Annotated in this window: 36 protein-coding genes and 4 pseudogenes; 21 read left to right on the forward strand and 19 right to left on the reverse strand. The window is 71.5% G+C overall.

Annotation, left to right across the window (positions count from 1 at the left end; all coding sequences use genetic code 11):
* Both P3T27_RS34225 and P3T27_RS34230 read left to right on the forward strand, forming a co-directional pair.
* A partial coding sequence (locus P3T27_RS34225; RefSeq protein WP_280685181.1) for an amino acid adenylation domain-containing protein occupies positions 1–4,341 on the forward strand: 4,341 nt, incomplete at its 5' end.
* Between the two features lie 313 nt (positions 4,342–4,654).
* Positions 4,655–5,785 (forward strand): serine hydrolase domain-containing protein, encoded by a 1,131-nt coding sequence (locus P3T27_RS34230; protein WP_280685182.1) that lies wholly within the window; start codon positions 4,655–4,657, stop codon positions 5,783–5,785.
* A gap of 12 nt (positions 5,786–5,797) precedes the next feature.
* Here the strand turns inward: P3T27_RS34230 and P3T27_RS34235 are convergent, their stop codons facing one another.
* From P3T27_RS34235 to P3T27_RS34250, 4 genes are all read right to left on the reverse strand, one after another.
* Positions 5,798–7,060, reverse strand: a complete 1,263-nt coding sequence (locus P3T27_RS34235; protein WP_280685184.1) for a hypothetical protein — start codon at positions 7,058–7,060, stop codon at positions 5,798–5,800.
* A complete protein-coding gene (locus P3T27_RS34240; RefSeq protein WP_280685185.1) occupies positions 7,060–7,506 on the reverse strand; it encodes a hypothetical protein in 447 nt (148 codons plus the stop codon). The genes P3T27_RS34235 and P3T27_RS34240 overlap by 1 nt, the downstream gene beginning before the upstream one ends.
* A 145-nt stretch (positions 7,507–7,651) precedes the next feature.
* On the reverse strand, positions 7,652–8,839 hold the full coding sequence (locus P3T27_RS34245) for a flotillin family protein (RefSeq protein WP_280685186.1): 1,188 nt from the start codon (positions 8,837–8,839) through the stop codon (positions 7,652–7,654).
* Positions 8,840–8,878: 39 nt separating this feature from the next.
* Positions 8,879–9,112, reverse strand: a complete 234-nt coding sequence (locus P3T27_RS34250; protein WP_280685187.1) for a hypothetical protein — start codon at positions 9,110–9,112, stop codon at positions 8,879–8,881.
* A 965-nt stretch (positions 9,113–10,077) separates the two neighbouring features.
* On the opposite strand from P3T27_RS34250, the gene P3T27_RS34255 reads away from it, so the two are divergent.
* On the forward strand, positions 10,078–11,628 hold the full coding sequence (locus tag P3T27_RS34255; RefSeq protein WP_280685188.1) for a multicopper oxidase family protein: 1,551 nt from the start codon (positions 10,078–10,080) through the stop codon (positions 11,626–11,628).
* A gap of 120 nt (positions 11,629–11,748) precedes the next feature.
* Here P3T27_RS34255 and P3T27_RS34260 read toward each other — a convergent pair whose 3' ends face one another.
* Positions 11,749–12,600, reverse strand: a complete 852-nt coding sequence (locus tag P3T27_RS34260; RefSeq protein WP_280685189.1) for a LysR family transcriptional regulator — start codon at positions 12,598–12,600, stop codon at positions 11,749–11,751.
* A 95-nt stretch (positions 12,601–12,695) separates the two neighbouring features.
* On the opposite strand from P3T27_RS34260, the gene P3T27_RS34265 reads away from it, so the two are divergent.
* From P3T27_RS34265 to P3T27_RS34275, 3 genes are all read left to right on the forward strand, one after another.
* Positions 12,696–13,427: an SDR family NAD(P)-dependent oxidoreductase gene (locus P3T27_RS34265; protein ID WP_280685190.1), complete on the forward strand. Its 732-nt coding sequence runs from the start codon at positions 12,696–12,698 to the stop codon at positions 13,425–13,427.
* Positions 13,428–14,084: 657 nt separating this feature from the next.
* Entirely contained in the window at positions 14,085–14,948 is an 864-nt protein-coding gene (locus P3T27_RS34270; RefSeq protein WP_280685191.1) for a hypothetical protein, read from the forward strand.
* A 461-nt stretch (positions 14,949–15,409) separates the two neighbouring features.
* On the forward strand, positions 15,410–18,148 hold the full coding sequence (locus P3T27_RS34275) for a penicillin acylase family protein (protein ID WP_280685230.1): 2,739 nt from the start codon (positions 15,410–15,412) through the stop codon (positions 18,146–18,148).
* A gap of 71 nt (positions 18,149–18,219) precedes the next feature.
* On the opposite strand, the gene P3T27_RS34280 is transcribed toward P3T27_RS34275, so the two are convergent.
* Complete coding sequence (locus P3T27_RS34280; RefSeq protein ID WP_280685192.1) at positions 18,220–18,603, reverse strand: hypothetical protein; 384 nt, start codon at positions 18,601–18,603, stop codon at positions 18,220–18,222.
* Positions 18,604–18,856: 253 nt separating this feature from the next.
* Between P3T27_RS34280 and P3T27_RS34285 the strand changes: the two genes are divergently transcribed.
* The 3 genes from P3T27_RS34285 (at position 18,857) to P3T27_RS34295 (ending at position 22,235) form a co-directional block, all read left to right on the forward strand.
* Positions 18,857–19,411 (forward strand): YceI family protein, encoded by a 555-nt coding sequence (locus tag P3T27_RS34285; protein WP_280685193.1) that lies wholly within the window; start codon positions 18,857–18,859, stop codon positions 19,409–19,411.
* Between the two features lie 72 nt (positions 19,412–19,483).
* On the forward strand, positions 19,484–20,713 hold the full coding sequence (locus P3T27_RS34290; RefSeq protein WP_280685194.1) for a pyridoxal-phosphate dependent enzyme: 1,230 nt from the start codon (positions 19,484–19,486) through the stop codon (positions 20,711–20,713).
* A 166-nt stretch (positions 20,714–20,879) separates the two neighbouring features.
* A complete protein-coding gene (locus tag P3T27_RS34295; RefSeq protein ID WP_280685231.1) occupies positions 20,880–22,235 on the forward strand; it encodes a hypothetical protein in 1,356 nt (451 codons plus the stop codon).
* Between the two features lie 61 nt (positions 22,236–22,296).
* Here P3T27_RS34295 and P3T27_RS34300 read toward each other — a convergent pair whose 3' ends face one another.
* From P3T27_RS34300 to P3T27_RS34325, 6 genes are all read right to left on the reverse strand, one after another.
* A complete protein-coding gene (locus P3T27_RS34300; RefSeq protein WP_280685195.1) occupies positions 22,297–23,352 on the reverse strand; it encodes an NADP-dependent oxidoreductase in 1,056 nt (351 codons plus the stop codon).
* Positions 23,349–25,013: an NAD(P)/FAD-dependent oxidoreductase gene (locus tag P3T27_RS34305; protein ID WP_280685233.1), complete on the reverse strand. Its 1,665-nt coding sequence runs from the start codon at positions 25,011–25,013 to the stop codon at positions 23,349–23,351. Before P3T27_RS34305 ends, P3T27_RS34300 begins: the two co-directional genes overlap by 4 nt.
* Before the next feature lie 17 nt (positions 25,014–25,030).
* Positions 25,031–26,710 (reverse strand): NAD(P)/FAD-dependent oxidoreductase, encoded by a 1,680-nt coding sequence (locus P3T27_RS34310; RefSeq protein ID WP_280685196.1) that lies wholly within the window; start codon positions 26,708–26,710, stop codon positions 25,031–25,033.
* Positions 26,697–35,939 carry a non-ribosomal peptide synthetase/type I polyketide synthase gene (locus tag P3T27_RS34315; RefSeq protein ID WP_280685197.1) on the reverse strand — a complete coding sequence of 3,081 codons (9,243 nt, stop codon included), beginning with the start codon at positions 35,937–35,939 and terminating at the stop codon, positions 26,697–26,699. Before P3T27_RS34315 ends, P3T27_RS34310 begins: the two co-directional genes overlap by 14 nt.
* Before the next feature lie 67 nt (positions 35,940–36,006).
* Positions 36,007–36,825 (reverse strand): sterol desaturase family protein, encoded by an 819-nt coding sequence (locus P3T27_RS34320; protein ID WP_280685235.1) that lies wholly within the window; start codon positions 36,823–36,825, stop codon positions 36,007–36,009.
* A gap of 409 nt (positions 36,826–37,234) precedes the next feature.
* Positions 37,235–38,680, reverse strand: coding sequence for a helix-turn-helix transcriptional regulator (locus P3T27_RS34325; RefSeq protein ID WP_280685198.1), 1,446 nt, complete (start codon positions 38,678–38,680; stop codon positions 37,235–37,237).
* A gap of 332 nt (positions 38,681–39,012) precedes the next feature.
* Between P3T27_RS34325 and P3T27_RS34330 the strand changes: the two are divergent.
* Positions 39,013–41,357, forward strand: a pseudogene (locus P3T27_RS34330) (M28 family peptidase); the annotation flags it as partial.
* A 97-nt stretch (positions 41,358–41,454) separates the two neighbouring features.
* Positions 41,455–42,612 (forward strand): tyrosine-type recombinase/integrase, encoded by a 1,158-nt coding sequence (locus P3T27_RS34335; protein WP_280685199.1) that lies wholly within the window; start codon positions 41,455–41,457, stop codon positions 42,610–42,612.
* Positions 42,613–42,670: 58 nt separating this feature from the next.
* Here P3T27_RS34335 and P3T27_RS34340 read toward each other — a convergent pair whose 3' ends face one another.
* The 4 genes and pseudogenes from P3T27_RS34340 to P3T27_RS34355 all read right to left on the reverse strand — a co-directional run.
* The gene (locus tag P3T27_RS34340; RefSeq protein WP_280685200.1) at positions 42,671–42,862 is read right to left on the reverse strand and encodes a helix-turn-helix domain-containing protein; all 192 of its coding nucleotides are present in this window, start codon (positions 42,860–42,862) and stop codon (positions 42,671–42,673) included.
* A 762-nt stretch (positions 42,863–43,624) separates the two neighbouring features.
* On the reverse strand, positions 43,625–44,776 hold the full coding sequence (locus tag P3T27_RS34345) for an ATP-binding protein (protein ID WP_280685201.1): 1,152 nt from the start codon (positions 44,774–44,776) through the stop codon (positions 43,625–43,627).
* Positions 44,777–45,203: 427 nt separating this feature from the next.
* Complete coding sequence (locus P3T27_RS34350; protein ID WP_280685202.1) at positions 45,204–46,244, reverse strand: hypothetical protein; 1,041 nt, start codon at positions 46,242–46,244, stop codon at positions 45,204–45,206.
* Positions 46,245–46,337: 93 nt separating this feature from the next.
* Positions 46,338–46,436: pseudogene (locus P3T27_RS34355) on the reverse strand (ribonuclease Z); the annotation flags it as partial.
* 52 nt (positions 46,437–46,488) lie between these two features.
* Between P3T27_RS34355 and P3T27_RS34360 the strand changes: the two are divergent.
* From P3T27_RS34360 to P3T27_RS34380, 5 genes are all read left to right on the forward strand, one after another.
* On the forward strand, positions 46,489–46,830 hold the full coding sequence (locus P3T27_RS34360) for a hypothetical protein (protein WP_280685203.1): 342 nt from the start codon (positions 46,489–46,491) through the stop codon (positions 46,828–46,830).
* A 304-nt stretch (positions 46,831–47,134) separates the two neighbouring features.
* Complete coding sequence (locus tag P3T27_RS34365) at positions 47,135–47,392, forward strand: hypothetical protein (RefSeq protein ID WP_280685205.1); 258 nt, start codon at positions 47,135–47,137, stop codon at positions 47,390–47,392.
* Entirely contained in the window at positions 47,367–47,813 is a 447-nt protein-coding gene (locus P3T27_RS34370) for a hypothetical protein (RefSeq protein WP_280685206.1), read from the forward strand. Before P3T27_RS34365 ends, P3T27_RS34370 begins: the two co-directional genes overlap by 26 nt.
* Positions 47,814–48,348: 535 nt before the next feature.
* Positions 48,349–49,857 (forward strand): hypothetical protein, encoded by a 1,509-nt coding sequence (locus P3T27_RS34375; RefSeq protein ID WP_280685207.1) that lies wholly within the window; start codon positions 48,349–48,351, stop codon positions 49,855–49,857.
* A gap of 412 nt (positions 49,858–50,269) precedes the next feature.
* Positions 50,270–50,539, forward strand: a complete 270-nt coding sequence (locus P3T27_RS34380; protein ID WP_348534179.1) for an integrase core domain-containing protein — start codon at positions 50,270–50,272, stop codon at positions 50,537–50,539.
* Positions 50,540–50,567: 28 nt separating this feature from the next.
* On the opposite strand, the pseudogene P3T27_RS34385 reads toward P3T27_RS34380, so the two are convergent.
* Both P3T27_RS34385 and P3T27_RS34390 read right to left on the reverse strand, forming a co-directional pair.
* Positions 50,568–50,699, reverse strand: a pseudogene (locus P3T27_RS34385) (IS5/IS1182 family transposase); the annotation flags it as partial.
* Between the two features lie 306 nt (positions 50,700–51,005).
* A complete protein-coding gene (locus tag P3T27_RS34390; protein WP_280685209.1) occupies positions 51,006–52,463 on the reverse strand; it encodes an AAA family ATPase in 1,458 nt (485 codons plus the stop codon).
* A gap of 455 nt (positions 52,464–52,918) precedes the next feature.
* On the opposite strand from P3T27_RS34390, the pseudogene P3T27_RS34395 reads away from it, so the two are divergent.
* The 3 genes and pseudogenes from P3T27_RS34395 to P3T27_RS34405 form a co-directional block, all read left to right on the forward strand.
* A pseudogene (locus P3T27_RS34395) lies at positions 52,919–53,002 on the forward strand (IS5/IS1182 family transposase); the annotation flags it as partial.
* A gap of 624 nt (positions 53,003–53,626) precedes the next feature.
* Complete coding sequence (locus P3T27_RS34400) at positions 53,627–54,397, forward strand: transposase (protein ID WP_280685210.1); 771 nt, start codon at positions 53,627–53,629, stop codon at positions 54,395–54,397.
* Positions 54,398–54,452: 55 nt separating this feature from the next.
* A complete protein-coding gene (locus tag P3T27_RS34405; protein ID WP_280685236.1) occupies positions 54,453–55,892 on the forward strand; it encodes a Pls/PosA family non-ribosomal peptide synthetase in 1,440 nt (479 codons plus the stop codon).
* Positions 55,893–56,017: 125 nt separating this feature from the next.
* Here the strand turns inward: P3T27_RS34405 and P3T27_RS34410 are convergent, their stop codons facing one another.
* The gene (locus P3T27_RS34410; RefSeq protein WP_280685212.1) at positions 56,018–56,521 is read right to left on the reverse strand and encodes a MarR family transcriptional regulator; all 504 of its coding nucleotides are present in this window, start codon (positions 56,519–56,521) and stop codon (positions 56,018–56,020) included.
* 85 nt (positions 56,522–56,606) lie between these two features.
* Between P3T27_RS34410 and P3T27_RS34415 the strand changes: the two genes are divergently transcribed.
* Together P3T27_RS34415 and P3T27_RS34420 are read left to right on the forward strand one after the other, a co-directional pair.
* A complete protein-coding gene (locus P3T27_RS34415; protein ID WP_063352400.1) occupies positions 56,607–57,113 on the forward strand; it encodes a cupin domain-containing protein in 507 nt (168 codons plus the stop codon).
* Positions 57,114–57,157: 44 nt separating this feature from the next.
* A complete protein-coding gene (locus tag P3T27_RS34420) occupies positions 57,158–57,577 on the forward strand; it encodes a RidA family protein (protein WP_280685213.1) in 420 nt (139 codons plus the stop codon).
* Positions 57,578–57,671 lie beyond the last annotated feature (94 nt).

Raw genomic sequence — 57,671 nt, forward strand, 5'->3', positions numbered from 1 at the left:
GCCCTGCGCGCCCACCTCGCCGCCACCCTCCCCGAATACATGATCCCGGCAGCGATCGTCACCCTCGACGCCCTCCCCCTCACCGTCAACGGCAAGCTCGACCGCCGCGCCCTCCCCGCACCCGACTACACGCCCGAAGCGACCTACCGCGCACCCGTCACCGCACGCGAGGAAATCCTCTGCGAGGTCTTCGCCCAGATCCTCGGCGTCTCCCAAGTCGGCCTGGACGACGACTTCTTCGCCCTCGGCGGGCACTCCCTCCTCGCCATCTCGCTGGTCGAGAGGCTGCGGGCCCGGGGTGTACCGGTGAACATCCGCGCGCTGTTCACGTCACCGACCGTGGCCGGGCTCGCGGCCTCCGCCGGCACGGGTGAGGTGGCGGTGCCGCCGAACCTCATCCCGGCCGACGCGCAGGAGATCACCCCCGCGATGCTGCCGCTGGTCGACCTCACCACCGACGAGATCGCGCGGATCACCGCGACCTTCCCCGGCGGGGCGCCGAACATCGCGGACATCTACCCCCTGGCCCCGCTCCAGGAAGGCATCCTCTTCCACCATCTGATGAACTCCGGTGGCAGCGACCCCTATGTCATCCCGACCACACTGACCTTCGACTCCCGCGAACGGCTGGACACCTTCCTCGGCGCGCTCCAACACGTCATCGACCGCCACGACGTCCTGCGCACCGCCATCCTCTGGGAAGGTCTGCCCGAACCCGTCCAGGTCGTCGCCCGCCACGCCCAACTCCCCGTCCAGCAGCACGAGATCACCGGCGACGACCCGATCGCCGCGCTCACCGCACGCTGCGCGGCCACCATGGACCTCACCCGCGCACCGCTGCTCCGCGCCCACATCGCCGCCGAACCCACCAGTGACCGCTGGCTCATGCTCCTCCAGCAGCACCACGTCACCACGGACCACACCGCCCTGGAGGTGCTGCTCGGCGAGATCAACGCCGTGCTCGCCGGCCGGCTGGACGAACTGCGCCCGCCAGTACCGTTCCGCGAGTTCGTCGCCCAGGCCCGGCTCCAGGTCTCCCGTGAGGAACACGAGCGCTTCTTCACCAAGCTCCTCGGCGACGTCACCGAACCCACCGCCCCCTTCGGCCTGTCGGACGTCCGAGGGAGCGCGACCGGCGTGACCGAGGCCCAGCGCCTCGTGGACGCCGAGCTCGCCACCAGGGTCCGTGAGCAGGCCCGCCTGCTGGGAGTCAGCCCGGCAACCGTCTTCCACACCGTCTGGGCCCGCGTGGTCGCGGCGACCTCGAACCGAGACGACGTGGTGTTCGGCACCGTGCTGTTCGGTCGGATGAGCGGAGGCAGCGGCGCCGACCGGGCACCTGGCCTCTTCATCAACACCCTGCCCGTCCGGGTGCCGACGGCCACCGTCGGCACCGCGCAGGCGCTGCGCGCGATGCGCGGGCAGCTCGCGGACCTGCTGGCGCACGAGCACGCCCCGCTGGCGCTCGCCCAGCAGGCCAGCGGCATCGGCGGCTCCGCACCGCTCTTCACCACGCTCCTCAACTTCCGCCACCAGGCCGGGCAGCCCGTCACGGACGCCGGGTCTCCGGGCATCGAGGTCCTGCACAACGAGGAGCGCACCAACTACCCGCTGACCGTGTCGGTCGACGACCTCGGCACCGCGTTCACCCTCACCGCACAGGCGGTGGCGCCGATCGACGCCGAGCGGGTGTGCGACCTGCTACACACCGCCCTCGAAGGACTGGTCGACGCGCTCGAAACGGCCCCGGACAGCCCCCTCGGACGCATCGAGGTCCTCAACCCGCAGGAACGGCAGCGGATCCTCACCGACTGGAACGGCACCGCCACCGAGCCGGTGACAGGCACGCTGCCCGAGCTGTTCGCAGCCCAGGTGGCACGGACGCCCGACGCCGTCGCAGTCGTGTACGGGGACACCGAACTCACCTACGCCGAGCTGGACGCCCGCGCCAACGGCCTCGCCCACCGCCTCATCGCCGAGGGCATCCGGACCGAGTCCGCCGTCGCCGTCCTGATGGAGCGCTCCGCCGACCTGATCGTCGCGCTGCTGGCCATCGTCAAGGCCGGCGGCTGCTACGTCCCGCTCGACCCCCGCTACCCCCTCGCCCACCGCCGGACCATCACCACCGAGACCGGCGCCACCATCGTCCTCACCGACACCGCACTACGCGACGAGGCCGCCGAACTCGGCCTCACCGTCCTCACCACGGACGATGGCGAGCGCGGCATGGGCCTCGACATTCGTTGCCATAGGCGGCAGTTGGCGTACGTGATGTACACCTCCGGCTCCACCGGCCGCCCCAAGGGCGTGGCCGTCACCCACCACGACGTCATCGCGCTCGCCACCGACCACCGCATCGCGTCCCCCGCCATGCAACGCGTCCTGTTCCACTCCCCGCACTCCTTCGACGCCTCCACCTTCGAACTGTGGGTACCGCTCCTCAACGGCGGCAGCGTCATCGTCGCCCCCACCGGAGACCTCACCACCACCACCCTGCACCACCTCATCACCAGACACGACATCACCGCCCTCTGGCTCACCGCCGGACTCTTCTCCCTCATCGCCGACGACAACCCCGCCTGCCTCAGCGGCATCCACCAGCTCTGGACCGGCGGCGACGTCGTCTCCCCCACCGCCGCCACCCGCGCCCGCGCAGCATGCCCCGGCCTCACCATCATCAACGGCTACGGACCCACCGAAACCACCACCTTCGCCACCACCCACCCGGTGACCGACACCCCCAGCGCACTACCCATCGGCCGCCCACTGACCACCATGCGCGCCTACGTCCTCGACGCCCACCTGCACCCCGTACCGACCGGCGCCACCGGCGAGCTCTACCTCGCCGGCTCCGGCCTCGCCCGCGGCTACCACCACCACCCCACCCTCACCGCCGAACGCTTCACCGCCGACCCCCACGGCCCAGCCGGCAGCCGCATGTACCGCACCGGCGACCTCGCCAAGTGGAACCACCACGGCGAACTCGAATACGCCGGCCGCGCCGACCAGCAGATCAAACTGCGCGGCTTCCGCATCGAACTCGGCGAGGTAGAGGCTGCGCTGGCCTCCCACCCCACCGTCGCCCAGGCCACCGTCCTCCTCCGCGAAGACACCCCCGGCCACAAGCGCCTCATCGCCTACACCGTCCCCACAGGTGACCTCGACACCACCGCTGTCCTGGCGCACGTGGCCGACCGGCTCCCCGAATACACGGTCCCCACCGCCATCGTCACCCTCGACGCCCTGCCCCTCACCGTCAACGGCAAGCTCGACCGCCACGCCCTCCCCGCACCCGACCTCACCCCGGTGTCCAGCCGCCCCCCACGCACCCCGCAGGAGGAGGTGCTGGCCACCCTGTTCGCCGAGGTCCTGGCACGTCCCCGGGTCGGCATCGACGACAGCTTCTTCGAGCTCGGCGGGCACTCCCTGCTCGCCACCCGTCTCCTCGGCCGCATCCGCACCACACTCGGCGAGGAGGTGGCCCTGCGGGACCTCTTCGAGGCCCCCACGGTGGCCGGTCTCGCGGAACGGCTGAAGACAGGCGGCGAGCTCGGCGACAAGTTCGCCGAACTGATGCCGCTGCGCCGCGAGGGCGAGCTGCCGCCGCTGTTCTGCGTCCACGCCGGGTACGGCGTCGCCCTCGGCTACAGCCGCCTGCTCCCCTACCTGCCCGGCCGGCCGCTGTACGCCCTCCAGGCGCGCAGCCTCACCCGGAACGACGAACTGCCGGACAGCGTCGAGCAGATGGCGGCCGACTACGTGGCCCACATCCGCCGGATCCAGCCGTCCGGCCCGTACCACCTGCTCGGCCACTCCTTCGGCGGCCTGGTGGTGCACGCCGTCGCGAGCCGCCTCCAGGAGCTCGGCGAGGAGGTGGCCCTGCTCGTCATCATGGACGCCTACCCGTACGCGACGTACACCGTGAAGGGCGTGGAGCGGGACGAACAGGAGACCCTGGAGCTCTTCCTGGAGATGTTCGAGGCCGAACGCCCGAGCCCCGAGGGCAGGCCGCTCGACCGGGACGAGGTGCTGCAGACCCTGGTGGACAGTTCGGCCTCGGCCTTCACGGCCGACGACCTCGCCGCGATGGGAGACGCCTGGGAGCGCCACACCCGGATGATGCGGGCCTTCGATCCCGGCCACGTCCGAAGCGACGTGCTGTTCTTCACCGCCACCCGCGAGCGGCCCGAGGGCACCCCGTCCGCGACCGCGTGGGGCCCCCACATCGACGGCCGCATCATCGACCGCGACCTCGACGCCACCCACCACGGGCTGATGGACCCCCGCCACCTGGCCGAGATCGCCCGTGCCATCAACGAGTTCACCGCCGAGGAGCGCTGACACCACACCCACCGTCGCCCCCGCCGACCCGAACGCCGTGGGCCCCGCTCCTCCGAGCGGGGCCCACGGCGTTCGCCGACGGCCGAGGCGGTCCCGGCGGGTCCGCCGGACACGGTGCACTCGGCGCTCGACCTGGTGGGGTTATCCACACCCGGAGTCGGGGGGATGACCGGCTCACCCCGGGCGGGCGTCCCCGGAGATGCTGGGTACGGCACACATGTCCCGGCGATCCCACAGGAGTTGTCCCGTGTACGAGCACGCACCGACCCGCTTCCGTTCCCTCCGCCCTCGGCAGGGCGGTCGACGCAGGACCGTGTCGACCGCACTCGCCGTGGTCGCCGGCATCCTGACGGTCGGAGTGCTCGCGCCGCCTTCCGCAACGGCCGCGTCCGCCACCGCCGTGTCCAGGCCGGACGGCGTTCAACGGAGCCTGAACGCGCTGGTGCGGGACGACGGCCTGCCCGCCGCGCTGGCCGCCGTCAAGGGCCGCGACGGCCGGACCCGCACCTACACCGCCGGGGTCGCCGACCTCGCCACCAAGGCGAAGGTGCCCGAGGACGGGCAGGTACGGATCGGCAGCAGCACCAAGACGTTCACCGCCGTGGTCGTGCTGCAGCTCGTCGGCGAGCAGCGGATCGACCTGGACGCCGCCGTCGACACCTACCTGCCCGGCCTGCTGCGCGGGGACGGGATCGACGGGCGTCACATCACGGTGCGCCAGCTTCTCCAGCACACCAGTGGGCTTCCCGACTACATGGCCTCCCCGCAGATGGCGGACTTCACCGCTGTTCAGTACCGGTACTCCGAGCCCCGCGAACTCGTCGACATGGCCCTGGCGAGCAAGGCCGACTTCACCCCGGGCGCGAAGTGGGAGTACAGCAACACGAATTACCTGGTCGCCGGCCTGATCATTCAGAAGGTCACCGGCCGGCCCGTCGGCGAGGAGATCACCCGCCGCGTGATCGACGAGATCGGGCTGCGCCACACCTACTTCCCCACCCCCGGGGACCTCACCGTCCACGAGGCCCACCCCGAGGGCTATTTCCGGAACCCGGCCGACGGATCCCTGCACGACTTCACGGAGATGGACTCGTCCATGGCCTGGGCCACCGGTGCGATCGTCTCCACCAACACCGACCTCAACCGGTTCTACACCGCGCTCCTCGGCGGTCGCCTCCTCGCCCCGGCTCAGCTCGCCCAGATGCGCACCACCGTCCCCGCCGACGAGCTGGGCCCCGGAATCCGGTACGGGCTGGGCCTGGAGAGCATGCCGCTGTCGTGTGGCGGCGTGTACTGGGGGCACGGCGGCACCACTCCGGGATACCGGACCCGTGGCGGCGTCACCGAGGCCGGCCGTGCCGCGAGCATCACGGTGACCACGATCCCCCCGACCGCCGCCGCGCAGCACCTGGAGGACGCCGTGGACACGGCCTTGTGCGGCTGATCTGACGTCACGTCAGATCAGGCCGGGCTGTGGCGCGGTGAGCTGCTCCAGGATGTGGTCCGAGATGGTCCTCGGGTGCGGGCTCGGGGGTGGGGTCGGGTCGAACAGGTGCGTCGGCAGGTCCGGTCCCAGGTCCAGGGGTGGCAGCACGGGAGGAGCAGAATGCGGGTCCGGTGGTGGGAGCGACGGGAGCGGCTTGTCGAGGTGCGGCGGGGGTAGTGGCGGCAGGGGCTTGTCGACCGGTCCGAGCTCGATGTCCCCGTGCCCGGTCGTGCCGCCGACCGGCGGCCGTGGGCTCAGCCACCGGTTGTTCAGCCAGGACTCGATGTGGTCGGCCGGTGAGATCGAGAACTTGTTCCCGGGGTTCATCGCGCCGTGCCGCGTACCCCACGCCCCGGCGAACGCGCCGTTGGCCGCGCCGGAGACCCAGTCGCCCGACAGTCCGAACGCCGCGTCCTGTGCGGCGCCCTCGGCCATGCCGGTGAGCGCCCCGTAGCCGGTGTTCCAGACCAGACCGGCCGCGCCCTTGGCGAACGCGCCCGGCGCATGGCCGGTCAGCCCGGTGAAACCCTTCCCCAGGCCCTTCCCCAGGCCCGTGCCGAGCCCCTTGCCGAGCAGCCCCGCACCGAAGCCGACCGCGCCGCCGATCGCGCCGTTGACGGCGGCGGTGCCCAGCTCCGATCCGTCGATCGACGTGCGGTGGTGCTGGCCCAGCTCGATCACCTGGGCCAACAGGTCGAAGCCGACCTGGGCCAGCACCGACTCGGCGACCCGGGTCACCGCGCTGATCAGCGCCTTGCGCAGGAACGCCAGCACGAGGGCCCTGGTGAAGGCGATCTCCACGGGCGCCGCCTCCGCGCCGCCGAACAGGAACAGGGCGGCGTCGATCGCCAACTGGACGAAGAGCACCACCAGCGCACCGATGATCTCGATCCGCAGGGTCTCGATCTGGTTCGCCAGGTTGTTCAGCGCGTCGGCGGCGGCGTCGCAGCACTGGGCGATGAGCGGCATCGCGGCGTCGTCGCCGATGGCGAGGCGGGCCAGGTAGGCGTCGAAGGAGTCCTTGGTGACGCCGGTCAGCCCCTGGTCGAGCTGGGCCTTGGTGTCGGCCAGGTCCTTGATACAGGTGCGGATGGCGTCGCCCGCCGCCTTCCACGCCTCGGCCTCGGCCCGCAGCGCGGTCTCGTTCCCGGTGGGCCACTTGTTGCCGACCAGGATCATCAGCAGGTTCTGCAGTCCGTCCGGCAGGGAGGCGTTGGGGGCGTCGACCGCCATCACGCACCGCCGGGGACGGCCGACGGGAACGACGCGGCGAGTTCCGTGGCGTGCTCGTCGGCGCTCCTGAACGTGCTGTGGGCGCCGCCGAGGGCTTCGGCGAGGTGCTTCAGGGTGTCCGGCAGCGCCTGAACCGCCTTCAACAGGTCGTCCCGCGGCTGCGCGAAGACCTGGTCGAAGCCCTGCCCGAGGGCCGGGTCGTCCCCCCAGGGCGCCGCACCGAACAGGGCGGCGGCGCTCAGGGCCGTCCACGCGGTGCTCATGCTGTCGGCCGCGTTGCCCGCGTCCACCCCGGCCTTGCCGAGCAGGGCGAAGTCGACCACCAGGGTGCCGTCGAGGGTCGGCAGCGGCGGTACCGGCGGCCCGGTGTACGGGGGGACCCCGGTGGGCGCGTTGCGGTATCCGCCGGTAGGGCCGGGGACGTCGGGCGTGGGAGGAGTCGGCATCCGTCCAGCTCACCGGCGTTCGGCGCCGGTCCGCCTGTTCTTGACGACATCCCAACGATCACCGCCCCCGCCCTGACGCCTCGTTGACGTCGACTCCACCCCTCAGGGGCGCGTACCGCGTCGTCGCCGTCCCGATCCGACGGGTTCAGGCGCGTTCCTGGATGCGCGGCGCGGGCTTGCCGTCGCCGTGCGGTCCCGTCGTGTGCTGGAGGGAGTGCAGGATCGCGAGGCCCTGGCTCACGATGCCCGCCGCCATCTGGTTGACGCCGTCGCTGCCGTTGAGAACGGTGAGCTCGGCGCCGGACATGCCCCGGGCCGCCGCGTCCGCGAGGGCCGGGAGGTTCTCCACGATCCGGTTGGCCGCGATGAGCTCCTGGTTGCCGCCGCGCAGCGAGTCGGCCCGGGCGGTGTTGGCGTCCGCCTGCGCCTGGGCGAGCGCCCGCTCGCGGTAGGCGCTGCCGTCCGCCTCGAACTTCATCCGGTCGCGGCCGGCCTCGGCCAGCGTCCGCTGGCGGTACGCCTCGGCGTCCGCCGGGCGCCGCACCTCGGCCTCCAGCTGCTGCGCCGCCAGCGCGGCCCGGCGCTGGGCGAGCGCGGTCTGCTCCTCGATCACGTCCTGGGAGGCCCGGGCCTCGGCCAGCGGGCCGGCCTGGGCCGCGCGGGCCCTGGACTGCTCCGTCTCGGCGAGGAACCCGGCCCGCTTGATCGCGGTGTCGCGCTCGTACTCGGCCTTCAGCGCGGCCGCCTGCTGCTCCCGCTCGGTGGCCTCCTGGTCCGCCTTGGCCTGGGCGATCCGGGCCTGGCTGGCGACCGCCGCCGCGTGCGGCGCGGCGAGGTTGTCGATGTACCCGGTCGAGTCCTCGATCTCCTGGATCTGCAGCGCGTCGACCACGATGCCGAGCTTCTCCATCTCGCCGTGGCTGCCCGCCATCACCTCCTGGGCGACCCTGCTGCGCTCCCGGATGATCTGCTCGACGGTCAGCCCACCGATGATCGACCGCAGGTGGCCGGCGAAGATCCGGCCGACGAGCTCCTCCATCTGGTCCTGCTCCGAGAGGAAGCGGCGGGCGGCGTTGGCGATCGACACGGCGTCGTCCCCGACCTTGAACACGCAGACCGCCCGCACGGTGAGCCGGATCCCCTGCTGGGTCACGCAGTCCTCGGCGATCTCCGCCTCCCGCAGGGCCAGGGAGAGCATGCGGACCTTCTGCTTGACCGGCAGCACGAGGCTGCCGTGGCCGGTGACGATGCGGAACTGGGTGTCCTGCGCCTGGTGCTTGGACCCGGAGATGAGCATCGCCTCGTTGGGCGCGGGAACGTGCCAGAAGAACATGATCGACCACCTGACCTGCTGGGATTCGAAAGAGAAGGCCTACGGCGGCAGACGCTCGACGATCACCGACCGGGCCGAGATCTCGTCCACCACGACCACCCGGGCGTCCCGGCCGACCGGCTCCGAGCACCAGGCCGCGAACACCTCCGAACCGCCCCGGAGGGCGACCAGGACCTCGCCCGGACCGCCCGGAGGAATGGGCACCGTCACCTTGCCGACGGCTCCGACCGGGCTCTGCCGGGACTCGTCGACCGCGGGAACGTTCTCTCGCACCACCGGCGCCTCCGGTCACCACGTCCGCCGCACGTGAACCGTGGACGGTCACCGGCCACCACCGCCCCCGAAGGGCCGGCGCCGCCGGGGCCGCCGGGCTCGCCACGGGTCGAGGGCACTGTGGCAACCGCCGACGGCGGCGGTGCCTCGACCTCTTCCACGGTACTCCGGCAGCGGTCGGCCAGGGCCGGCGGGCGGATCCGGCCGGCCCTGGCACCGCGGGGTGCTACGCGTGCCCGCCCGAGGCCGACACCGGCGCCTGGGCGGTCCGGCCGGCGCAGGCCGCGGCGGTGACCGGACCGGTGAAGGCGGCCTCCGAGGCGAACAGCCGACCATCTGGACAGTGTTGTGGCGAAGCACCCGAGACGTCGGATCGTGGCGCTGTTGGTCGGCGCGCCAGTTGCCGAGCGCCTTCCCCCGAGGTCGGATGCGGGCCGACAGATGCGCCCGATCACGTCGGTACACGCCCCGGCGGCGCGGATCGAGTGCTCCGGAACGGGATGTGCTGCCGCGCGGGCGGCGAACCCGTCGTCCGTATCCCGTCCGCGGGCTTGCCGACCCGCGCAAGCGCTGCCGGACGGAAGACCTGCTCCGGCGCGAGTTCGGGCGCGAATGGAGTCCTGGCCCGGGCAGGTGCGGTCGCGATGCGGAGCGCGCGAAGCTCGACGATACTGAGCCAACGGGCGGTGACGGAACGTGTCGTCGACACCATGGTCCGACACCATCGGCCCGCGCACCGTCGTAGGCGCGGCGGCCACCGAGCAGGGCCGCCGGAAGCCACGACCGGCGACCACTGGCCCGGCGGCGTACCGACCGCCGAGCCCTGGACGGAGAGACCGGGAATGCTGAACCGACGAGACCTTTTGAAAGCCGCCGCCATAGGCGGCCCGGCGGCTCTCTTCCCATGGGACCGCGCACCGGGCGGGGTCCGGGCCTCGTCCCTCGCGCTACCAGCCCCGCCGACCATGCCGGCCGGGTCGGAGCCCGAGCGGTCGGTCGCCCGGATCGTCCCCTTCGCGCACGCCATGCCGGTGCCCCCGGTGCTGAGTCCGGTGTCGCGGACGGACTCCTCGGACCTGTACCGGCTGCGGATGGCCGAGACCCGGGTGGAGATCGTCAAGGGGCTGCTGACCACCGTCCAGACCTACGGCGGCAGCTTCCCCGGTCCGACCATCCGGGCGGTCAAGGGACGGGAGGTGGTGGTCCAGCAGACCAACGACCTGAGCGTGCACACCTCCGTCCACCTGCACGGCGGCCATGTGCAGTCGCGGTACGACGGCCTGCCGATGGACCTCATCGAGCCCGGCGAGACCCGCGAGTACCGCTACCCCAACGACCAGGTGGCCGCCTCGCTCTGGTACCACGATCACGCGCACCAGCTGGAGGCCGAGAACGTCTACCGCGGCCTGGCCGGCGCCTACCTGCTCAGCGACCCGCACGAGAGCGGCCTGCCGCTGCCGAAGGGCGAGTTCGACATCCCGCTGCTGATCCGGGACGCCCGGATCGAGACCGACGGCAGGCTGGTCTACACCGACCCGTACGCGTGCCCGCACATGCTGGTCAACGGCAAGGAGCGGCCCTACTTCGAGGTGGCGGCGTGCAAGTACCGTCTGCGGGTCTTCAACGTCTCGCCCAACCGCCACATATCGCTGCGCCTCGCCAACGGCGAACCGTTCACCCAGATCGCCTCCGACGGCGGACTGCTCGCCGAGCCGGTGAAGTTGGACGAGCTGACCCTGGCCGGCGCGGAACGCGCCGAGATCGTGGTCGACTTCGCCCGCTACCCGGTCGGCGGGTCGGTGGTGCTGGAGAACACGGCCGCGCTGGAGACCGAGCGGCCCGAGGTGCTGCGCTTCGACATCACCCGGACGGCCGAGGACAAAAGCCGGATACCGGATGTCCTGGCCACCCTGCCGCCGATCCCGCAGGCGACGGTGCACCGGGAGTTCTCGCTGGCGACCTTCCCGAACACCAGGATCAACGGGCGTAAGTACGACCCGGACCGGACCGACGTGCGGACCACCGTCGGCACCAGCGAGATCTGGACGATCCACAATCGCCTCACCAGCCGGCCGGCCGGGGTCTTCCACGCCCCCCACTCCTTCCACACCCACCTGGTGCGGTTCCGCGTGCTGGACCGTGACGGGGAGCCGGTCGGCCCGGCCGAGGCCGGGCTGAAGGACACCGTCGCGGTCCACCCGGGCGAGACCGTCCGGATCGCCATGACCTGGGGCGACTATCCGGGCGAGTACGTCTATCACTGCCACCACATGGTGCACTCCTCGCACGGCCAGATGGGCCGGATCGACGTGCTGCCCGCGGCATCGGAAGACCCCGCCCAGGAGTCGGACGAGGCCTCCGCCGACTCGTACCCGTTCTCCGGAGCGTCAGCGTCCAGAGCCGGTCGACGGCGACGGCGCAACCGGTTCCACCATGCGGGCCGCCGCCGGAGCTCGGGGCGGCGGTGGATCCGGAATCGCGCCCGTCGGTGTGGCGAATCAACGGCCACTCGGTGACCCTGTGTCAGATTGCGTCTCCTGCACGAAGCGTCGTGGTCGATCTCAATCGATGCCAGGGCACGCGCAGTGCGCGGCGATGACGCCACGATAGGTGGAACCTGGCCAGGCATGTTGGAGCTAGTGGAGACGTGTCGCAGTCCGGACAAGGTCGGCGACGGCTCTGGACCGGCTGTGCGGGGGCCAGGCGATGACGGTGGTGACTGCTGGCGCGTCCAGCACGGGCACGGCGGCGAGGTCACCGTGCAGTTGGGCTCGGCACGACTCCGGTGAGACCGCGCAGGCTCGGCCGAGCGCGACGAGCTGCAGCAACTGTGCGTGGTCGCGGACCAGCGGGCCGGGGCCGGGCGGGTAGGTGCCGTCGGGGTCGGGCCAGCGTGGCAGAGGCAGGCCCGGCAGGCCGGTGATGTCGGCCATGTGCACCTGGGCGCGGACGGTGAGCGGATGCCCGGCCGGCAGGACCACCACCTGGCCCTCCGTGCCGAGCTCCTCGGTGTGGAACCCGTCCGTCGAGTCGAACGGCCGGTGCAGCAGCGCCACGTCGGCCCGGCCCTCGCGCAGGAGTCGTGCCTGCTCGGCCGGGCCGCACAGGATGACGTCGACGGGGACTGCGCCGGGTTCGGCGGCGTACGCGTCGAGCAGTTTCGCCAGCAGTTCACGGGACGCGCTGGCTTTCGTCACCAGAACGAGGCCGGGACGGCCGGTCGCGGACAGGGCGGCGCGGCGCGTCCGGCGCTCGGCGGCGTCGACCGCGTCCAGGGCCGCCCGCCCCTCGACCAACAGCACCGAGCCGGCCTCGGTCAGCGTGACGGTGCGGCTGGTCCGATCCAGCAGCGCTGTTCCGAGCCGGCGTTCGAGCTTCTGGATCGCCCGTGACAAAGGCGGCTGTGCGATCCCGAGCCGCTGCGCGGCGCGGGCGAAGTGCAGCTCTTCGGCGACGGCCACGAAGTAGCGCAGTTCCCGGGTTTCCATGCAATCACGCTACTCCGGATCAATACCTGGACGGTATCGATGCCCACCTGATCGGTGTTGGACCCCCGTTGGGCTCCGACGGCAGCATGGTCCCTATGAGCGAACAGACGATTGCGCTGGTCACCGGCGCGAACAAGGGAATCGGCTACGAGATCGCCGCAGGCCTGGGCGCCCTTGGCTGGCGCGTCGGCGTCGGGGCCCGCGACGAGCAGCGCCGCAAGGTCGCGGTGGAGCAACTGCGCGCGGCCGGCGTGGACGCCTTCGGTGTACCGCTGGACGTGACCGACGACGCGAGCGCGACAGCCGCCGCACGGCTGATCGAGGAGCAGGCCGGGCGCCTCGACGTGCTCGTCAACAACGCCGCCATCACCGGCGGCATGCCGCAGGAGCCCACTCAGGTCCATCCCGCGACCATCCGCACGGTCGTGGAGACCAACGTGATCGGCGTCATCCGCGTCACCAACGCGATGCTGCCGCTGCTGCGCCGTTCTGCCTCGCCGCGGATCGTGAACATGTCCAGCAGCGTCGGCTCCCTCACCCGGCAGGCAGGAACCGCTGCCGAGCTGACGTCGGGTCCGGTGGCTGTGGCGTACGCCCCCTCGAAGACGTTCCTGAACGCCGTCACCCTCCAGTACGTCCGGGAGTTGAGTGGCACGAACATCCTGATCAACGTCGGCTGCCCCGGCTACGTCGCCACCGACCTCAACGGCTTCCGTGGCGTGCGCACCCCCGAACAGGGCGCGGCGATCGCCATCAAGCTCGCGACCCTGCCCGACGACGGACCGACCGGCCAGTTCTTCGAGGACGCCGGCGTCGTGCCCTGGTGAAGTGCACGGCGGTCATCACCCGCTGGGTGAGGCGCCTTCGCCCGCAGGGCTCGAACAGGTTCATCAATGTGGCGGCCGTCCCGGCCAACGCATCGGCGGCCGAGGCAACGCTGCGTACTGCTACTGGTTCCAACATGAATGGCAATTCACCGCAGGTTGCAAGCAGCGTGACCATGTGGTTCCAACAAGCGTGACCCACGAGATCCGGATCGCAAGGTCACCACACCCCCGTGGTTCCAACTACCGTGTCACGGCACATGACAGACAGTTCCGGTGATCTGGGCATGGCGCGTACGCGGTGCTGGTCGAGTGGTGCCATGGGTACTTCGACGCGGTCGGTGATCCGGTCCGACTCGTGCGGGCTGGACGAGCTGTTCGTGCCGTACGCGGAAGACGGGCCGGTGCAGGAGGAGTTGGGCCTGGCCGAGGCCTGGCGGCGACGGTGGGTCACGTCGTGGCAGCGCCGCCCTCGGCGACCGGCGGTGGACGAGCGGCGCAGGGCCGGCCGAAACCCGGGGCGATGAGGAGCGTCACGTCGCCCTGCCCGTCCCGGCCGCCGAGGAGAACGAACTCCTTTGCTCTCGAAGCCAGTTGCGTGATGGTTCACCCGAGCCCTCGGAAGTCCCACTACCCGCCGGGTCATGGCATGCTCTGCCCATGCCACAGGGAGGATCGAACAGCCAGTTCTACATGGAGCGGTTGCCGACGGACATCGGCTCCATCGGGGCCTTTGCGATGGGAGAGCTCAACGAGAAACATCTCGCCCCCAAGGCCGAACTAATTCGTGATGCCGCCAGAGCACAGCCCAAGCCTTACGAGGACATGTGGAGGTTTCTTTCCATGTGCCTTCCCGAAAACCTGCGCCACATCCATCCGAGTCGATGGAAAAAGTTGATCCAGATCAGTGCCGATGACGCAGTTTCACTCACGTGGGCACCGTCCCCCGAGGTCATCACCGCCCTGCTGGAGATCTCTTCCTCGGACGACAGGGTGGAGATCCTGGAGGCCCATCGGGACGAGATCCAGGCCGACGTGATCACAAGCCTCGACAAGGTCGCCCACCCTCACCTCAAGAATGCGGTGAGGCTTCTTCGTGCTGCTGTCAGGGCGTCCGGATCAGGCCACTTCGAGGCCGCACAGGCACTGGCGGCAAACGTCCTCGAAACGCTGATGACCTCTCACGGGAACTCGTGGGTTCGGCAGGCGTTCCCCGAATTCCGGCCCTCCGGGTCCGGCCACTACAGAACACTGATTGAAGTTCTCACTTCAGACATGGAATGGCGCCATCGGTCTGTCGACGACTTGGTTCGATTCCTTGTCGTGGTCGGGTTGGGAGATGTGTTCGGGCCAGACGATGTCCAGTTGACCTTCAACCGGCACCTTGCAGCGCACCGTGCATCCGAGTACAGCTACCAGCCCCATTTCGCTCTGTCCGCGCTGCTGCTGACGCACGGTTTGCTCCGTGCCTTGGACGCCGACATGACCCCGCCTGAACAGCGTGCTCTGCCCTGGGGTTGGTGACGGTCAACGAGCCGAGCATCATGCCCCGCCATCCCATCACCTTGGAGAGTGACTGCCTCCGGGGGTGATCAGGCTCCACGGCACGAGCAGGGTGACGCCTTCACCAAGACGCTCATCGCCAAGCGCCTGTCCGGCTCCGCGCTCTCGCCGATGTCACCCTCGGTCACGAAGCTCGCAAACTATCGTGCTCCGCTCTCGCAAACTAACGCGCACCACCACCCCTCAGACCAGGGGTCCACCCGGCCACGCTCGCAAACTACGGTGCTCCGTCTCAGCCACCGGCCGTCAACTCTCCTGCGCGGCACAGAAAATGGCATGCACGCCACTAGCCAACCGACCAGTAGCACCCCTACCGTCGACTTTCCCGTGGCTTCGACGGAGGAACTCCCTTGCGCCTACGCCCCCACCCCCTCCGCTTCCCGGCCGCCGCCCTCGCGTCGGCCCTGCTCGTCACCGCCGCCCTGACCACCACACCCACCGCGGCCGCCCCCGCCGCCCCGACGGCGACCACCGCCGCCGCGGCCGACTACTGCGGCGGCCGCTGCACGGACATCCTGCCGCCCGGCGAGAACGGCAACGCCACCCTCGCGGAGATCCTGCTCAACAAGATGTTCGGCAGCCGCCCCGCTCACACCGACGACCAGCTCGGCCCCTACTCGGCCCTCGCCTCCGGCTACCCGGGCCTGACCGAGGCCAAGCTGCGCGACTTCTTCAACGACGCCTCCTTCGGCGTCCCCGCCGACCAGGTGGCCAGCACCACCAGCCCGCGCAGCGACGTGACCATCGTCCGTGACAAGGCCACCGGCGTCCCGCACATCACCGGCACCACCCGCTACGGCACCGAGTACGGCGCGGGCTACGCCGCCGCCCAGGACCGGCTCTGGGTGATGGACCTGTTCCGGCACGTGGGCCGCGGGCAGCTGTCCGGCTTCGCGGGCGGCGCCGCCGCCAACCGCCAGCTGGAGCAGAGCTTCTGGCAGGCCGCGCCGTACACCGAGGCGGAACTGCAGCAGCAGATCGACGCCCTGGCGGCCCGCGGCGGCCGGGCCACCCAGGCCCTCGCCGACGCGAACGCCTACCTCGACGGCATCAACCAGTACGTCACGGAGGCCTACAACGGCCGCACCTTCCCCGGCGAGTACGACCTGACCGGGCACATCGACCCGATCACCAACGCCGGGTCGATCGAGCCGTTCAAGCTCACCGACCTGGTCGCCCTCGCCTCCGTGGTCGGCGCCCTGTTCGGCTCCGGCGGCGGCGGTGAACTCGCCTCCGCCCAGGTCAAGTCGGCCGCCGAGGCCCGCTACGGCAAGGACGCCGGGGACGCGGTCTGGAAGTCGCTGCGCGAGGCCGACGACCCGGAGGCCGTCCAGACCCTGCACGACGGGCAGAGCTTCCCGTACGCCACGGTGCCCGACGCCCCGCAGGGCGAGGCCCTGCCCGACCCCGGCTCGGTGGTCCCCGAGCGGATGATCTACGACGCCACCGGCTCGGGCAGCACCGCCGCGAAGACCGCCGCACCGGGCGTGCTGCCCGGCAACCTGCTCAGTGCCAAACACGGCATGTCCAACGCCCTGCTGGTCTCCGGCGCCCACACCGACGACGGCCACCCCGTCGCCGTCTTCGGCCCGCAGACCGGCTACTTCGCCCCCCAGCTGCTCATGCTGGAGGAGATCCAGGGCCCCGGGATCAGCGCGCGCGGCGCGGCCTTCGCCGGCCTGAGCTTCTACGTGCAGCTCGGCCGCGGCCAGGACTACGCGTGGAGTGCCACCTCCGCCGGGCAGGACATCACCGACACCTACGCCGTCCCGCTCTGCACCACCGACGGCTCCCCGGCCACCACCGCCGCCAACTCCTACCTGTGGCACGGCCAGTGCGTCCCGTTCGACCGGCTGGAACGCAAGAACGCCTGGAACCCGACCACCGCCGACTCCACCGCCGCCGGCTCCTACACCCTGGTGATGTACCGCTCCAAGTACGGCCTGGTCACCGCCCGCGGCACGGTCGGCGGCGCGCCCGTGGCCTTCACCTCGCTGCGCTCCACCTACCGGCACGAGGCGGACTCCATCATCGGCTTCCAGGAGCTCAACGACCCCGGCGCGGTGCACGACGCGGCGGGCTTCCAGCGGGCCGCGCAGGACATCAACTACACCTTCAACTGGTTCTACGCCGACTCGCGCGACATCGCGTACTACAACTCCGGCACCAACCCCGTCCGCGCCCCGGGCGTCGACGCAGGCCTGCCGCTGCGCGCCGAACCGGCCTACGAGTGGGCCGACTTCGACCCCGCCACCAACACCGCCCGGTACACCCCACCGGCCGAGCACCCGCAGTCCGTCAACCAGGACTACTACATCTCCTGGAACAACAAGCAGGCCAACGGCTTCACCTCGGCCGGCTTCGGCAACGGCTCGGTGCACCGCGGCAACCTGCTCGACGACCGGGTCAAGGCGCTGCTGAAGGACGGCGGCAGGGCGAGCCGGGTCTCGCTCACCCAGGCCATGGAGAGCGCCGCCCTCGCCGACCTGCGCGCCGAGGACGTCCTGCCCGACCTGATCCGGGTGCTGCGCAGCGCCCCGGTCACCGACCCGGCCACCGCCACCGCGCTGCAGCAGCTGGAGGCCTGGCTGGCCGACGGCGCCCAGCGGAAGGAGACCTCGGCCGGCAGCCACAGCTACGCCGACGCCACCGCGATCCGCGTCATGGACGCCTGGTGGCCGCTGGTCGCCGAGGGCGTGATGCGGCCCGGTCTCGGGGACCAGCTGTTCACCGCGCTGACCGGCGCCCTGCAGATCAACGAGTCGCCCTCCGGCGGGCAGACCGGCCCCGGCGGCGGCCCGGTGAGCGCCAACGAAGCCATCCCGCACAAGGGTTCGGCCTTCCAGTACGGCTGGTGGAGCTACCTGGACAAGGACCTGCGGTCCGTCCTCGGCGACCAGGTGGCCGGCCCGCTGGCCCGCCCGTACTGCGGCGGAGGCGACCTGGCGGCCTGCCGGGGCGTGCTACTCGACACCCTGAAGCGGGCGGCCGCCCAGACCCCGGCCCAGGTCTACCCGGGCGACACGGACTGCTCGGCCGGCGACCAGTGGTGCGCCGACACGATCATCCAGCGCCCGCTCGGTGGGGTCACGGACGCCAAGACCACCTGGCAGAACCGGCCGACCTACCAGCAGGTGGTGCAGTTCCCCGGCCACCGGTGAGCCACTGTGCCGGCCGCCGGCGCCCTGCCCCGGAGGGGGCGGGGCGCCGGCGGCCACGGTCGTCCCCGCCGTCACGGCGTCCTCGGCGGCTGCTTCTCCGTCGGCAGGCCCTTCTGCCGTGCCTCCTTCTGCCGTGCCTCCTTCTGCCGCGCCGATTCCTCCGCCTTGGCGGCCACCTTCCGTTCGTCCTCGCGCAGGTTCTCGGCCTGCTCGCGCAGCCGCTGGTCGGCCCTCCAGTACGCCGTGCGGGTGTCGGGGCTGGCCATCCGCATGTGGATGGTGACGGCCAGCTCCGCCACGGTGTCCACCAGCGCGGCGAGGGCGCCCAGCAGCGCGGCCTCGTCACCCTCGGGCACGTCGTCGCGGCGCGCCCGGGCCCGCGGGAGGGCGTCCTCGCGGATCCGCGTCCTGGCCTCGCGCACGGCGTCGGCCATCGCCTTGATGTCGGTGTCCATTCCGGCCCCTGTTCGTCGTCCGTCTCCGGTGTCCCGGTGAGCCTGCCCGGCACGCCCGGTCGGCACTCGCCCGGAAGGACCGGGCCCGGAAGGACCGGGCCCGGGACTCGACGGGCGGGGACGGGGCGCAGCACCTAGCGTGGTCCGGGAACGACCCGGGCACGCACCGCCACCGAGGTCGGAGCCCCCCAGAGTCAGACACCCCTCAGGCACCCCTCAGCCCCCTCGCAGACCTCCAGGAGGTAAGCCGACCATGACCGTCTCCCTGCCCGAGCTCACCGGGGACTACGTCCTCGACCCCGCCCACAGCCGGATCGGCTTCGTGGCACGCCACGCGATGGTGACCAAGGTCCGCGGCGCGTTCCACAGCTTCGAGGGCGCCGCCCACCTGGACGGCGCCGACCCGGCCCGCTCCACCGCGCGGGTGACGGTCCAGACCGAGAGCATCGACACCGGCGTCGAGCAGCGTGACCAGCACCTGCGCACCAACGACTTCCTGGACGCACCCACCTTCCCGACCATCACCTTCGTCACCACGGCGGTCCAGCCGAACGGCGGCAGCGACTTCCGCGTCACCGGCGACCTCACCATCAAGGACATCACCCGCCCGGTCACCATCGACTTCGAGTACACGGGCAACGCCGTCGACCCCTACGGCAATCTGCGGGTGGGCCTGGAGGGCGCGGTGACGATCAGCCGCAAGGACTTCGGGGTGACCTGGAACGCGGCGCTGGAGGGCGGTGGTGTCCTGGTCGGCGACAAGGTCGTCCTGGAGTTCGACATCTCGGCCATCCGGCAGAAGCAGTAGCGCCCGCCGGAACCCGGAATTCCGCCGGACCGGGCGGCGGTGGGCCGGTCGGACAAGCCCTAAGCTCCTGACATGGCGACAGACGGCTCCCTCGCAACCGGTCAGCGCTCCCTGGGCGATCCCACCCTCGACTACCCGCTGTGGCCCCCGCTCACCGCAGGCTGTCCGCGCACCGGCACGCCCGACCTCGGCTACCCCGTCGAGGTCGACTACGCCTACCAGAAGGCCGACGCGGCGGCCCTGTTCGCCCCGGCGGCGGACGCCGGGGCGCCACGCGGCGGGCTGGAGCGGTGGGCGCCGCTGCTGCCGCCGCTGCTCGCGCCGGGCCTGGGCGAGGGCGGCACGCCGCTGGTCGAGCTCGAACCCGGGGTGTACGTCAAGGACGAGGCCCGCAACCCGACCTGGAGCCACAAGGACCGGCTGAACCGCTGCACCACCAGCGCGGCCGTGGGCGTCGGCGCGCCCGGGATCGCGGTGGCCTCCTCCGGCAACCACGGCGCCTCCGCCGCCGCCTACGCCGCCCGGGCCGGACTGCGCTGCGTGGTGTTCACCGGGCCGGACCTGCCGCCGGCCGTCGACGCGTTCCTCAACGCCTACGGCGCGGTGGTGCTGCCGGTGCCGTGGGAGGCCCGCTGGCCGCTGCTGCGGCAGGTCGTCGACCGGCTGGGCCTGCACCCGGTCAGCAACCTGACCGCCACCCACACCGGGCACGCGTACGGCCCCGAGGGCTACAAGACCGTCGCCTACGAAATCTTCCGGGACATCGGCGTACCGGGCGCGGTGTTCGTGCCGACCGGCTACGGGGAGCTCCTCTTCGGCGTCTGGAAGGGCTTCAGCGAACTGCACCGACTCGGCCTGGCCGACCGGGTGCCGCGCATCCACGCCTGCGAGTCCGCGGCCGGCGCGCCGCTCGCCCAGGCCGTCCGCCAGGGCCTCCCGGCGGCGCGGGTGGCGGTGGGGCCGAGCGAGGCGTACTCGATCGGCTCCCCGGTCAGCGGCTACCGGGGCGTGGTCGCCGTCCGCGCGAGCGGCGGCCGGGCGCTGGCCCTGGACGACGGCCAACTCGCCGCCGCCCAGTCCGAACTGGCCCGAGCCGGGCTCTGGACGGAACTGTCCGCGGCGGCCGGCCTCGCCGGGCTGCGCAGCCTGCACGGCGAGGGCCCGGTGGACGGTCCGGTGGTCTGCGTGTCGACGTCCAGCGGCTTCAAGGACCGGGGCGTCGGCACCCGGTCGACCGAGCCGGTCACCCCGGAGTGGGAGGACGTCCGCCACCGACTGCACGCCGCCGGCATCCGCGGCTGACCCCCGACGACCGGCGTTGGAGGCCTGCTGTTCGCCGCCCGGTCCGCTGACGGAGGGTCGGCGTTCGCCGGGGCCGCCCAGGCTGGTCCGGATCCGCACCGCCCCCGTCCTCTCCGCGCGTCGAAGGGCTGTCACCGTGACCCGTTCTCCCCGCCGTCTGCTGCCGCTGGCCGTCGCCGTCGCGGCGGTGCCCGTGCTCGCCCTGCCGGTCGTCCCGGCCGCCGCGGCCTCCTACGGCACTCCGACCATCGCCTTCTCGGCCGGGTACCTGTCCGGCGCCGTCGGCGCCACCGGCGACCCGACCGTGGCCGTCACGGTCGCGCAGAGCGGGGCCACCGCCTCGGCGCTGACCGTCGCCGCCTCCGCGAGCACCCGCAGCGCCGTCGCGCGGACCGGCGACGTGGCGGTGACCGGCACCGGCGGCACCCGCACCCTGACGGTCGCCGCACAGGGCGTCGGCTACACCGACCTCACCATCAAGGTCACCGGCCTGGGCGGCAAGACCGCCACCCGCACCCTGCACTACGCCGCCTCCCCCGCCGTCCAGTACGCGGCCGCCAGCCGCTACCTGACCGGCTCCAGCGACGCCTCGGCCGCGGTGGACGCGGGCGGCGGCTACATCCTGGTCGGCGACGACGAGTCCAACGTGCTGCGGCTGTACGACCGCAACAACTCCGGTGCGCCGATCCGCACCTGGGACTTCAGCGACGCACTCGGCGTCTCCAAGGAGATCGACATCGAGGCCGCCACCCGGGTCGGCGACACCATCTACTGGACGGGCTCGCTCGGCAACAACAAGGACGGCCAGGTCAAGCCCGACCGGCACACCCTGTTCACCACCACCGTCACCGGCTCGGGCGCCAACACCCAGCTCTCCCTGGCTGGTTCGTACCACGGCCTGCGCGACGACCTGATCGCCTGGGACTCCGCCCACGGAGACCGCTACGGCTTCGCCGCGGGCGCGGCGGACGGGCAGGCTCCCAAGCAGATCGACGGATTCAACGTCGAGGGCCTGGAGTTCGCCCCCGGCAGCAGCACCACCGCGTACATCGGCTTCCGCGCGCCGCTCACCCCGGCGGTCACCGGCGGCCGGGCGCTGCTCGTGCCGGTCACCAACCTCCCGTCGCTGCTGGACGGTTCGGCCGCACATGCGACCTTCGGCGAGCCGATCGAGCTGGACCTCGGCGGGCTCTCGATCCGCGACCTGCGCCGCAACGACCTCGGCCAGTACCTGATCGTGGCCGGCTCCTGGGCCGCCGAGGACAACTCCGCCCCGTACGCCCTCTACCGCTGGAACGGGCAGCCGGGCTCGAAGCCGGTCAAGCTGCTCGACCTGCCGACCAGCGACGCCGGCGCCTGGGAGGCCGTCCCGGACGTGCCGAACCTCGACACCCCCGGCTCCCGCGCCCAGCTGATCACCGACGACGGCTCCGCCGACCTCTACAACGACGGCACCGCCGCCAAGGACCTCACCCACCCGGAGTGGAAGAAGTCCCGCAGCACCTGGTTCACCCTGAACTGAGCACCACGGCACCGGGGCGGGCGCGCGAGGGCGCCCGCCCCGGTGCCGGCCCGTCCTGGTCTCAGACCTCGACCAGCACCTTGCCCCGGTTCGCGGAGCGGTCGACGTACAGGCTGCGGTAGACCGACGGGATGTTGTCGAAGCCCTGGTGGACGGTCTCCTGGTAGTCGAGGTCGCCACTGCGCACCAGGGCGCCCAACTCCCGTCGCAGCGCCGCCCAGTTCTCCTCGGTGAACCACTCCAGCGAGAAGATGCCGCGGATGGTGGTGCGCGGGAACATGATCATCGGCAGCAGCCGCGGGCCCGCCCAGTCGCCGCCGACCTGGCTCCCCCACTGCCAGCAGACGGCCACCCGGCTGTCGACGGCGAGCATCGTGAAGGCCACGTCGGTGAGCGCACCGCCGAGGCTGTCGAAGTAACGGTCGATGCCGTCCGGGGCGAGCACGGCGAGCTCCTCCCGCAGCTTCTCGGGGTCGTCGCCGTCGCGGTAGAGCAGCGCGGCGTCGAAGCCCAGGTCGAGCAGCCGGGCGACCTTGGCCGGGGTGGCGGTGGTACCGATGACGCGGGCGCCGCGGTGCTTGGCCAGCTGGCCGACCAGCGAGCCGACGGCCCCGGAGGCCCCGCTGACCAGCACGGTGTCCCCGGGGCGGACGTCCAGGAACTTCTCCGTCGTGCCCCAGGCCGTCATCCCGGGGCCGCCGAGCACGCCGAGGGCGGTGGAGAGCGGCAGGGCCTCGTCGTAGTCGCCCCGGTCGAGCCGCCGGTAGGCGGGGAACACCATCGGGAAGGTGCCGGTCTGCCAGAGCGCGGGGGCACCGTTGCTGATCACGTGACTGCGCCAGCCGCCGAAGCCCTGGACCAGGTCGCCGACGGCGAAGGGCGCGGCCGGCCCGGCCTCCAGGACCTCCATGATCGAGTCCGCGCCCATGTGGTCGCCGATCGGGGTGTCCAGGGCGATCCCCTGCAGGTACGGGTCGACCGAGACGTACCGCGTCCGCAGCAGCATCTCGTCCGCGGCGAGGCTGACCTCCACCTCCTCGACGACCTTCCGGTACATCCGCTCGACATCCGGGACGCCGTCCACGTGCTCGCGGACGATCCACTTCTCGATCCTCATGAGGTGACTCCAAACTGTCGGTCGACGGGCCCGACAGGTTCGACGAGCAGGGTGGGCGGCGGAGCGGTGTCGTCCACCGTGGCGGTGAACGGCCTGCCGTCGTCGCGGCAGACGAACTGGACCACGTGCCGACCTGCGGCGGCCGCGCGGATCAGGCCGCCGGTCGTCGCCCAGACACCGGAGAGGTAGAAGTTCGCCAGGCCCGGCAGCCCGGGTCCGTTGCGCTTGATCTCCTCCTCCAGGGTCTCGCCGCTCTCGACGAAGGGCTGCCAACCGAGCACCGTGCCGTCGTAGTTGCCGGTGTAGCGCACCTGGGTGAGCGGGGTGGAGACGTCCTTGACGGCCACCGCGTCCCGCAGGCCCGGGTGGTGTCCGTCCAGGAAGTCGATGACGGCGTCCCGCACCCGGCGCTTCTCCCGCTGGTACTCGCGGCCCCGGCCCACCGGCAGGGTGTGCAGTTCCTCCCCTCGCCGCATCCGGGGCGCCTGCTCGGGCCCGGTGCTCAACTCCCGCCAGGGGGCGATGTCGCAGAAGTAGCTGGCGTACACGACGGTCGTCGCGGCGGGCGACAGCTCGGGGTAGTGGCGGCTGCGGAACTGGATGTTGATGCTGGGGTGCCGGATGCCGGTGAGCCGCTCGGCGACCTCGTCCTCCAGCAGGTAGGTGGTGCACGGGTCGCCCGCCGGGAAGGGGCGGCGCAGACCGAGGAAGACGGTCAGGTAGCCGGGGAAGACCATGCCGGGCTCGGTGATGGTCCGGGTGTACAGGCGGCGGTAGGTGTCGTTGAGGTAGCGGCCCTTGAGCAGGTCCAGCATGGTGGTGCGCCCGTCGCAGGCCGCCACCACGATGTCGGCGCGCACCTCCCGGCCGTCGCTCAGCCGGACCCCGACGGCCCGGTCGTCCTCGACCAGGATCTCGGTCACCTTGGTGTTGTACGTGATCTCGCCGCCGAGCCGCCGGTAGCGCTCCTCGATCGAGCGGGCCAGCCCGAGCGATCCGCCCTCCGGCACCCCGGCGGACAGCCCGGCGTGCGAGGCGAGTTGGAAGTAGCTGGGCAGCACCGGGAAGTTCGGGTGCTTCTCGTAGAGGATGAAGTTGAACGCCTCGCGCAGCAGCGGGCTGCTGAACCGCGCCGAGTAGTCGCTCATCAGCACGGTGATCGAGCGGCGGATGACGTTGAAGTACGGCAGGAAGGAGGCCAGCATCCGCCAGCGCTCCCAGCGGCCCATCAGTCCGACCGGCTTGAGGAAGGGGTAACGGGCCAGGGCCAGCCGGAACGTGCGCAACCCTGCGCAGAACTGCCGGATCTGGCGGGCGTCCTCCGGGGCGAGGTCGAGCAGGTGCGCTTCGAGGCGGTCCGGGTCGGAGTAGAAGTAGACGGCCCGGCCGTCCCGGGTGCGCACCACGTTGAAGACGTCGAAGTTGCGCATCAGCTTGCCCTGCAGTGCGCCGAGTTCGAGCCAGATCTGGTGCATCTCGTTGCCGGGGCCGCTGCCGAGCAGCCAGCTCACGCAGCAGTCGAAGGTGAACTCGCCCCGGTCCCAGGCGGTGCAGCAGCCGCCGGGCAGCTCGTGCATCTCCAGGACTCTGGTGCGGTAGCCGTTCATCTGCGCGTAGCAGCCGGTGGACAGGCCGCCGAGCCCGCCGCCGACGATCACCATGGTCTGCCTGCTGGTGCTCATTCCGGAACTCCCACGGTGGCCCGGTCGAGTTGCGGCAGGCGGCCCCACTTGCCCGCGTGCCAGGGTTCCTGGTTGTCGCTGGGCCAGGCCCGGAACGGCCGGCCCAGCTCCTGGCAGAGGTACTGCGCGGCGTACCGGCCGCTGGTGGCGGCGCGGATCAGGCCGCCGAGGGCCGTCCACTGCCCGGCCATGGAGAAGCCGCGCAGGCCGGGCAGCCGCATCCGGTCCCGGTTGACCAGGCGGTTGGCGGCGTCCTCGGCCTCGGAGAAGGCCTGCCAGGCGAGGATGCTGCCGTAGGTGTTGCCGGTGAAGCGCTCGGTGGTCACCGGCGAGGCGACGTCGACCAGTTCGATCCGGCGGCCGAGCCCGGGGTACGTCCGCTCCAGGAACTCCCGGACGAACGCGGCGACGTCCTGCTTGCGGGCCCGGTAGGCGCGGCGGTCCGCGACCCGCAGGTCCTTCCAGGAGCGGTAGTCGCTGAAGTAGGTGCAGTGCAGCACCGACTTGCCGGGCGGCGCGAAGCCGTCCGCGTAGGCGGAGCGCAGCTGGACGACCAGGCTGTGCTGGAGCGAGCCCGGCAGCCGGGCCCCCTGTTCGGCCGACAGCAGGTAGGTGGTGCTGTGCGGTTCGCCCGCCGGCAGCGGGCCGTCGATGCCGACGAAGGCGGAGACCACGGCCGGGTAGAGGTTGCCGGGCTTGTCGAGCAGTTCGCCGTACAGCCGGTCGACGGTGGGGCTGGAGTACCGGCCCTCCAGCAGCCGGTCGATGACCGTCGGACCGTCGCAGGCGGCCACCACGTGGTCGGCGAAGTGCCGTGAGCCGTCCCGGAGTTCGACACCGATCGCACGGTCGCCCTCGACCAGGATCCGCTCGGCCCGGCAGCGGTAGCCGATCGTCCCGCCGAGCGAGGTGTAGCGCTCCTCCACCGAGCGGGCCAGACCGAGCGAACCGCCCTGCGGGAAGCCCGCGTTGCCGTTGTGCGCGGCGGCCAGGGTGTACAGGTAGGGCAGCAGCGGGAAGCCGGCCGGCTCCTGCAGGAACATGTTGGGCAGCGCCCGGCGCAGCAGCGGGTCCTGGAAGCGCTCGGCGAAGCCGCTCATCGGGGTCGTCGCGGTGCGCCAGAACAGCCGGAACGCGGGCAGTACGGTGCGCAGGGTGCGCAGCCGTTCGGCCGCGCTGCGCAGGGGTGGCGGGGTGAGGTCCCAGGGCAGGTCGATGGCGGCGAAGCGGCGCAGGTCCCGGCAGAAGGCGCGGATCGGCCTGGCGTCGCCGGGGGCGGTGGCCAGCAGGTGCCGTTCCAGCCGGTCCGGGTCCCCGAAGAAGGTGACGGCGCGGCCGTGTTCGTCGACGACGCGGTTGAACACGTCGAAGCGGGTGATGGACTTGCCGTCGAGGGCGCCGAGTTCGCGCCACACCTGGTGCGCGCCGGTGCCCTCGGCGGTGCCGATCAGCCAGTCGATGCAGTAGTCGAACAGGTAGCCGTGCCGGGACCACGCGGTGCAGCAGCCGCCGGGCAGCGAGTGCTTCTCGAAGATCCGGGTCTCCAGGCCGCTCATCTGCGCGTAGCAGCCGGTGGCCAGGCCGCCGATGCCGGCGCCGATGACGATGACCCGGGGCGGGCCGCCGGGGGCCCGCTCCCGTTCGGACCAGTCCGGTCCGCGGTCAGGCCCGGCCATCGGCGGTGCCTCCGGCCAGGATGGCGCCCGCGAGTTCGGCGTTGCGGGCGGCGAACTCGGCGTCCAGCATCTCGGCGTGGCTGCCGTGGCCGGCGTAGACGGCGGTGCCGGCGGTGGAGGCGCCGTGCCAGGAGCCGCGTTCGCCGCCCGCGTGCAGCGCCAGCCGGTCGGGTTCGCAGAGCACGTTGAGCGGGGCGTCGACGGCGCCCAGGTTGGGCGTGCGGCTGCAGAACTCCAGGTAGTCCCGGGCCTGTTCGAGGGTCTCCTGGGCGACGATCCGGGAGCCGGTGTGCCGGTGCAGGTGTTCGTGGAGTTCGCGTTCGAACACGGCCAGGTGCTCCGCGCCGAGGTCGAAGGGCTCGGGGATCCGGTAGGAGTCCACCACCAGGACGGAGGCGACCGTCCGGCCACGCCGTTCGAGCTCCTTGGCCACCTCGAAGGCGAGGTTCCCGCCGAGCGAGTAGCCGAGCAGGACGTACGGTCCCTCCTCGTGCAGTTCCTCGACCAGGTCGGCGTAGCGGGCGGTCTTGTCGTCGCCGGTGAGGTAGTTGAAGGCGGCGAGCCGGTGGTCGGGCAGGTGGGCGGCGAGCTGGCGGTAGACCAGGCCGTGGCCGCCGGCCGGCGGGAAGCAGAAGACCGTCCGCTCCTGCGGCGCGGCGGGATTGAACCAGAGGTACGGCTGTCCGCCGGCGACCTCGCCGGTGATGATCTGCTCCAGTGTGCGGGCCATGCCGTGCAGGGTGGTGACCTTGAAGAGCAGGCCGACCGGGATGCTGATGTTGAACTCGGTCTGCAGGTGGTGGATCAGCTCGATCAGCCGGATGGAGCTGCCGCCGAGTTCGAAGAAGTCGTGCTGGAGGCCGACCTCCTCCACGCCGAGCAGGTTCTGCCAGTGCTCGGCGGTGCGCTGCTCGTAGAGGGTGACGGGCGGTTCGTGCCGTGCGCCGCCGGTGTCGACCCGGGGTTCGGGCAGGGCGGCCACGTCGACCTTGCCGTTGGGGGTGAGCGGCAGGGCGGGGAGTTCGGTGAGGTGGGAGGGGATCATCACGGTGGGCAGGTGCTCGGCGAGGTGGCGACGCAGCTCCCGGCGGTCCAGTGCCGCCCCTTCGGCGGGTACCAGGTAGGCGGCCAGCACGCTCTCCCCGGTCGCGTCCTGGCGGACCGTCACGCAGACCTGGGCGAGTTCGGGGCGGGCGGCGAGGTGGGCCTCGATCTCGCCGATCTCGATCCGGTGGCCGCGCACCTTGACCTGGTTGTCGATCCGCCCGAGCAGGTGGGCGGTGCCGTGGGTGTCCCAGTGGCCGAGGTCGCCGGTGCGGTAGAGCCGCGCGGGCGGGCCGTCGAGCTCCAGGGCGGTGAAGCGCTGGGCGGTCTGCTCCGGGTCGTTGGGGTAGCCGGCCGCGACGCCCGCGCCGCCGATCCACAACTCGCCTGCCACGCCTGGCGGTACCGGTTCACCGTACGGGTCGAGGATGTACAGCGTGCTGTTGGGGAACGGCCGTCCGATCGGCACCATCCGGCCGGGTTCCAGCGCGTCCGCCGCGCCTTCGTAGTAGCTGGTGTCGATGGTGGCCTCGGTCAGGCCGTAGGAGTTGACCAGCCGGGTGTCCGGTCCGCACAGGGCGCGCAGCCGCTGGTGCTCGGCGGTCTTCCAGGAGTCCGAGCCGACGACCAGCAGCCGCAGGAAGTCCAGCCGCAGGCCCTCGCGTTCGCAGTGGGCCAGCAGGGCGCGGGCGACGGCGGGCACGAACTCGCCGCAGTCGACGGCCTCCTCGCGCATGGTGCGGTGGAGCCGGGCGGTGTCGAACAGCAGGTCGCGGTCGACCAGGACGAGGGTGCCGCCGGTGCTCAGCGCCCGGGCGAGGTCACCGGAGAACACGTCGAAGGCGGTCCCGGCCATCTGCAGGTGCACCCGGGCCTCGGTGTCGAGGCGGTACTCGGCGCGCCAGCCCGCGGTGACGGCGGCCAGGTTGCGGTGGTCGACCCGTACGGCCTTCGGGCGGCCGGTGGAGCCGGAGGTGTGGATGACGTAGGCGGGGCGGTCCGGGTCGGCGGCGGGCAGCGGGCCGGTCTCGACGGCGGGCTGGTCGAGGTCCTCCAGGGTGACCGGCCGGGCGGGCAGTTCGGCGCCGTGCGGGTTCCGCTCGTCGACGACGACCAGGGCGGCGCCGGCGTCGGCCACCTGGTAGGCGAGCCGGTCGGCCGGGTGGCCGGGGTCGAGCGGCAGGTAGGCGGCGCCGGCCCGCCAGATCGCCAGCAGGGTGACGATCAGCTCGGGCGACTTGCCCAGGCAGACCGCGACCACCGAGCCCTCCCCGACGCCGAGTTCGCGCAGCCGCAGGGCCGTCCGCTGGGCCCGCCGGTCGAGTTCGCCGTAGCTGAGGCGGCGCACGCCGGCCGGGCCGGGGGCGGTGACGGCGATGGCCTCGGGGTGTTCGGCGGCGGCCTTGGCGATCAGTTCGGGCACCGGGGTGTCGTGGTCCAGCCGCCGGTCGGCACCGCTGAACCCGGTGAGGATGCGGCGGCGCTCGGCCTCGTCGAGCATCCGCAGCCGGCCGACCGGGCGATCGGCGCCGGCCCGGGTCATCGTGTCCAGCAGATTGCGGTAGTGCGCGGCCAGCCGCTGCACGGTGGCGGACTCGAAGAGGTCGGAGTTGTACTTGAACACGCAGTGGAAGCGGCCGTCCGCGCGGTCCTCGTAGGCGGACAGTGTGAGGTCGAACTGTCCTTCCTCCTCCGGGAGTTCGATGTACTCCAGGCGGTATCCGAAGCGCTCCACGGCGACCTTGTGGGTGAGCAGGATGAACATCGCCTGGAACACCGCCGAGCGGCTGGGGTCGTGCTGCAGCCCCAGCTGCTCGACCAGCAGCGGGAACGGGTACTCCTGGTTGTCCAGGCCGCCGAGCACGCTCTCCCGCACCCGGCCCAGCAGGTCGGCCACGGTCGGCTCCCCGGCCAGGCTGACGTGCAGCGGCAACGGGTTGACGAAGTAGCCGTAGACGGAGGCGAACTCCTCCTGGGTGCGGCCGGTGACCGGGCTGCCGACCACGATGTCCTGCTGCCCCGACCAGCGGTGCAGCAGCAGGTAGTAGGCGCTGAGCAGCACCATGAACGGGGTGGCGTGGTGCGCGCGGGCCAGCTCGTGGACGCGGGCGGTCAGGTCGGCGTCGAGCTGGAAGAACTCGGAGGCGCCGTTGTGGGTCTGCACCGCCGGCCGGGGCCGGTCGGTGGGCAGCGCGAGGACGGGCATCTCCGACGGCAGGTGGCCGCGCCAGTAGTCGAGCATCCGCCGGGCGTCGGGGCCGGCCAGGAAGCGGTTCTGGTGGTTCAGGAAGTCGAGGTAGCGGGCGGCCACGGCGGGGAGTTCGGGGGTGGCGCCCTTGCGCAGCGCCTCGTAGACCTCGAACAGCTCCTCGATGAAGGTGAAGGTGGAGATCGCGTCCGAGACGATGTGGTGGACGGCCTTCATCAGCACCCAGCGGTCCGGTCCGCGCCGGAACAGCCGCAGCCTGACCAGCGGGTCGTTCGCGAGGTCGTACGGCCGGCGGTACTCGGCGACGATCAGCTCGTGGATCTCCTCCCACGAACGGCCCTCGACGTCGAACAGCCGGGTGTCGGCCACGACCTCCGCGCGGATCCGCTGGACCGGCCGGCCCTCCTCGGCGGTAAAGGCGGCCCGCAGCCCGGGGTGCCGGGCGACCAGCGTGCGGAAGGCGGCGAAGACCAGCTCCGGTTCGAGTTCGGCGCGCACCTCCACGGCGCCGCCGATGTTGTACGCGAAGCCGTCCGGGTGGAGCTGGCGCAGGAACCAGAGCGCCTGCTGGTTGTGGGTGAGCGGGTAGCGGGACTCGTCGGTGTACAGCTCGACCTCGGCCGACACCGGGCCGCCCTCGTCGGCGAGCCGCTCGGTCAGGCCCGCGCCGAGCAGGTCGACCAGGTCCCCGACGGTGCCGTTGCTGAGCAGCGCCACCACGGGCAGGGCGACGCCCAGTTCGCCGTGCACCCGGGCCCGCAGCTCCATCGCGAGCAGCGAGTCCAGGCCGTGCGCGCCGAGCCTGGTGTCCAGGTCGATCCGCTCGACGCCGATCCGCAGCACGGCCGCCGCGGCGGCGGTGAACCGCTCGGCCACCAGCTGCCGCCGGGCCTGCGGATCCGCCGTGCGGTAGGCGTCCAGGAAGCCGCCGGTCTCGGCGGGGGCCTGCTCGGCGGCAGCCGCGGCCAGCTCGGCGACCAGTGGCGGCGGCGCGGGGTACCAGGCGAGGAAGGTCGGCCAGTCGACCACGGTGGCGACCAGCAGCTGGGCGCGGTCCTGGCCGAGGACGCGCTCCAGCACGGCCGTTCCGGCATCCGGCGGGAGCGAGCTCATGCCGCGGGCGTCGCGGTAGTGGGCGACCAGGCCCAGTTCCTCGATCATGCCGGTGGCCCACGGGCCCCAGTCGAGGCTGAGCGCGGGCAGCCCGGCGGCCCGGCGGTGGTGGGCGAGGGCGTCCAGGAAGGCGTTGCCGGCCGCGTAGTTGGTCTGCCCGGCGGTGGTGAGCAGCGAGGCGACGGAGGCGAACAGCACGAAGTGGTCGAGCGGTTCGTCGCGCAGCAGCCGGTGCAGCAGGTGGCCGCCGACCACCTTGGGGGCGTACCCGGCGTCGAAGGCGGCCCGGTCCATCTGCGGGACCAGCACGTCCTTGACCTGCCCGGCGAGGTGGAACACGCCGCGGATGGGCGGGAGTTGGCGCTCACGGTAGTCGGCGAGCCACCCGGCGAGGGCCGCCTCGTCGGTGACGTCGACCGGGGCGAGCAGCGGCGAGGCGCCGAGTGCCTGCAGTTCGCGCAGGAAGGCGATCCGCCGGCCGGCGGCGCTGTCGGGGTCGGTGTGCGGCCACTGCGCGGGCTCGGGCAGCGTGGTGCGGCCGACCAGGATCAGCCGCCGGGCGCCGCGCCGCACCAGCGCGCGGCAGAGCAGCCGGCCGAGGGCGCCGAACGCGCCGGTGACCAGGTAGCTGCCGTCGGGGCGCAGGACCGGCGGCAGCGGGCGGGTGAGTCCCTCGGCCTGGCGGAGCCGGCTGGTGCGGCGCCGCCCGGCCCGCAGGGCGATCTCCTGCTCGTCGCGGGCGGCGAGTTCGCCGAGCAGTGCCTCGGCCTGGTCGAGGGGGTCGACGGCGGGGTCGAGGTCGATCAGGGTGCCGCGCTGGGCTACGAGTTCCTGCTGCCACAGCACGCGTCCGATGCCCCAGGCAGGTGCGCCGAGCGGTTCGACCCGGTCGCCGGGGGCGGCGGCCTGGGTGCCCCGGGTGACGATGTGCAGCCGGGCGTCCGGGCGGGCGGTGGGCAGGGTCTGGGCGAGGGCGATCAGCGCGTACGCGCCGAGGCCGGCGAGCTGGTCGAGCCGGTCGGCCGTGGTGGCGTCGAGAGCGGGCTGGTCGAGGTTCCAGAGGTGGACGACGGTGCGGTAGCCGGGGTCGAGGTCGGCGAGGAGCCGGGTGAGGTCCTCGGCGGAGTCGGGGCGGACGGTGCTGTGCCCGTCGCCCGGCTGGTAACCGGCGCCGGGCCGGACCAGGTGGCAGCGGGCGCCGCGCTCGGCCGCCAGCGCGGCGAGGCGTTCCGCGAGGCCGCCGGCGTCGGCGAACAGCAGCAGGTCGCCGGGGTCGTCGGCGGCGGGCGCCACCGGGGCGTCCACCCAGGCGAGTTCGGTGAGCCAGCCGTCGATGGTGGCGAGGCCGACCGAGGCCGGGGCCTGGGCGACGTCGGCGGCGCGGAAGCCGGTGATCCGGCCGAGCGGGGTGCCGTCCTCGGCGTAGAGGGCCAGGTCGCCGACGATCTCCTCGCCGCCGTCCCGGGTGACGGTGGCGTGCGCCCAGATCGGCCGGTCGCCGATCTCGTCGAGCCGGACCTCCTCGATGGACACCGGCAGCCGGACACCGCCACCCTCGGGCGCGAGCAGCCGGGTGGTGAGCAGGGTCTGGAAGCAGGCGTCGAGCAGCACCGGGTGCAGGTGGTGGTCGGCGGCGTCGGGGCCGAGCCGGCCGGTCGGGCTGATCCGGGCGAGCGCCTCGCCGGGGCCGACCCACACCTCCTGGATGGCCTGGAAGGCGGGCCCGTAGTCGTAGCCGCGGGCGGCGAGGCCCCGGTAGCAGTCCGGGCCGTCGAAGCGCCGCCCGTGCGAGCGGATCGCCTCGGCGTCCAGTGCCGGCCCGTGGGCGCGGCGCTGGCCGACCCGTACCCGGCCGCCGGCGTGCACCACCGGCTCGCCGCCGGCCGGGGTGGAGGCGATGGTGAAGCGGGCGTCCTCCGGGGCGTAGCCGAGCTGGACGGGAACGGGCTCGGTGTCGGAGAGGAACAGCGCCCGGTTCAGCTCGACCTCGGCGATCACCACATCGGTGCCGCCGGTGAGCGCGCGGACGGCCTGGGCGGCCATCTCCAGGTACCCGGCCGCCGGGAAGACGACCTGGCCCTCGATCCGGTGGTCGGCCAGGTAGGGCAGCCGCTCGGGGTCGAGCGCGGTGGTCCAGGCGGGCTGGGCGCTCGCGGTACGGCGGCCGAGTAGCGGGTGGTCGACCTCGCCGAGCCGGACCTGCCGGACGGCGGGCGGCTCGACCCAGTACCGGTCGCGCCGCCACGGGTAGCCGGGCAGCGGCACCGGCCGACCGCCCGGGTGCAGCGCGCTCCAGTCCACCTCGGCGCCCAGGGTGTGGAGTTCGGCCAGGCTGCGGGTGAAGCAGGCGGACTCGTCGGTGCGCCGGCGGATGGACGGCAGGGTGTGCGCGCCGTCGACGCACTCGCGGATCGCGTGGCCGAGCACCGGGTGCGGGCCGAGCTCCAGGAATAGGCCGTGCCCGTCCTCGGCCATCCGCTCGACGGCGGCCCGGAAGCGCACCGGGTTGCGGACGTTGCGCCACCAGTACTCGGCGTCGAGTTCGGGGCCGCGGGCGAGGCCCTCGCAGGCGGTGAGGTAGAGCGGCAGCCGGGCCTCGTTCGGCTTGAGCACGGCGAGCGCGGCGGTCAGTTCGTCCCGGATCGGGTCCATCCGCACGCTGTGGTAGGGGACTTCGACGTCCAGGAAGCGGGTGAACACCTCCTGCCCGCGCAGTTCCTCGGCGAGTTCCCGCAGCGCGTCGGTGTCGCCGGCCAGGGTCACGGTGGAGGGGCTGTTGGCGGCCGCCAGCGAGACCCGGGTGCGGTACGGGCGGATCCGCCGCTCCGCCTCCGCCTCCGGGAGGCCGACAGCGAGCATGGTCCCGGTGCCGGCCAGCCGCTGCTGCAGGCGGCTGCGGGCCAGCACCACCCGGACGGCGTCGGCCAGGTCGTACACCCCGGCCTCGTGGAAGGCGGCGACCTCGCCGGTGCTGTGCCCGACCACCGCGTCGGGGCGTAGGCCGTGGCTGCGCCAGAGTGCGGAGAGGCCCAGCTGGACGGCGAAGTTGGCGGGCTGGGCGAGCCAGGTCTCGGTCATCCGCGAGTCGGCCTCGTCGCGGTGCATCTCGTCGAGCAGCGACCAGCCGGCCTGCTCGCGGATCTCCCGGTCGCAGGCCTGGACGGCCGCCCGGTAGACCGGCTCGTTCTCGTACAGGCCCCGGCCCATGCCCCACCACTGCGGGCCCATGCCGGTGAACACCCAGGCGAGGCGCCGTTGTCCGCGCTCCCGGACGCGTCCCGGGATCACCCGGGGGTGCGCCTCGCCGCGCTCGTGGGCGGCCAGTGCCTCGTCCAGTTCCTCCTGCGTGGAGTAGACCACTGCGAGCCGCTCGGGCAGGTGCTGGCGGCGGTGGGCCAGGGTGTGGCCGAGGTCGGCGAGCGGCACCCCGGCGGCGAGCTCCTGCCGGACGCCGGCGGCGAGTTCGGGCAGCCCGGCGGCGTCCTTGGTGCTCAGCGGCAGCACCGTGCAGGCCGGCTGCGGAGCCGGGGCGGCGGGCGCGGGGCGCGGCGGCTCCTCCAGCAGGACGTGCGCGTTGGTGCCGCCGAAGCCGAAGGAGTTGACGCCGGCCCGGGCCGGCCCGTCGTGCTCGGGCCAGTCGACCGGGGTGGTCGGGATGTCGAAGGGCAGCGCGTCCAGGTCGATGCCGGGGTTGGGCCGCTCCAGGTTGAGGTGCGGCGGGATCCGCCGGTGCTCGAGGGCGAGGGCGGTCTTGATCAGCCCGGCGACGCCGGCCGCGGCCTCGGTGTGCCCGATGTTGGTCTTCACCGAGCCGACGTAGCAGCGGGCGCCGGGGCGGCGGCCGATGCCGAGCACCCGGCCGAGCGCGGCGGCCTCGATCGGGTCGCCGACGGGGGTGGAGGTGCCGTGCGCCTCGACGTACTGCAGGCTGCCGGGCAGCACCCCGGCCTCGGCACACACCCGTTCGATCAGGGTGACCTGGGCGTCCGCGCTGGGGACGGTGATGCCGTTGGTGCGCCCGTCCTGGTTGACGCCGCTGCCGAGGATGACGGCGTGCACCGGGTCGCCGTCGCGCAGCGCGTCCGACAGCCGCTTGAGGACGACCACACCGACGCCCTCGGCTCGGACGTAGCCGTCGGCGGAGGCGTCGAAGGCACGTGAGCGGCCGTCCGTGGAGAGGAAGCCGCCCTTGGTCTCGGCGATCGTGTACTGCGGCGCCATGTGCAGCAACGCGCCGCCGGCCAGCGCGAGTTCGGTCTCGCCGCGGAGCAGGCTCTGGCAGGCGAGGTGGACCGCGACCAGGGAGGAGCTGCAGGCGGTGTCGATCGACACGCTGGGGCCGCGGAAGTCGAAGCAGTGCGAGATCCGGTTGGACACCATCGTCATCATGGTGCCGGTGGCGGTGTGCGCGGCGAGCGTGCGGAAGTCGAGGTCGGCGAACTGCAGGATCTTGTAGTCGAGGGTGAAGGCCCCCATGTAGACGCCGACGTCGCGGCCGGCCAGTTCGCCGGGGCGCAGGCCGCCGTCCTCCAGGGCCTCCCAGCTGACCTCCAGGAGCTTGCGCTGCTGCGGGTCCATGTGCTCGGCCTCGCGCGGGCTGATGCCGAAGAAGTCCGGGTCGAAGGTGTCGAAGCCGTCGATGTAGCCGCCCCGGCCGCCGATCAGGCGCCCCGGTTTGGACCGGTCCTGGCTGCCGAGCGTACCGGTGTCGTAGCGGTCGGCGGGTGTCGCGGTGAGACAGTCCCGACCTTCGACGAGGTTGCGCCAGTAGGTCCGGTGGTCGTTGGCGTGTCCCGGCAGGCGGCAACCGATGCCGGTGATCGCGATCCGGTCACAGGGCGCGGCGAAGGGCGAGGTGGTCATGATCCAATCCGAGGGTGAGGGCGTGGCGGCGCGGACACGGGCGGAGGAGGCGGCCTCGCCGGCCGAGTCAGACGGACGGCTCGGTGGTCTTCATCCGGCGCCAGGGGTGCAGCAGGGTGGCGCCCAGCTCGCCGGTGGCCGGGAAGGCGGCCGGATCGGCGAGGCCGACGGCGGTGGGCACCCGGCCGGGGCGCCAGGTGAAGCTGCCGAACACGTGGTCCCACAGCGAGAGGTCGGAGGCGTAGTGCCCGGCCTCGGCGAGGTCGGTGCTGTGGTGCAGTCGGTGGAGCTCGGGGCCGGCCAGCAGGTGACCGAGCACTCCGAGGCGGACGTCGATGTTCGCGTGAACGAAATACCCCTGCGCAAGAATGAATATTCCGACCGCGAACACAGATTCCGCCGAGAATCCGATCAGCGCCAGCGAGAGTTGCACCACGGACTGCGCGACGAACACGTCCAGGAAATGGTTCACACCGTTGTTCGCCACATTCACCTTGTCCGGCACGTGGTGTACGCCGTGCAGACGCCAGAGCCAGCGGTTGTGGTGCGACCAGCGGTGGACGAGGTAGTCGCCGAGCGAGCCGACCAGCAGTGCGAGTGGGATCTCCACCGCGAACGGGAGTGCCGGACGGGCCGGCCCGAGCACCTCCACCAGCGCCGTCACCAGCCCCTGGGCGAGTGCGCCGCCGGCCATGCTCAGCACGAAATATGCGGTGTACCAGCCGAGTTCACGCCTGCTCGGATGCCAGTCGGTCCGGTACGGGATCACCCGTTCCAACACGGCCAGGTACCCGAGGATTCCGATCAGCACGAGCGGGGAGACCCGGTCGGGCTCCCAATGGAAGTGCAGCGTGGCGACGGCCGCGCACAGCACCCCTAGGAGCAGAAGCGGATGAGCGAGCCGGCGTGCAATGGCGGACAGCACACGCCCCCTTGGTTATTCGCGGGCTAACGACTGGAAACGTCAGAGACTCTAGCGGGACCCGTCAGCCGGTGCAGTCATTCGACGTGTTAACGCCATGAATGACCCGATCGGCGGAAGATCTGTGCACAAAGTTGACGTTTGACCGGAGTGAAGGGGGCGCGTTCGTCAGTATGCGCGAGAGAGACCGGCGCGCGGGCCGGTCAGATCGTGCGCCGAGCGCAGTTGCGCGCCCCCGTCCGTCCCGTCCGGTGGAACCCGCGCCCGCCCGGCACGCGAGGCCGCCGGTCAACTTTTCCGTCCGACCAGGCCGACCGGGTGACGGCGGCCCGGGTCGCACCCGGCCCGCGGACGGCGCGATCGCCGCCGACCGTCACGATCCGGCCAGCTCCGCCAGCCGCCGCGCCGTGTCCGGCCGATGCGCCGCGAGGCGGTCGCGCAGGCCGCGCAGCTCGTACCCGACCAGGGCCGGCAGGGCCTCGACCGGGGCGGTCTCCAGAGTGGGCCCGAGCAGTTCGACGGCCGTCCGGGGGTCGTGCGCGCAGGCGTGGCAGTCCGCCACCCGGACGGTGAACAGCAGTCGGCTGGCGGGCAGCTGCGCCGGGCCGAGCAGATCGAGCGCGGTCTCGGCGGCGGTCAACGCGCGCTGGGCCAGCCGGGGGTCGTCGACGACCGCGGCGAGGTCGCGCAGGGCGGCGGCCGCGCCGGACTCCACCCGCAGCCGCATCGAGGCGATGGAGAGCCAGGGCGCGTCGTCCTCGTCCCGGGCACCGATGTGGTCCAGGTGCAGCCGGGCACGGCCGAGGTGCCGGATGGTGGCCCGGACGTCGCCGGTGAGGGCGAGCGCGCGGGCCTGGCCGATCTGGCCCATCGCGCCGGACCAGTGCCGGCCGGGGGCGGCGCGGCCGATCTCCCGGGCGTAGCCGAAGGCTGCGGCCGGGTCGCCGTCCAGCCGGGCGAGGGTGCTCATGTCGCTGAGCGCGGCGACCTGGGTGGCCTGGTCCCCGGCCAGCTCGGCCCAGGCGAGCGCACGGTCGAAGCAGGCCATCGCGGTGGCGTTGCGGCCGTCCTGCATCCGCAGCGCGCCCGCGGCGTGGGCGTGTTCGGCGGCGAGGCGGGCGAGCGGGCGGCGCTGCTCGGCGGAGGCCGCGGCGAGCCGGGCGAGCACGGCCTGCAGGGTGCGTTCGACGGCGGCGGCCAGGCCCGGCAGTCCGCCGGTCTCGCCGGAGCGCAGGTGGGCGGCGAGCAGGCCGGTCAGGGCGTGTGCGGTGGCGGCGTCCAGGGGCGGCGCGGCGGCCGGGTCGGCGGCGCAGAACTCGGCGTGCAGGGCCGCGAGTTCGACCGGGTCGGGGACGTCACAGCCGTCGGCGCCGTGCAGCGGGCAGAGCAGGCCGTAGTCGGGCAGCCGCGGTGGCGGCTGGGCGGGGGCGGTCCACCGGACCGGGCCGCCGGGCCCGCTCGCGGCCGTGGGCAGCGGGGGCCGCAGCAGGCCCGGCGCGAAGGCCGCCAGAGAGGGCAGCTCGGCGGTCTCGGCACGCTGGCAGGCGGCGCGCAGGTCACCTCCCGCGCCGAGAAGTTCGTCGATCCGGTCGACGATCCGCGGGGTGACCCGGCGGGCGCCGTGCTCGATCTTGCTCACCGCGGTGTGGTCGTAGCCGATGCCGGCGCCGAGTTGGGCCTGGGTGAGGCCGGCCCGGCGCCGCCAGTGGCGCAGCCGGGCGCCGAAGTCCCGCCAGGCGTCCGGGTCCTGGGCGGGCGGCGGGGAAGGCCGGGAGGGAGGTGCGGACGCCCGCGCCGCGGCCACGCGGTTCCGGTGCACGGCTGCCTCCTCCGGTTGGACCCCCGGGCCTGTCGCGGACCTCCCGACGATGAGGACGGTACTCGATGGCACCCGGTCCGTACATGACGTGGTCTCAACCACTTGGAGGAAAGCCCAGCTTGACGGAATTTGCCAACCCTATGCATCGCTCGCACCAGCCATTGACCAGAGCATGACGCCATGTGAGGGTTCCGGCACCCGAGCGCGGACGGCCCGCACGGCCGTCCCCCCAGACACGGCCCTGCGGTGCGCCACCAGCCATGCCGTCTGCGGTCGAGGACCCCCACATGCGAGGAGCCTCGATGCAACGCAGAGTTTCCACAGGACGGTTGCTGACCACGGCGACCACCCTGACCGTGCTGGCCGGCATGATCGCCGCCACCGCGGGGCCGGCCACCGCCGCGCCCACCCCCTCCCCCGCACCACCGAGCGCGCTGAGCGCCGCGGTCAACGCCGCCGACGCCGCCGCGGCGGCCGGTGTGGACGCCTCGCCAAGGGCCCCGGCGAGACCTACGAGCGCCGGGCCGTCACCCCCTGGATCGGCGGCCTGTACTCCGTCGCGTACGAGCGCAGCTACCGCGGCCTGCCGGTGGTCGGCGGCGACGCGGTGGTGCTCGCCGACGGCCAGGGCAAGGTCCGCGGCCTCCAGTCGGCGGCCTCCGGCCCGGTCGGCGGCTCGACGACCCCACAGGTCAGCGCGGCGAAGGCGGAGAAGACCGCCCGGACCAAGCTCGCCGGTGTGGACAAGGTCGAGTCCCCCCGGCTGGTCGTCCGGGTCAAGGACGGCTCCGGCGGCCGGCTCGCCTGGGAGACCGTGCTGACCGGCCGCAGCGAGAGCGCCCCGAGCCGGCTGCACGTCTTCGTGGACGCCGCGACCGGCGAGGTCATCGACTCCTACGACGACGTCCGCGCGGGCACCGTCAACAGCAAGTGGAACGGCCCGGCGCCGGTCACCATCAGCACCAGCGGCTCGGGCGGCTCGTACTCGCTGCGCGACCCGAACCGGCCCGGCCTCACCTGCTCCGACTACGGCACCGGCCAGGTCTTCACCAAGTCCAGCGACTCCTGGGGCACCGGCAACCCGTCCAGCAAGGAGACCGGCTGCGGCGACGCCATGTGGGCGGCCCAGAAGGAATGGGACATGCTCCGCGACTGGCTGGGTCGCAACGGGCACGACGGCAACGGCGGCAGCTGGCCGGTCAAGGTCGGCCTGAACGACGTCAACGCCTACTGGGACGGCAGCTCCATATCGATCGGCCACAGCCAGGCCGGCGAGTGGATCGCCGCGATGGACGTCGTCGGGCACGAGTTCGGCCACGGCATCGACCAGTACACCCCGGGCGGCGCCAACAACGAGTCCGGCCTGGGCGAGTCCACCGGCGACATCATGGGCGCGCTCACCGAGTCGTACGCCAACGAGCCCGCGCCGTACGACTCTCCGGACTACACCGTCGGCGAGATGATCAACCTGGTCGGCAGCGGTCCGATCCGGAACATGTACAACCCGTCGCTGGTGAGCAACAACCCCAACTGCTACTCCTCCTCCATCCCCAACACCGAGGAGCACGCGGCCGCCGGCCCGCTGAACCACTGGTTCTACCTGCTCGCCGAGGGCTCCACCCCGGGCGGCGGCAAGCCCACCAGCCCGACCTGCAACAACTCCTCGGTCACCGGCATCGGCATCAAGGACGCCGGCCGGGTCTTCTACGGCGGCATGCTGCTCAAGACCAGCGGCATGACGTACAAGCGCTACCGCACCGCGACCCTGACCGCGGCGAAGAACCTGGACCCGTCCTGCACCTACTTCAACCGGGCCAAGGCCGCCTGGGACGCGATCAGCGTGCCCGCGCAGAGCGGTGACCCGACCTGCACGCCGTCCGGCAACAACGACTTCTCGCTCGCGCTCGGCCCGGCCTCCGGCTCGGTCCAGCCCGGCGCCTCGACCACGGCGACGGTCAGCACCGCCGTCACCTCGGGCACCGCGCAGACCGTCAACCTGACCGCCTCCGGCGCCCCGGCCGGGGTCACCGCGACGCTCAACCCCTCGTCGGTGCAGACCGGTTCGTCCGCCACGCTGACGCTCTCGGCGTCCTCCTCGGCGGCCGCCGGCACCTACGCGATCACCGTCACCGGCACCGCCGGCGCGGCCACCCACACCACCCAGTACACCCTGACCGTCGGCGGCGGCGGCAACCCCGGCGGGCCCGCGCCCGACATCGACGTCGCCAAGGTCCAGGCCCACCTGGCCCAGCTGAACACCATCGCCAACCAGAGCGGCGGCAACCGCCGGGCCGGCAGCGCCGGGCACAGCCAGTCCGTGGCGTACATCAAGGGCAAGCTGCAGGCGGCCGGCTACACCGTGACCGAGCAGACCTGCACCTCCTGCACCTACCAGTCCAACAACCTGATCGCCGACTGGCCCGGCGGCCCGGCGGACCAGGTCACCATGTTCGGCGCCCACCTGGACAGCGTCTCGGCCGGCCCCGGCATCAACGACAACGGCTCCGGCTCGGCCACCCTGCTGGAGAACGCCCTCGTCCTCGCCCAGCAGAACCGCACCCTGACCCGGCACGTCCGGTTCGCCTGGTGGACCGGTGAGGAGCAGGGCCTGCAGGGCTCACAGTCCTACGTCGGCCAGCTGAGCTCCGCCCAGCGCTCCGCGATCAAGTCCTACTACATAGCACGCTTTCGGCGGTTCGTCCCAGCTCAGGGACTTGATCGACCATCCGGGGTCAGCAAAACGTCAGCAAGACGCCCGGGGAGCGAGATCGATCATGGCAACCACCAGCCTCATCCGCGGCATGGGTTCCTTCTTCAAGGAGTGCGAGCACCCCGAGTCCCGGTGGCCCCGGTGCCCGCACGAGTACAAGATCCGGTACCGCAACGCGGCCGGGAGGCAGACGGAGGAGTCCGGGTTCACCGCCCAGGACAAGGCTAAGGCCCGTCTGGCCGAGGTCTACCAGGCCCGGAAGAACGCCCCGCAGAGCCAGCGCAAGGCGGAGCGGATCCAGAAGTACAGCCCGATGCAGTTCGGGGACTACGTCAAGGAGTGGCAGGCCGGCCAGCGCCACCTCGGCCCGGCCTCGCTGAAGCACCTCGAATCACTGCTGGAGCACCATCTCCACCCCGCGTTCCGCAGCCGCCGGATGGGCACGTTCGACCACAAGGTCGTCGAGGCCTTCATCCAGACCATGGAACGCAACGGCGTTGGCCTGGCCGCCCAGGCCAACGCCTACGACAAGCTCAAGTCGATCCTCCTCGACGCCCACCGCCTCGGCCTCTACGACGAAAGCCCTCTCGACGGCGTCAAGCCGCCCCAGTACGACCCCAACCGCGCCGTCGTCCCCTCCCCCACCCAGGTGCAGGAGATACGCACCGCCGGCGACGACGCCTTCCTCGTCGTCTCCGACCTCATGAGTGGTTCCGGCCTACGCAATGGCGAGGCGCTCGCCGTCAACATCAACAACATCGTCGCCGACGACGTCTACCGCGTCACGGAGCAGGTCAACATGACCACCAAGGACTACGCGCCGCTCAAACACCGAAAGGAGGGTGACTACCGCGACGTCCCGCTGCCCTCCCGCACCAGGCTCAGCATCGAGTGGTACGCCGACAAGTACGGAACCGTCGACGGCTACCTCCTCCGCCATCCCCGGGACCTCGGCAAGCCCTACCCGTACCACCTCCTGCAGAACCAGTGGCAGCGCGTCGTCAAACAGTCCGACGACGTCGACATCCCCGAAGGCATGGTGCTCTACGGCCTCCGCCACTTCTTCGCCTCGAACTGCCTCAGCCACAACATCCCCATCACCGACGTCGCCGAGTGGATGGGCCACAAGAGCATCGACATCACGTTCAAGATCTACCGACACCTCATGCCAGGCTCCATCGCCCACGCCGCCCAGATCCTCGGCCTCGACCTGGCCGCCTGAACACGGGGAGGCCCCGTCCCTCAGGACAGGGCCTCCCCGTATTCCGCGGGCAACAGGCTCAGATGCCGGACACCTGCTGCTGCTTCGCCCACGCCTGAACCTCGGACACCTTGAACTGAAGCTTCGAATTCCTCCCGCGCCCGAACCGGTACGGAACAAGGCCCGCACGCGTCACCTCGCGATACACCCACGGAACGGACATGTTCAAATACTCCGCCGTCTCCTTGACGGTCATGAACTGCTGAGCCACAGGGCTCTCCTCTGCGATAGCCGAGCACAGCGCCCAAGTTCTCAGCCAACGCCAGTTTGGCCGCACCGAGAGCCTGTGCTACGGCAATCACAGTCCAGCGGCGATACCCAGGCGCAACGCAACCAACGTGGCAGAACGACCAGAAGGACCGCACTCGCGAACCCAACAATGCCTACGGAAACGCTGGCTGAGACGACACAGGTAGAACGCCAACCCTCTTGACCCCCAGCGGTCGAAAGGGCGTCCGACTGGTGCTCGTCAGTCCGAATCCCGCAGTTCATGGCCTACCTCGTCCGCGACGCATGACGCCTAATGACACCTCATGACGCCCAGTCCGTGAGAGGCGCGTGAGAGGTGACGACCGACCAACGCCTGGAGAGTGACTTGCCTCACAGCTCCATTGTAGGGCTCACTCCGTGTCTCAGGCTGTGTCTTCGCCGTGCCAAAGCTTTGCGGCGCCGACTCGCGTCCGAGCATTTCCGCCCGGTCGCGGAAGGCAAGAAGGCGACACTGTTATGAAATTCGGTGGCAGCGGTACGGCGTCCATCCCGCAGCCGAGCTAATCACGGTATTCGTGAACCTACCTATCTCTATTACTTTCGCCGCTCGCCGGTGAGGGATCTATCGACGTCGGTTTGAGGCCGTGGTTGAGATCTGCCGTGCCCTGTGGCTGGTGGGGCCGTTGGAATCGTCTGCGCCCACCGAAAAGCCCAGGCCGGGACCAGCCCCGTCCTGGGCTTCGGTGTCTTCGGTGTGCTGCTGTCAGTGGCGGGTAGTCATCGAGATCCGAGCGAGGACGGCGGTCGCCTGCGCCGGGGTGGCGCGGAGCCAGACGGCCAGGTGCTCTCGGACGGCCTCGGCGACGCAGGCGCGGACGGGCCCGTTGCCCAGTCGGTCGCGGGTGGCCCCCTCGAACTCGGGGCGATCGAGCTTCACCGACACGACCGCCGTCAGGCCCGCGCCGAGCTGGGCGGGGGTGAAGTCGGGGTCGGACAGGGTGAGCAGCTGTTGCTCGCGGGCGTAGGCGTTGACCGCGGCCGCCAGGCCGTCGCGGAAGCCGAGCTCGTGCGTGCCGCCGCCGGTGGTCGGCCGGCTGTTGGCGTAGCTTGCGACCCGTTCCTCGCGGGAGTCGCACCAACGGAAAGCCACCTCGATGGTTCCCTCCATGTCGGTGTACTCGCGCTCAAGGCCGATCACGTCCGGGTGGAGGGGGGCGCTCTGCTCCGCGATGTGGTCCCTCGGTCCGCCGGGGAAGCGGAAGCGGACGGCCCGGGGCGCCGCGGGGTCGCGGTCATCGGTCAGGGTGATGTCCAAGTCCCGGTTCAGGATGGCCAGTTCCCTGAAGCGCTCGGCCAGCGCGTCGAACGAGAACTCCAGTGTCTCGAAGATCTCAACATCGGGCCGGAAGGTGATCGCGGTCCCGCTGCCGTCGGCCGGTCCAGTGCGGGTGGGCGTCGCGACAGCTACGCCTCGCTCGTACTCCAGCACCCAGCGGGCGCCGTCGCGCCGTACCTCGGCCGTCAGGCGGCCCGACAGTGCGTTGACGACGGCCAGTCCCACGCCGAAGTGGCCGCCGAACAGCGAGTGCCGGTTGGCCGGCTGTGCCCCGCAGCAGAGCACGGCCAACCGGGTCTCCAGCGCAGGGCCTTCGCTGTGGCCGGCGTGCTCGACCGGGAGGCCCATGCCGTCGTCGGCGACGCGGATGCCACCGTCGGCGGTGAGGGTGATCTCGACACGGCTGGCGGTGCCGCCGAGGATCTCGTCCAGCGCCCGCTCGGTGACCTCGAACACCAGGTGATGAAGGCCGCGTTCACCGACCGATCCGATGTACATCCCGGGCCGCTTGCGAACGGCCTCCAGGCCCTCCAGAACCACGATCGTGCTGGCGTCGTACGCCGTGGATTCCTCGCTCATGATGCCCCTCCGAGGGTGTGCGACAGAGCTCCCCAGCCTAGGGGATTTCCGAGAAAACACCAGGTCATAGCCGGTTTGACGGGGTCGCGGACGGGCTTCTGAGGGCCAATAGGGAGCGCCCTGCCGGGAGGGGTGCGCACTGCCGCCGCAGTCCCGCCGCGGCCCTCTGAGGGCTGTCTGCGCCACTGTTTCGGGCGGCTGCGGCGCCACGAGTTTCAAGAATTTTCACGTCAGCCCGGTGCGGTGGTGGATGACGCGTGAACCGTCCGGCTCCGCGGCCATTTGGGCCCGCGGAGCCGGACGGTTTGACTGATGAGTGGGCCGTTTCAGCTGTTCGGCTTCCTGACGCCGGGCGTGGAGGAACGACGTTTTCGCGTGCGATTGCGTATGCGACCTCGAGTGGTGTCGGGCGCGTGTTGCGAGTCGATCAGCCGAGCTCCCAGAGTGTCAGCTGCCCTTGGTCGTCGACGGTGGTCCAGGTGCCGTCGCCGCGCAGCCGGGGCTCGGCGGCAAGACGGCCTCGGATCGCTCCGCTGGAGAGGTCGACGACGTACGGGATGGTCCACTCGTCGTCCTCGGTCTCACCAGCGACGGTGACCACCGCAGTGGAGGCATCGAGGTAACCACCGCTCCACGCGATGTGGGGCTCTTCGCCCTCGTCGTCATCGGTGTTCCCGTCCTCGCCGGGTCCTGCGGGGGTGAGGAAGCGGTCGACGGCGAAACGGCACAGCTCGGTTCCGTCCGGGAAGGCGTGAAAGACGGCGTCTTCCTCTCCGTGTCCGACGGTCATGAACTCCCGGCCGTCGGGGGAGACATCGATCAGGCAGCGGTCGTCCCACGGGTAGGCGCGGACGCTGATCGCATCCCCGTCCAGACGGCCATGGAAGAGGAAGACGCCGTCCTGGCCCTCGCCGACGTCCAGGAGCATGTGGATGCCGTCGGGGTGGGCCACCTGGTGGGCGCCCTGGCCGACCGTGGGCAGGGCGTGCTCGGCGAGCATCCGTCCGTCGGCGGCGGCGACGACCAGCCAGCGGTCCCCGCCGTCTCCCCGACCCAGCATGGCGTCGGGTCGAAAGATCCACACGTGCGCGCCGTCGCGTGAGAAGGCGCAGTTTGCGAGCCCGATCGAGGAGTGGGCCGGCTGCGTGAAGGGGATCCGCCAGCGCACCGTGCCGTCGGCGTCCACGCACAGGGCCTCGTGCTGGGTGGCAACGACGACGCATCCGGAGTCGGGTGCAAGAGCAGCGCCATAGGCGTCACGTGGCCGATCTCCCAGCCGGAACGCCACACGGGGCGCGACGGGCTCGTCAGTGGCAGCCGAGAAGTCCACCGCGAACAGCGTCCCTTCCGCCGCCCACGACACTGGGCTGTGTTTGGCCGTTACCGCCGAGCCTGCGAGTGGGGACGGTTCCGTTTCCCGTGTCAGCGGCTTGGTCGTGGCGATCGGTCGAACGGGCAGCAGCGTCATGGGGATGCAATGTATCGGGGTGCCCCGACAGCACCGGCCGGACCCGGAAGGAATCCGGGTGCGCAGCGGTAGGGTACGCCGGCAGCGTGCAGCCACCCGGGCGAAGCCGAGGCAGTGGTCGCCGTGGAGGTGCGTCACCGCGATCCGGCTTGTCCCGGTGGCGCTGACCCCGGCGTGCAGCATCTGCCGCTGTCATGACGGGACGCCGAGACGGTGTCAGCGGCCTGTCGTACAGTCGCCACCTGTGACAACGACCTTGATGACGTACGCGGGAACCACGGAGCCCGACGCGCCGACCACCCGCACCGGCGGCGTGCCGCTGGCCCCGGCCGGGACTACCTGGCCGCAGTGCGCCACCTGCGACGGACCGATGGGGGACGTCCTCGGCCAACTCGGCGGGCAGCCCGCCTGGCTGCAGAACGACGAGACCCCTGCCTGCCCGACCTGCGCGCGGCAAATGAGGCTCGTCGTCCAACTCGAGGAAGGACGGGACCACGCCACAGCGATGAACTTCGGCGGTCGCGGCGAGGCCTACGCCTTCGCGTGCGAGCCCTGCGCACAAGCCGTGTTCCTGTGGCAGTGCTGACCGCGGCAAGCGCCCGCCCCCACCCGGAGGGCCAAACCGCGCTGAAACAGCTCCGCGTGCAGCTCGGGGAACCCCCGTGCTGGGGCTGGGCCAGGCCCGCGATCTGGGAGGCCAGCGAGCGGTACCTCGGCTTCCGGCTGCCGGCCGACTTCAAGGCGTTCCTCGACCTGTACGGCCCCGGCTCGGTGGACGGCTATCTGACGATCGACCGGCCGATGGACACCACGCCGGCCGAGCTGGCTGCTGGGGACCCCCACCTGAGCGTCCGACCTGGTACGGCGAGATCGCCGACGGCTGCTGGGAGGTGGACGAGTCCGACGCCCGATCAGGCATTCTACTGCTATGGGGAAGCGACGAGCACGGCAGCCGGTACTTCTTCCGCACCGTCGAGGACGATCCCACCGAGTGGCGGATCATCATCAGCAGCGACGAGGGCGAGTGGTTCGAGACCGCCGGGACGTTCACCGAGTTCCTGGTGCGCTGCTTCCACCGGATCGACCGCCCCGACTTCATCGACCCCAGCTGGCCTCGGCCGGGTGCACGCTACGAAGTCCGCGTGTGAGCCCGCGCTCAACGGCCTGGCCGGGCCGCTGCGGCGTCTCGACGAACTACCCGAGCAGCGCTATGCGGGCCAGGACGAGGGCGACCAGCCGGGTCTCACCATGGCCCGTGGCGCCTACGCCATCGATCCCGAACCCTTCGGTGCCCCGTACGTCGGCCCAAGCGCCCCCGCCCCCGACGCACCTGCGAACATCCGCGTCCCCGGCGGCCCTCGCGACGCGTTCGTACTCCACCCCGAAGACACCACCGGCCTGCTCCCCCACCCCAACCCACGCCGCCCCGTCGGCTGCTGCGGACCGGACGGCATGAACGGCAGCAACCGCATCTGCTCATGCGACGCGGAGGTCGCCACGCTGGCCGCCGACTGCTGGACCTACCAGGAGCTTCGACTCGACCCCGAGCGCGTCCGAACCGAGCCGTAAACCGATCCCCGCGCCATCATGCGTGTGCGTCACGCACCTGACAAAGGCCCGGCGCTGTCATCCGCTCCGGCGCCTCAGTTGACCGGTGATTGTCGGGTCCGTGATCTCGGTGGTCTCGGCCAAGTTGAGAGCCTCGCTCAGGACGATCGCGAGAGTGCGGTCACCTTCGAATGGGGCGGGGCGTCCACGTCACGCAGGAGCGCCGCCACGCGTAGCGGCAGGGTACGCAGCGACGGTTCGCTCTCTTCGCGCAGGGCCAGCAGCAGCCACTCAGAAGGGTACGGGCCGTCCCACGTTGATTTCGGCCCCCTGCCCTCTCCGCGTCGCTCTCGAGGCTTGCGCCGATCGCGGTCCCCTCGTCGATGAAGCCACCTGCCCCGTCCCACTGGAGACCGACTTCGTCGTGGCGTCCCGCCCCTTCGTCCGACCATGCGCGGATCGCAAAGGCGCGGAAGGCACGGGCCGGCCCGCAGTTGGCGACGCGTGGCTCGAAGGGAGCCCCGGGTGCGGCAGGGCCGCCTGCTACCGTCCCGCCATGACACGCTCCGATCGTGCCGTTCGCCTTCTCCGCACCCGGTCCGACCTGGCTAGGCTTGCGACGTTCCCTTTCGACTTCGACGTGGACCGGGCCGAGCACGGCGAAGCGGTACATCTGGCGTCCGGTGCGCCGCTCGAAGCAGTCGCGGGTGACGACACGGGTGGGACGTATTTCGTATGCACGGACGAGAGTGTGCTGTACGCCAGTTCCGAGGGCGAGGCTGGGCTGGTAGCCGACAGTGTGGACGAGGCATTGGAGGTGCTGATCGGTCTGCCGGGCTGGCGGGACTACACCATCCTCGACCCTCACGCCGACGACGCCATGCTGACGGCCGCAGTCGCCCGAGCCGAGGACGACCTCCGCGCCTCCTACGCCCCGGCGTTGGACGCCGATCGAAACACCCTGCTGGCCGGACTCGGACTGCGTCACGTCCCGCAGCCGGCACTGATCCGCCGCCTCCACGAGGCCCTACTGCGCACCGAGCCCGACTTCCTGCTCCTCAACGCTGACGAGGGCTGCGCCTACACCCTGCTGGACCGGATGCCCCACCCACCGCTCTGGCACACTGTTCTGGCCCCCGGGCTAGCAGACCTCGCCCTGCTCCGCACGAGCCACGACTGCTGGTTCGAGGTCGCCTCGGACCCGGCCCGGCGAGCGACGGTGCTGCGCGCGGCCCAGTACGACCGGCAGGAGACGGATCTGCCGCTGCTGCGCGTCCTGCTCCAGCACGAGGCGAGGTACGGCGCCACGGAGGAACTACGTCTAGCCGCCGTCCTGGTAGGCCGACACGGCCAACCCGAGGATCACGAGCTGCTCACGGCTCTGCGCGAGACGAACCCCGATGTCCACTACGTCCTGGGCAGCTTCCCGCCGACCGCGCAGAGGCTGGCCGACTGGGCTGCCGACTTCGACGCGTCCAACTACGGCGATGATCCGGCCGACGAGCACGAACTCACCTGGGCCGAACTGGCCCGTCGCCAAGGCCGCACCGAACTGACCCGCTGCACGCTGATCCGCCTGCTCGACGACGCCGGCCCACGCGACGCCCCCCTGCTGGCACGCGTCGCCGGCGAGCTCGCGCAGCTCGGGGACTTCACCCAAGCAGCCCGAGCCCGGCACCTGTACGCATCCCTCCAGGACGACCCGCTGCACCGAGGTTCAGCCCTGGCCGATCTCGCCTCGCTGCAACGACGCGCAGGCAACGTCGAAGCAGCCTGGCGCTCCCTGCAACTGGCCGTCAGCATCCTCAATGGCCCTCCCCCACCGCCGGCCACGAACCAGCTGATGCTCGACCTCGACCTCGATCTGCCGGAACCGGAGACCCTCGGGTGGCGCGCACTGGGCGTTGGCCAACGAATCGCAGCGGAGCACTTCCACACAGCACGCGCGGCAGCACAGGCTGGTCTGTCCGTAACGGCACACGCATCTCTCACAGCCGGAACCGCCCTGATACAGGAACTTCCCTGCCTCAATGAGGACTTGCGCCAGATGTCGATCGAGACATGAGCAACAACACCGGCCGGGTCTGCGTGGTAGACGCGTCCTTCCGGCACCTGGCTGGGACGCGTGCTGGCGGCACCCGCACTGAGCCCGTCCGGGCTGCCGAGGACCGGCCTTGCCAGCGTCGGCCGGGCGGACTGTCGCTCAGGGCGAGAACACCTGCCTCGGTCGAGTGACCACGCCGGCATCTGCCGACCTCTCAGCGGAGTCGACATCTCTGGGTGCGCGTTGGCTTTCGGATGCCGGGCCCTTACCCTCAGCGTGTGATCACATCCCCTACCCATCCACGACCAGCCCCTGGGGCAACTTCGAGCACTACGGGATGCTGACATGCCGCCGTTCGTCTTTCACATCGCCCCTCACAACTTCAAGGACCGCACCGCGGACGGTCAGCGGCCACGGCGTCCGGATGCCGCGCATGAACGCCATCATGGAGCGCTGGGTGCGATCCTGCCGAACCGAGCTCCTCGACCGCACCCTCATCTGGAACCAGGCCCACCCACTCCACGCGCTACGCGAGTACGAGCAGTTCCACAACACGCACCGGCCCCACCGCAGCCTCGCCGGCGCCGCGCCCCTCCGCCAACTGGCCGAACCCATCACCGAACCCGACCGGCTCACCCACCTCTACGTCCGCCGACGCGACCGCCTCGGCGGCATCCTGCACGAATACCAACATGCAGCGTAACCAGCACGGACGTGGTTCTTGGCGCCTACAAGGCCGGGACGGGCAGCAGTGGCCGCACGATCGCCCACTCCGCGTCGGTCAGGTCGGAGCCGTAGCGGCGGGTCCGGTCCGGCTGGTCAGCGGCAGTCCCGAGCCGGTGTGCGAGGCAATCGCACGACATGCCGGAGCTGGACGCGGACGGAGCAAGCACGCCACAGTGGGACACCAGGGCCTCCTGATGGTTCGTTGACTCGACATCACCGAACTGTGCAGGAGGCCCTTCTCCTATGCGCCAGCTGCGAAGCGATCACCCGAACGAGACTGATGCGCGCGGAAGTTCGAGCAGCAGCCGTATCCCTCGGCTTGGAAATCGCTTCTGACTCCTCACGCCGGCAGGAGTGTCTCAACGGGTCCCGCCGGCGCCCGGGGACGCTACCGTCCGCGTCGGCCACGGGTCCGTGCGGAGAACGCGTGAGGCGCATGGCCCCTACCGTCGGTCGCCGACCTCTGAGCGGACGAAGCCAACAACATCGTTGAAGGCGCCTGCCTGGTGGGCGGCCGCGTACGTCCGGCAGGCCACACCCACCACCGTAGGCTCATCCATCATGAGACGAGCCGCCACTGTCCTGGCGTAGTCGTGGTGGTCGGAAACACCGGCCAGGACCTCGTCAAGATCAATCTCGAACGGCGCTGCGGCGAAGTAGTCCTTGACCGCAGGATGGGCGAAGACCTCCTTCTCCGGCGGCTCCGTTCCAGGCAGGGTACGCACTCCTCCGGTCCCGTTGTGCGGCATGTCCCCGTCGCTCAGCCCAACAGCGCGCACCTTCGCGCCGCGCAACAACTTCACTGCGGCAGGGATCTCCTGGCCTCCTCCGATCGTGAGGAACGAGCATCCCGACAAGAGATCAGGGTCCGCCGTCCGGAAGATCTCGCTGGCGAGGCAGCGTGCGAACTCGTCCTCGACGCATACCGTGATGCCACCAGGCGTCCTCCCCTCCCGCTGGAGGTGTGAGTCGGTCTGATATGTGCTCAGCCCATGGGTGGCGGTCACACCACCCCCCAGTGGTGTGCGCCGCAGGTAGACAACCGAGTCACGGCCGAGCTGCCCAAGGATCGCGGAGCTGTGCGTGGTGATGATGATCTGGTGCCCCCGTCGAAGCGCGACTTCGACGAAGTACTGAGCGAGGCGGACCTGAGCATCACCGTGCAGCGAGGTCTCAGGCTCCTCGAAGATCACGAGGCTCTTGGGTGGGGCCGTCTCCAGCGTGTTCACCATGTACAGGACCCGACCTTCCCCCGTCCCCATGTGATTCTCGGAGTAACGTCGGCCTCCGCGTCCAGCCATGGCGAGCGTTGCGGCTTTATTGGTGGTCAGGACCTCAGTGAAGCCCAGGTGGTCATACGGGACCGCCAGGATCCGCCCGACGTGCTGCGCCGCGGTCGGGTCTAGCGGATTCGCCTCCCCCAGCTCCAGGCTGGCCGCCCCGTAGATGGACAGGTCTCTCCGCTCCACCTTCGGGATGAACTGGGCGAAGCCTCGGTAGTAGGTGGCACGTTCGGGCTGCCGGTGCTGCCCTGACCACGACTTCGCCGACCGACTTACCGTGACAGTCTGAAAGCCGCTGTCCGCGGCATAGAGGTATTGGACCTGTGCGCCAGGGGTGAACGGCTCCGGGTCGGCGACCGAGACCGGGAAGAAGTGGTTTACGTAGTAGCGGTACCAGTCGTGATCGGGAGGCTGACGGAAACCAGCGGCGGCGAGCTGCGCAACCGTGCTCTTTCCGGTTCCGTTGAGGCCGGAGATCGCTGTGACGGGCGACTTGAACTGCAGGTTCAGGTCCGACACGCCACGAAATCCCTGGACACGTATCCCGATCAGCACGGGTCCGAACGTCGGATAGCGCGCGTTCGCGAACCTCGGGGCCCAGGTGCCGGACCCTGTCATCGTGACTCATCTGCACATCATCCCAGTGCCCAGAGGGCTGACACACGGCGAATACCGGTGTCCGGTGGTCCAGGCCGCTTCCTTCCGATCACCGGATCGTTGGTCTGGTCCTGCCGTTGACTGACGCGCAGTGGGGCGGATGAGCCTCTATTGCCGGACCGAATGCCGAGGCGGGGCGGGCGGTGGCGGGATCACCGGGAGGTGATCGATCCGATCGCGTGTTCCAGACCGGTTCGCAGTGGGCGTGCCCGCCCGCCGAGTACGGTTGCGGGAGGGCGTCTACACCCGGCTGCGCAACTGGGTGATCGACGGGACCTGGGGCGCAGCCTTCACCGATCTGCTTGCCCAAGCGAATACCGAGGGCGAGTTGCACAGGGTCGTGGCGGTGGACCCCACCATCGTGCGCCAACCAGCACGTGACCGGGCCGGCCGAAAGGGGACCCGGCCACCACACCCTCGGGCGCGCCCGCGGCGGGCTGACGACGGAGATCCATTTCGCCGCGGACGGCAACTGCCGACCGCTGTGCTTTGTCCTCACGCCCAGGTCGCCGGAACCCTCGCCAGGGATCGGTTGGGGCGAGGTCGACACCTGGGGCGGCGACCGCGTTACGTGTGACTTGCATCACATTCACCCCCCTTGCCGCCCCCACCGGACTTATCGCGACCCGTTCCGCCTGCCTCATGAGCAGCCATGCTGCACCCAGATGTCTGCGCAGCATTACTGCGCATCAGAGAGCGTGGGCCACTGAGCCTTTCCGGGGTCCCGCCGAATACGATTGACCGTTGCTATCGTTCGCCACGACCACCGCAGCGCGCACTCGGCCGCGGAGATCTGACAGCAGGGATAGTGCGCAGCAGCACTGCGCAGCTGAGAGATAGAGGCCACGGCACCATGAAGTCGTTCATCAAACTGCTGGAGAAGGCGATGGAGAACACCGGTACTACGCCCCGGCGCTGAGATCATCTGCCGTGACCGCGCCACCGCCTACTCCCGGGCGATCAAGGAAGCCGCCCCCGACACGATCGAGGTCGCAGACAGGTGGCACCTGCTCCAGAACCTCGCAGCCGACATCGAGAAGACCTGCCACCAACACCGCTCCTGCCTGCGCAAACACGCCGAACAGGAGGAACCGCCACCCGAACCCCCGGTGATCGACCTGCCAGTGTCAGAACTGCCCCGCACGCCTCTCGTTGAGCGCACCCGTGACCGCTACGCGGACGTCCACCGGCTGCTGGACCAGAAGTGGACGATCAGCGCCATCGCCCGCCACCTCGGCCTGGACCGCAAGACCGTGCGCCACTTCAAGACCACACCGCTGGACGAACTCCTCGCCTCCGCAAAGGACTTCGGCATCCACAAGGCCAAACTCCTGGAGCCGTTCAAGCCTTACCTGAACAGCCGGTTCACCGCCGGATGCACCAGCGGCACCCGGCTGTTCCACGAGATCCGGGAGCGCGGCTACACCGGCAGCATCCAGGTCGTGCGCCGCCACCTGGCCAAGCTCCGCGAGGGAACGGCCGAGCCGGTCCGCGCCGACATCCCCAGCCCGCGTCGCATCACCTCGTGGATCATGCGCCCGCGCGAGACGCTCACGGACCAGGAGGTGGAGAAACTGCTGGACGTCAGGATCGCCTGCCCGGACATCGCCCGGGCCTGTGACCTGGCCAGATACTTCCGCGACCTGCTGGTCAACCGGCGCGGCGGCATGCTGCTGGAGTGGATCCGCCAGGCCGATCAGGACGCCCCCGCACCGGTCCGCTCGTTCGCCGGCTTCCTCCGCCAGGACCTCGACGCCGTGACCGCCGGCCTCACCCTCGAATGGAGCTCAGGCAAGGTCGAGGGCAACATAAATCGGGTCAAAACGCTCAAACGCGCCATGTACGGCCGGGCCTCGTTCCGACTTCTCCGGATCCGCATCCTCACCCGGCCATGATCTTCACGGAACTCCGGGCAGAGCCGCGAAAACGGACCTGGCGTACGGGCTGGGGCTGCTCGGCCTCGGCCTGATCCCGGTGGTCGCCGCCGTCCCCGCGCTCGTCCTGCTCTACTCGATGATCGACGGCGACCGCACGCTCGGCGGCGCGTTGATCCAGCTCCTGCCCGCCAGCGCGCTGATGACCGTGATGACGGTCGCCTGCTACGCCGGACTGGTGGCGCTGCTGGTCCGGTTGTTCAGCCGGCCGATCCGGCCCGGCTTCCACCCGGCGCACGGCAAGGTGGCCTGGTGCGTCTGGGCGGTCAGCCGGCTGACCGACACCGCGCGCCGCTCGCTCTTCCAGTTCTACGCGAGCCTGTTCACCCCGGTCTGGCTGCGGATGCTCGGCGCCAGGGTCGGCCGCCGGGTGGAGGCCTCCACCGTGCTGGCGCTGCCCGGGCCGATGCAGGTGGACGACGGCGCGTTCCTGGCCGACGACACCCTGATCGCGCCGTTCGAGCTGCGCGGCGGCTGGCTGCGGGTCGGCCCGGCACGCGTCGGGCGCCGCGCGTTCGTGGGGAACTCCGGCATCGTCGGCCCCGGCCGCACCCTGCCCGACCACGCCCTGGTCGGCGTCCTCTCGGACGCGCCGGTGCGCAGCCAGCCCGGCTCCTCCTGGCTGGGCCGCCCCGGTTTCGCCCTCCCCCGGGTGGCGGACGCGGGCGAGGACAGCCGCACCTACAACCCGCCGCGCCGACTGGTGCTGGCCCGGGCGTCGGTGGAGCTCTGCCACTTCATCCCGCTGGCGCTCGCCGTCGTCCTCGGCAACCTGGTCTTCGGGGCGCTCCAGGAACTGCGGGACCGCTACGGTCTGGCCGTCGCGCTGGCCGGCGGCGGCGTGGTGCTGATCGCCGCCGCGATCGCCGCCTGCCTGGTCACCACGGTGGCGAAGTGGCTGCTGGTCGGGCGCTTCAAGGCCGCCGAGCACCCGCCCTGGTCCAGCTTCGTCTGGCGCAACGAGCTGTACGACACCTTCGTGGAGGATCTCGCCATGCCGTGGGGCGGTCAGACGCTGACCGGCACGCCGTACCTCAACTTCTGGCTGCGAAGCCTGGGGGCCGAGATCGGCCGCGGGGTCTGGTGCGAGACGCACTGGCTGCCGGAGAGCGACCTGGTCACGGTCGAGGCGGGCGCGAGCGTCAACCGGGGCACGGTGCTGCAGACCCATCTGTTCCACGACCGGGTGATGCGGCTGGACGCCGTGCGGCTGCGGGCGGGCGCCACCACCGGCCCGCACAGCATCGTGCTGCCGGGCTCGACGCTGGGCGCCGGCACCACGGTCGGGCCCGCCTCGCTGGTGATGCGCGGTGAGAGGGTCCCGGACGGGGGGCGCTGGCTGGGCAACCCGATCGCCGCCTGGCCGACGGCCGCGGCCACCGCCGCGGCCGTGGCGGAACCGGCGGAGGCGCCGCGCCGGGCCGCGGCGGAAGCGGAGTACGTCAAGGTGCGGTAGTCGTCACGGACGGCACACTGCACCGGGCGTCGGCCGCCGTACGCGTTCCCCGCGTACGGCGGCCGACGGCGTTCCGGAGCGGTCGCGGGTGGCTGGACCTCGGGCGGGGGCGTCGGGCGGGGCCGTCAGGGCGCCGGGCTCTCCGCGCCCTCGACGTCGGCGAGCAGTTTGCGCAGGAGCCCGTCCAGGGTGGCCCGTTCCTCGCCCGAGAGGGCGGAGAGCAGCGCGGTCTCGTTGGCCGCGTGGTCGGTGAAGGCGGCGTCCACGAGGGCGCGTCCGGCCGCGGTGAGGGCGATGCGGACGCTGCGCCGGTCCGCCGGGTCGGTGCGGCGTTCCACCAGGCCCGCCGATTCCAGCCGGTCGATCCGGCTGGTCATGCCGGCCCGCGACATCAGCAGCAGCGCGGCGAGTTCGGAGGGCATCAGTTCGTACGGCGCGCCGGAGCGGCGCAGGGTGGCGAGAACGTCGAACTCGCCGCGCTGGAGGCCGTGTTGCTTGAACACCTCTTCGACGACCCGGCCCGCGAGCAGCGCGAAGCGGCCGAGGCGGCCGACGGTGCCGACCGCCGCCAGGTCGAGGTCCGGGCGCTCCCGGCTCCACTGGTCGAGCATGACGTCCACGTGATCCATGGGGGCATATTATTCGATGGGAGATAGTTAGACGTAGTACTATCAGTCAGAGAACTATCGGAGCGCTCACTGTGGGGAGAGGCCAATGACGTTGATCGGACCGGAAGCCGTGGTGGTGCGGGGCGACGAAGCCGAGACCGTCGGAATGCTCGGCGGCAAGGGGCGGCTGCTGGCGGACTCCAGCGCCACCGGCGGCGCCCTGAGCACCCTGCGCGTCACGCTGGGGCGCGGCAAGGACGGCGCCACTCCGCACTACCACGGGGGCTCCTCGGAGCTGTTCTTCGTCGTCGACGGCTCGGCCCAGGTGCTGGTCGGGAACGAGGTGGTCACCGCCCGGAGCGGCGACCTCGTGGTGGTGCCGCCCCATCTGCCGCATGCCTTCGCGGCGGCGCCGGACTCCGGGGCGGACCTGCTGATCGTGATCACCCCCGGGGTGGAGCGCTTCGACTACTTCCGCCTGCTGGAGCGGATCCGCGCGGGCGAGGCGACGGTCGAGGAGCTGCTCGCCAAGCAGGACCTCTTCGACAACCACTTCCTGGAGTCGCCGAGTTGGCGCGACGCCCGGGAGGAAGCCGCCCGGTCCGAGCCGTAGACCGCCCGGCACCGAGCTCGGCCCGACACCAGGAGAGGAACCCCGTGACCGACACCCGCACCATCACCAACCCGCCCGGCCTGCACGACCCGACGCCGTTCGGCTACAGCCACGCCGCCTCCGCGCCCGGCGAACCGGTGTTCATCGGCGGCCAGTACGCCTCCGACGCCAGCGGTCAGGTCGTGCCCGGCGACTTCGCCGCCCAGGCGGAGCTCGCCCTCGCCAACCTGCGCACCGCGCTCGCCGGGGTCGGCCTCGGCTTCGAGCACGTGGTCCGACTCGGCTCGTACATCGTCGACCACGACCCGGAGAAGCTGGCCGGCCTCGGCAAGGCCCTGGCCGGGGCCTGGGGCGACCGGCTGCCCGCGCAGACGCTCAGCGGGGTCGCCTCGCTCGCCCTGCCGGGGATGCTCTTCGAGATCGATGCGGTCGCCGTCCGGCCGACGGCGGGGGCAGCGGGCTGACCCACCCACGCGCAGGGGTCCCACCGGTCGGTGGGACCCCTCGCCGTACCGCCGCCGTTCGAGCCGGCGCGGACCGCTCATATGGGGCTCTTCT

Source organism: Kitasatospora sp. MAA19, from assembly GCF_029894125.1.
Classification (GTDB): domain Bacteria; phylum Actinomycetota; class Actinomycetes; order Streptomycetales; family Streptomycetaceae; genus Kitasatospora.

Excerpts from the sequence above, each read along its gene's own strand:
- P3T27_RS34235 (WP_280685184.1), bottom strand. The coding sequence starts at position 7,060 with ATGGCGGTCGACGCCCCCAACGCCTCCCTGCCGGACGGACTGCAGAAC.
- P3T27_RS34240 (WP_280685185.1), bottom strand. The coding sequence starts at position 7,506 with ATGCCGACTCCTCCCACGCCCGACGTCCCCGGCCCTACCGGCGGATAC.
- P3T27_RS34245 (WP_280685186.1), bottom strand. The coding sequence starts at position 8,839 with ATGTTCTTCTGGCACGTTCCCGCGCCCAACGAGGCGATGCTCATCTCC.
- P3T27_RS34255 (WP_280685188.1), top strand. The coding sequence starts at position 10,078 with ATGCCGGCCGGGTCGGAGCCCGAGCGGTCGGTCGCCCGGATCGTCCCC.
- P3T27_RS34260 (WP_280685189.1), bottom strand. The coding sequence starts at position 12,600 with ATGGAAACCCGGGAACTGCGCTACTTCGTGGCCGTCGCCGAAGAGCTG.
- P3T27_RS34265 (WP_280685190.1), top strand. The coding sequence starts at position 12,696 with ATGAGCGAACAGACGATTGCGCTGGTCACCGGCGCGAACAAGGGAATC.
- P3T27_RS34270 (WP_280685191.1), top strand. The coding sequence starts at position 14,085 with ATGCCACAGGGAGGATCGAACAGCCAGTTCTACATGGAGCGGTTGCCG.
- P3T27_RS34280 (WP_280685192.1), bottom strand. The coding sequence starts at position 18,603 with ATGGACACCGACATCAAGGCGATGGCCGACGCCGTGCGCGAGGCCAGG.
- P3T27_RS34285 (WP_280685193.1), top strand. The coding sequence starts at position 18,857 with ATGACCGTCTCCCTGCCCGAGCTCACCGGGGACTACGTCCTCGACCCC.
- P3T27_RS34290 (WP_280685194.1), top strand. The coding sequence starts at position 19,484 with ATGGCGACAGACGGCTCCCTCGCAACCGGTCAGCGCTCCCTGGGCGAT.
- P3T27_RS34300 (WP_280685195.1), bottom strand. The coding sequence starts at position 23,352 with ATGAGGATCGAGAAGTGGATCGTCCGCGAGCACGTGGACGGCGTCCCG.
- P3T27_RS34305 (WP_280685233.1), bottom strand. The coding sequence starts at position 25,013 with ATGGTGATCGTCGGCGGCGGGCTCGGCGGCCTGTCCACCGGCTGCTAC.
- P3T27_RS34310 (WP_280685196.1), bottom strand. The coding sequence starts at position 26,710 with ATGGCCGGGCCTGACCGCGGACCGGACTGGTCCGAACGGGAGCGGGCC.
- P3T27_RS34315 (WP_280685197.1), bottom strand. The coding sequence starts at position 35,939 with ATGACCACCTCGCCCTTCGCCGCGCCCTGTGACCGGATCGCGATCACC.
- P3T27_RS34335 (WP_280685199.1), top strand. The coding sequence starts at position 41,455 with ATGGCAACCACCAGCCTCATCCGCGGCATGGGTTCCTTCTTCAAGGAG.
- P3T27_RS34345 (WP_280685201.1), bottom strand. The coding sequence starts at position 44,776 with ATGAGCGAGGAATCCACGGCGTACGACGCCAGCACGATCGTGGTTCTG.
- P3T27_RS34350 (WP_280685202.1), bottom strand. The coding sequence starts at position 46,244 with ATGACGCTGCTGCCCGTTCGACCGATCGCCACGACCAAGCCGCTGACA.
- P3T27_RS34375 (WP_280685207.1), top strand. The coding sequence starts at position 48,349 with ATGACACGCTCCGATCGTGCCGTTCGCCTTCTCCGCACCCGGTCCGAC.
- P3T27_RS34380 (WP_348534179.1), top strand. The coding sequence starts at position 50,270 with ATGAACGCCATCATGGAGCGCTGGGTGCGATCCTGCCGAACCGAGCTC.
- P3T27_RS34390 (WP_280685209.1), bottom strand. The coding sequence starts at position 52,463 with ATGACAGGGTCCGGCACCTGGGCCCCGAGGTTCGCGAACGCGCGCTAT.
- P3T27_RS34410 (WP_280685212.1), bottom strand. The coding sequence starts at position 56,521 with ATGGATCACGTGGACGTCATGCTCGACCAGTGGAGCCGGGAGCGCCCG.
- P3T27_RS34415 (WP_063352400.1), top strand. The coding sequence starts at position 56,607 with ATGACGTTGATCGGACCGGAAGCCGTGGTGGTGCGGGGCGACGAAGCC.